Here is a 48,864-nt window from a genome sequence, read left to right on the forward strand (position 1 = left end):
CGGCTTCTGGAAGACGTCACTGCGGTTGAAGAAATCGAAGGAATCCGCGCGCTTTTCGATGCGCTCGAACGAAAGGAAATGCTAAGTCGCTTGCTTTCGCTTTCCCAAGATGCGCAGGGTGTGCGCATCTTCATCGGTTCCGAAAGCGAACTCTTTGGCCTTTCGGGTTGTTCCATGATCGTCTCGCCGTTTCGCAACAGCCGCCAGCAGATTGTTGGCACCATTGGCGTTGTCGGCCCGACGCGGATCAATTATGCGCGGATCATTCCGATGGTAGATTACACCGCCCAGTTAATCGGGCGCTTTGTCGGCTAACATTTTATTGGATAAGAACGGTCGCGATTGCTTGAAATGATGAAACCAGACGAAAACGAAACACCGCCATCAGACAATATTCCGACCCCGGAACCGGCCCGGACGGGCACGCAAGAAGCATCCGACGCCATCCCGGCATCGGACGCCCCGCAAGATGCGGCGGCGACCGAGGAAGAAAACCCCACTGCCGATCTTGAAGGCGAGCTTGCCGAGGCGAAGGACCAATTGTTGCGGACCCTTGCCGATATGGAAAATCTGCGCGCGCGCACCACGCGTGAACAGGCGCAGACGCGCAAATTTGCCATTGCCGATTTTGCCCGGGCGATTTTAAGCGTTGCGGACAATCTGCGCCGCGCCACGGATCTGGCGCCAGACCCGGAAAGCCTGTCAGACCCACGCCTGAAACCGCTGGTTGAAGGCGTGACGATGACGGAAAAAGAGCTGTTTGCCATCCTTGAGCGGCACAACATCAAGGAAGTCGCGCCGATGGGCGAAAAATTTAACCACAATTTGCATCAGGCAATGTTCGAGGTGCCGACCGCGGATGCGGCGCCCGGAACCATCGTCGAGGTCATGCAGATCGGCTATGTGCTCCACGATCGCCTGCTGCGCCCGGCGATGGTCGGCGTTGCCAGGCCACCGGCGGAAGGTGAAGACAGCACCAAGCCTGCGCCTCGGGTGGATACGGAGGCGTAAGCGCGTTCACTTTTTGTCCCGGTTTCCGCGCGGCCCGGCAAAAAAAGCGGCGGCGGTGGTTGCCGCCGCAGAAATCACACCTTATATATCCAGCATATATCCAGCGACCAATTCCCGAAAATGTTAAGGGATTTCACGATCCTGCATATCACGGGTCGAAACGGGGGCCATGAGGGTGCCAATTGTGGCTCTCTGGGTTCGCCAGCGAAGAAGAGGAGACCATGGGCAAAGTCATCGGTATTGATTTGGGGACCACGAATTCTTGTGTCGCCGTTATGGAAGGCAAGAACGCGAAGGTCATCGAAAACGCAGAGGGCGGGCGCACCACCCCGTCCATGGTGGCATTCACGGAAGACGGCGAACGTCTTGTCGGTCAGGCGGCAAAACGTCAGGGCGTGACCAATCCGAAAAACACCTTGTTTGCGGTCAAGCGGTTGATCGGGCGCGCCTATGACGATCCGACGACCCAGGAAGACAAGACAATGGTCCCCTACGAGATCGTGCGCGCCGACAATGGCGATGCCTGGATCGAGGCTCGTGACGAGCGTTACAGTCCAAGCCAGATCAGCGCCTTCATTCTTCAGAAAATGAAAGAGACGGCAGAAAGCTATCTTGGCGAGGAAGTCACCCAGGCGGTGATTACGACGCCGGCCTATTTCAACGATTCCCAACGTCAGGCAACGAAGGACGCCGGCAAAATCGCCGGGCTTGAAGTGCTGCGCATCATCAACGAACCAACGGCGGCTGCCCTTTCCTACGGTCTTGAGAAGAAGGATTGTGGCATAATTGCCGTTTACGATTTAGGCGGCGGTACGTTCGACGTTTCCGTTCTGGAGATTGGCGACGGTGTTTTCGAGGTGAAGTCAACGAACGGCGATACGTTCCTTGGCGGCGAAGACTTCGATAAAAACATCATCGATTACCTTGCCGACGAATTTAAAAAGGACGCGGGCATCGACATCCGCTCGGACCGTCTGGCGCTTCAGCGTTTGAAGGAGGCTGCGGAAAAAGCAAAGATCGAACTTTCCAGCGCCATGCAGACGGACGTAAACCTTCCCTTCATTACGGCCGACGCGTCGGGGCCAAAGCATCTGAACATCAAATTGACGCGCGCCAAGCTCGAAGAACTTGTCGATCCGCTGGTTCAGCGCACCGTTGGGCCGTGCAAGGCGGCGTTGAAGGATGCCGGTCTTAAGGCATCTGACATTGATGAAGTTATTCTTGTCGGTGGCATGACGCGGATGCCGAAAATCTACGACATCGTTCAGCAGATCTTTGGCCGGGAGCCGCATCAGGGCGTAAACCCCGATGAGGTCGTTGCCATCGGCGCCGCCATTCAGGCCGGCGTTCTGCAGGGCGACGTAAAAGACGTGCTGCTGCTTGACGTCACGCCGCTTTCCCTTGGCATTGAAACCCTGGGGGGCGTCTTTACGCGTCTCATTGACCGCAACACGACGATCCCCACGCGCAAGAGTCAGACGTTCTCGACGGCCGAGGACAATCAGACGGCGGTGACGATCCGTGTGTTTCAGGGCGAGCGCGAAATGGCCTCGGACAACAAATTGTTGGGTCAGTTCGACCTGGTAGGCCTTCCGTCGGCGGCGCGCGGTACGCCACAGATCGAAGTGCGTTTCGACATTGATGCCAACGGCATTGTCAATGTGTCTGCGACGGACAAAGCAACCGGCAAAGAGCAGACCATCCACATTCAGGCTTCGGGCGGCCTTTCGGATGAGGACGTCGAAAAGATGGTTGCGGACGCAGAAAGCCATGCCGATGAAGACAAGGAAAAACGCGCACTTGTCGAGGTGCAAAATCAGGCGGAAGTCTTGCTCTATTCGACGGAAAAAAATCTGAAAGAGTATGGCGAAAAAATTCCGGAAGAAGATAGGTCCGCCATCGCGGGCGACCTTGAAGCGTTGCGCGACGTAAAGGACGGCACCGATGCCGACGCAATCCGTTCGGCGGTCGAGAAACTGGCCCAGTCCGCGATGAAGCTTGGCGAAGCGATGTACAAGGACAGCCAGGAAGCGGAAGGTGGCGAGATGCCGGAAGGTGGCGAGATGCCTTCGGGCGAAGAGGCGGCGCCAAAAGAAGACGACGTCGTGGATGCCGACTTCGAGGAGGTCAAGGACGAGAACGAAAAGAAAGACTAGCCGTTCGGCGCTTTTGAACGGCATCTTTTCGATGCGATAGAGCCTTTTCCACCTCTGGAGCTTCCCTTATGGCCAAACGCGACTATTACGAAGTTCTTGGCATTGAAAAAAACATGTCTCCTGCGGAGATGAAAAAAGCCTATCGCAAGCTGGCGATGAAATTTCATCCGGATCGCAACCCAGACGACAAATCCGCCGAGCAGAAGTTCAAGGATGTCAACGAAGCCTACGACATCCTGAAGGACGAACAGAAGCGTGCTGCCTATGACCGTTTTGGCCATGCGGCCTTTGAAAATGGCGGTCCCCAGCCGGGCCAGCCGGGCACCGGCGACTTCAGCGGTTTTGCCGATATCTTCGACGAAATGTTTGGCGATTTTGGTCACGGCGGACGGTCCAGATCCGGTGCCGGGCGCGGTTCCGATCTTCGCTACAATCTCGAAATCACCCTTGAGGAAGCCTTTAAGGGCAAGCAGACGGAAATTCGTGTGCCCACCCTTGTTGGTTGCAAGACGTGCGACGGCAGTGGCGCGTCGCCGGGTTCGGGCCCGGTCACCTGCAAAGCCTGTGCGGGTGCCGGCAAGGTCCGCGCCCAACAGGGGTTTTTCACGGTCGAGAGGACCTGCCCCACCTGTCGTGGCGCTGGCCGCGTCATCGAAAAGCCGTGCACGGCCTGCAACGGTCTTGGCCGGGTGCAAAAAGAAAAGAAGCTTTCTGTGGCAATTCCGGCGGGTGTGGAGGAGGGCATGCGCATTCGCCTCACCGGCGAGGGCGAGTCCGGGGTGCGTGGCGGTCCCTCCGGCGATCTCTATCTTTTCATCGCAATCAAACCGCATCGTTTTTTCCGGCGCGAAGGGCCGCATCTTTTCTGCCGGGTGCCGGTGCCGATGATGGTGGCGGTCCTGGGGGGCAAGGTCGACGTGCCGACAATCGACGGCACGCGGACGCGGGTCGCTATTTCGGCAGGCACCCAGACCGGCCGTCAGTTTCGCCTGAAGGGCAAGGGAATGGTCACGCATCGGCGTTCGACCCGTGGCGATATGTACATTGACGCCGTCGTCGAAACGCCGGTCAATCTCACGAAGCGCCAGCAGGAATTGCTGCGCGAATTTGGAAAGTCCGGCAATCCGAAAAAAATGCACCCGGCGTCGGAGGGGTTCCTCGACAAGGTGAAAGAGCTTTGGGACGATCTTCGCGATTAGTCACATCGCCCTACGGCCTTGCTTTGCCGCCTCGCCTGGCCGACGGGTCAAAAATTTTCCTCTGCTTCCCATTCCGCCTTGTGTTTAAATCCCGAAGAAGACTGGGAGAAATGAAATGACGGAAACCCGTATCGGAATTTTGGGCGCGGGCGGGCGCATGGGCTGCATGTTGATCCGCGAAATCGCGGAACAGAACCTTTGCCTTGCTGCCGCAGCGGAAAAGGCAGGCCACGCGGCCTGCGGCGAAGATGCCGGCTGTGTGGCCGGGCTGGCGCCTCTTGGTGTGACCGTTACCGATAACCCGGCCGCGCTTTTCTCGGCGTCGGACGTTGTGATTGATTTTACATGGCCGACGGCGACGGTGTGTCACGCCAGCCTGGCCGTTGAAACAAAGACAGCTCTGGTTATCGGCACGACCGGAATGGACCCGGATCAGGAAAAGGCCATTGCCACCGCTGCGGGTCACGCCGCCATCGTCAAGGCGCCGAATATGAGCCTGGCCGTTAATCTTCTCTTTGCGCTCGCCCGGCACGCCGCCTCCGTTCTGGACGCGGCGTATGACGTTTCGGTATCGGAAATTCATCACCGTCACAAGCTGGACTCGCCGTCCGGAACGGCGCTGGCGCTTCGTGACGCGGCGGTTGCGGGCGGGCGGAAAACAGACGAAATCGCCATGACAGCGATTCGGGCCGGCGACATCGTCGGCGAACACGGCATTCTGTTTGCTGGCGCCGGCGAACGACTGGAAATCACTCACAAAGCAACGTCCCGCGAAGTTTTTGCCCGCGGTGCCGTGCATGCGGCGCGCTGGGTTGCGGGCCAGCCCCCAGGTCTTTACGGCATGGCGGACGTGCTCGGCCTGGATTAGAGCTGGGCGCATTTTCGTCCTTTAGGGAAGGCATATCTGCCTCATGCAACGCGCAAAGATTGAAAAGTTTTTTGCGGCCCTTGCCAAGGCAAATCCGGACCCGAAAAGTGAACTCAACTATTTCAACCCCTACACGTTGCTGGTTGCGGTCGTGCTTTCCGCCCAGGCAACGGATGTTGGCGTCAACAAGGCGACCGGGCCGCTCTTTGCCATCGTTCGCTCACCGGAAAAGATGGTGGAACTTGGCGAGGAAAAGCTTCGTCACGCCATTCGCACGATCGGCCTTTTCAATACGAAGGCAAAACACATCATCCGCCTCAGCCAATTGCTTGTGGATCGCCATGGCAGCAAGGTCCCGCAAGACCGCGCCGCCCTTGAAAGCCTTCCAGGCGTTGGGCGCAAGACAGCAAACGTTGTTTTAAACGTTGCCTTTGGGCAGCCGACGATGGCCGTCGATACGCATATTTTTCGTATTGGCAACCGGACGGGGCTGGCACCGGGGAAAACGCCGCGCGCCGTTGAAGATGGCCTGCTAAAGGCGGTGCCGAAAAAATATCGCCGCCATGCGCATCATTGGCTCATTCTTCATGGCCGCTATGTTTGCAAGGCGCGCAAACCGGATTGTACGCGCTGCCTCCTGCGCAGTCTCTGTGAATATAAAGCAAAAACAGAAGCTTAGCTTAAAGGTGGCGCGTCTTTCGCCGCCAGGATTTGCTCAAAACACCGTTCGCGTGGAAACGCCGCATCCGGCTGAATGCGCAGTTCCAGATAGTTGACGCGATGGGTTGCGCCGTCTTCGTAAAGAAAAAGATCAAGAATGCAGGCGCCTGCCAGATATTGCCAGACCTCCGCCGGGCCGTCGCGCCGGATAAGCTGTGGCGCGCCAAGCTGATTTTGAACCGCCGCTTTGTTCAGCCCAACAAGTTCGGCCGCGTTCGGGTGTGTCGCCGTTTCTTGTGGCGTTGTGCCCTGAACAGTGGGCGGGCGCATGCTATGGGATTGCGTTGTTGCGGCGCATCCCGAAAGCAGCATCGGGAAAAGCGCGAACAGAAAAAGCGGCGCGGTTTCTTTTTTTCTCATGTTGTTTTCTTTCGCAGCTGCTCAAAAAGATGCAAGGCCAGCGCCGCCCCAAAGGCTGGTGCGACAAGGTTGATGCCCGGAAGGACGGAAAAAAGCGCGATGGTCATGCCGCATAGAAAAATACGTCCCCGATGGGTTTGGCGAAAGGTGCGCGCTTCAATGGGGTCGAGACGCCGCATGGCGACAAGTTCGTAATATTCACGTCCCAGAAGATAGCCGTTCATTCCAAGAAAAAGAACGGCCCCAAGAAAGGGGAAAAAATAGGCGGGCAGAAAAAGCAGGTTGAGAAGAACAAGCACCCCGGTGAATTTTGCTGTCGTCATCAACACGTCGGCAAAGCCTTGCCTGCGTGGCGGTGCCAGGGCCGGGTAGGCGCGTTTTTCGACGGTGACGAGAAGGTCTTCCAGAAAAAAGCCCAGGCTTAGGGTGACGAAGGCGGGAAAGAGAAAAAGCGTCAGCAGGAAAACGGCAACAAATCCGCCAAGGTCGAAAAAGCTCTCCAGCCAGCCGCTTTCAAAAAAAGTGGTGCCGTAAAAAAAAGCCCCGCCAAGACCCCACAGGCAAATCGTTGCCACGACGGCAAACCCGGCGCCGCGCAACAGAAGGCTGCGGAAAACCGGATCGCCAAACTGGCCAAGCGTTCGCAGAAAGGCAATAAGCATGGGCATCTCTTAAGCAGGGCTTGCAAACTTGCAGGCAGGTTTACCCGGCGCCATTCCGCCCTGCAAGGGCCGTCTTGTCGTGGATGGCGGGGGCGGCTAAGGTCCGGTGCAAAGCAGGTTTTGAAAGGAGTTGCAGATGGGAGACGGTTCGCTGGATGTTGTTGGCATCGGCAATGCCATTGTTGATGTGATCACCCATGCGGCGGAAAAAGATATTGCCGACCTGGAGCTGACGAAAGGCGCGATGACGCTGATCGACGCGGCCCGGGCCGAATTCCTCTATGAGCGAATGGGGGCTGCCGTTGAGATTTCCGGCGGTTCGGCGGCAAACACGATGGTCGGCTGCGCGCAGCTGGGCGGGGCCGCCGCCTATATCGGCAAGGTGCGAAACGACCAGTTCGGTGGTATTTTCCTTCATGATATTTCCGCCGCTGGTGTTGAATTCCCGACGCCCCCGGCGATCACCGGCGAGCCGACGGCGCGGTGCCTCGTTTTTGTTACTCCGGATGCCCAACGCACGATGGAAACCTATCTCGGCGCTTCCGTCGGGCTTGGGCCGGACGACATCGACGCGGCCTGCATCCGCCGTGCAAAAATCACCTATCTTGAAGGCTATCTTTGGGACGCGCCGCCGGCGAAGGAGGCCTTCGTGCGTGCGTCTAAAATTGCACATGAAGCCGGGCAAAAGGTCGCGTTGACTCTTTCAGACGCCTTTTGTGTTGATCGCCACCGTTCGTCCTTTCAGGAACTGATTGCGGCGCATGTCGATATTCTTTTTGCGAATGAGGCAGAGATTCTTTCGCTCTATCAGGTGACGGATTTCGATCAGGCCCTGGCGCAGGTAAAAAATCACTGCGAAATAGTGGCACTGACCCGAAGCGAAAAAGGCGCGGTCATCCTTTCCCGGGACGACACTCATACAATCGAAGCGGAGCCTGTCGCACAAGTGCTCGACACCACCGGTGCCGGGGATCTTTTCGCAGCGGGCTTTCTGTTTGGCGTAACGCGTGGTCACAGCCCCGCAATTTGCGGTCGCATTGGCAGCATCTGCGCCGCCGAGATCATCAGCCATTTCGGCGCGCGGCCGGAAAAATCACTGGATCAACTGGTGGTCGAGCGCATGGGACCGGGCGTGCTTGGCTAAACAGCCGTCGTTTGCAATGGCGTTGGGGGTTTGGGACAGGCGTTTGTTTGAAGCTGTAAAAATCTATGGGGACAAACACGTCCTCCGTCTGCTTTTTTTAGGCTTTGCAAGCGGCCTGCCGCTTCTTCTCACCGCCTCGACCCTTGCCGTATGGCTCACRGAAAGCGGYGTTACYAAAACGGCCATCGGTATTTTTGCGCTGGTCGGYCTGCCCTACGCCTTTAAATTTCTCTGGGCCCCGGCCATTGACCGGCTGCCCCTGCCGTTCTTTACGAAAGCGTTGGGTCGGCGACGCGGCTGGGTTGTATGCACACAGCTTCTTCTTATTCTCTCGCTTCTTGGCCTTGGTTTTTCGGACCCGGATAGGGATGTGCTTGGCGTCGCACTCTGGGCCTTTGCGGTCGCGTTCTGTTCGGCCAGCCAGGACGTGGTGATTGATGCTTACCGGGTCGAAATTCTTGAAAAGCGGCTTTACGGGGCCGGGGCCGCAACCCTWGTCTTTGGCTATCGTGCGGGGCTTTTGGTTGCCGGCGCCGGGGCGCTTTATCTCGCCACCTATTTCGGCTGGGAGACAGCCTATGTGGCCATGGCCGGGCTGGTGTCCGTTGGTCTGGTGACGATCCTGCTGGCACCGGAACCGGTCGCACCGGAACCGGCAACACCGGAACCGGCAACACCGGAACCAGCGGCGCGGGGACGCGACGGCGCGGCGGCGTTTGATCGCATTCGCGCCTGGCTTCGGGGCGCCGTTCTTGCCCCGTTTCAGGATTTTCTGACGCGGCCTCAATGGGCGATCATTTTGCTTTTCGTCGTTTTCTACAAATTCGGCGATGCCCTTGCCGGGGTCATGGCCAACCCGTTTTATCTGGAAATCGGTTTTACCAAGATCGAGATTGCGAATGTCAGCAAGCTCTTTGGTCTGGGGGCGACGCTGTTCGGCGCGTTGGCCGGGGGCATTCTTGTCGCCCGTTACGGCATTCTTAAAAGCCTGCTTGTTGCGGGCATTCTGCAGATGGCATCGAACGCGGTGTTTGCGTTGCAGGCGGCAGTGGGAAGCGATCTTGGGCTGCTTTTCGTGACCATTGGGTTCGAGAATTTCGCAGGCGGCATGGGAACGACGGCTTTCGTCGCCTATCTCTCCTCGCTTTGCCACCTTTCCTATACGGCGACGCAATATGCGCTGCTTTCGTCCCTGATGTCCGTTGGCCGGACGCTGTTTTCGGCACCCGGCGGCTGGCTGGCGGATCAGGTAGACTGGATTCCCTTCTTCCTGGTGACGACGGCGGCGGCGGTGCCGGGGCTTTTGCTGCTGCTTTGGATTCAGCGTTCGCCCGGAACGGCGTTACGATAGGACGCCTAAGGAGTAATTCGTTGCGCATTGGCATTCCGAAGGAAATAAAAATTCAGGAACACCGTGTCGGTCTTGTGCCGGCCAGCGTGCGTGAACTGGTCCATCACGGCCATGAGGTGGTCGTCGAGCGGAACGCGGGTCTTGGAAGCGGCTTCGACGACGCGGCCTATCGGGCCGTCGGCGCGGAAATCGCGGCGGATGCGGGCCATGTTTTTCAGACAGCGGCAATGATCGTGAAGGTGAAGGAACCCCAGGCGGCGGAATTTCCGCTGCTTCGCAACGATCAGGTATTGTTTACCTATCTGCACCTGGCGGCGGCGCCTGAAACAGCCGATGCGCTGATGAAGGCGGGCAGCATCGCGATTGCGTATGAAACGGTCACCGATGCGCAGGGCGGCCTACCGTTGCTGGCACCGATGAGCGAAGTGGCGGGACGCATGGCCATCCAGGTCGGCGCCCATGCCCTTGAAAAAGAGCAGGGCGGCGGCGGGGTTCTTCTGGGTGGCGTGCCGGGGGTGGCCCCGGCGAAGGTCGTGATTTTAGGCGGCGGTGTTGTTGGTACGAACGCCGCCCGCATGGCGGTGGGGATGGAAGCCGCCGTGACCGTGATCGACAAATCGCTTCCCCGTCTTTACGACCTCGACCTTCGTTTCGGCGGGCAGTTGAACACCATTTTTTCCACGGTCGATGCCATCGAGACGCATGTGCTGGACGCGGACCTTGTCATCGGCGCCGTTTTGGTAACCGGTGCGGCGGCGCCCCGGCTGGTTACCGAAGCGATGGTAAAAAAGATGCGGTGCGGTTCGGTTCTGGTCGATGTGGCAATCGATCAGGGGGGCTGCTTTGAAACCAGCCGGCCGACGACCCACGATGCGCCGGTTTTTATCAGGCATGAGGTGGTGCATTACTGCGTGACGAACATGCCCGGCGCGGTGGCGCGAACTTCGGCGCTGGCGCTCAACAACGCCACCCTCCCCTTCGTTCTGGCGCTGGCGGGCAAGGGCTATCGTGCGGCCATGGCCGAGGACGCGCATCTGCTGCGCGGGCTGAACGTCTATCAGGGCAAGATCGCCCACGAAACGGTGGCCGATGCCCTGGGACAGCCCTTCACGGTGGCGGATTTCATGCCTCCGGAATCCGGTGGCGATGGCTAGTCGGATGCGTCCCGAAGGGCATAGCCGGTGCCGCGCACGGTGCGGATAATATCCGCTTCGCCTTTTGCGTTGAGAGCGCGGCGCAGACGCCGGATATGGACATCGACGGTGCGAAGCTCAATGTAAACGTTCTGGCCCCAAACGGCGTTTAACAACTGTTCGCGGTCAAAGACGCGGCCTGGGCGTTCCAGAAAATAACGCAACAGCCGGAATTCTGTCGGCGCCAGGTCAATCGGGCGACCGGACCGGTGGACGCGATGGGTGGCAAGGTCCATGACAAGATCGCCAACGTCGAGTGTTTCTTCGCCAAGGGACGGCTGCGCGCGGCGAAGCAGCGCCCGGATGCGGGCGATCAGTTCGCTTGGGCTGAAAGGTTTTGTCATGTAATCGTCGGCGCCGGTATCGAGGCCTCGGATCTTGTCCGCCTCCTCGCCTCTTGCTGTCAGCATGAGGATGGGGACGTTCCGTGTCTCCCGGCCGCGTCGCAGACGGCGGCACACCTCAATGCCGGAAAGAAGCGGCAACATCCAGTCGAGAAGAACAAGATCCGGCACCTCTTCCCTGGCCAGCAACAATGCATCTTCGCCGTCTTTTGCGACGGTTACCCGGTAGCCTTCTTTTTCGAGGTTGTAACGAAGCAGGGTAACGAGGGTTTCTTCGTCCTCGACGACAAGAAGCAGGGGCTTCATTTTTCCGGCTTGCTGTGTGAGGTGAGCGCCGAGAGCGGGCTATCGCCTTCCTCAAGCTTCGGGCGGTGTTCGCGCAGACGTTTGCCGTGAACGAGAAAATAGACCGTTTCGGCGATGTTCGTTACGTGGTCGCCGATGCGCTCGATGTTCTTGGCCATGAAGAGAAGATGCGTGCACGGCGTGATGTTGCGCGGATCTTCCATCATGTAGGTCAGCAATTCGCGAAACAGGCTTAGATACATGTCGTCGACTTCGATATCGCGATTCCAGACCTCAATCGCACGTTCCACGTCGCGGGCGACGTAGGCATCCAGCACGTCCTTGATCATTGGTGTGACGAGGGCGGCCATGCGCGAGATGCCGGACGCCAGCTTTACCGTGTGGTATTCGTCCATGGCGATGACTCGCTTGGCAACGTTCGTGGCGTAATCGGCAATTCGCTCCAGGTCGCTTGAAATTTTTAAGGAGGCGACAATGCAGCGCAAATCTTCGGCCATCGGCTGGCGCAGGGCCAGCAACTGGATGGCGAACTGGTCCACCTCGAAGTTCAGCGCGTCCACCTTGTCGTCTTCTTCGATGATTTTGGCGGCAAGTTCGCTGTTGCGCTCGACAAGCGCGCGAATGGCGGCCTGCAACTGGGCTTCGGCCATACCGCCCATCTCGACGATGGTGCGGTTCAGGCGATTAAGCTCGTCGTCGTAAGATTTGACGATATGTTCCGATGTCATGGGCTTTCTACCCTCCCCCTCGTCGCCGGTCAGCCGAAGCGTCCGGTGATGTACCCTTGCGTCCGTTCGTCTTTTGGACTTGTGAAGATCGTTGCCGTGTCGCCATATTCGACGATCTCGCCCAGATGGAAAAAGGCGGTGTGCTGGGAAACGCGCGCCGCCTGTTGCATGGAATGGGTGACGATGATGATCGTGTATTTCTGGCGAAGCTCGTCCATCAATTCTTCGATGCGCGCCGTGGCGATCGGGTCCAGCGCCGAGCACGGCTCGTCCATCAGAATGACTTCGGGGCTGACGGCAATGGCGCGCGCAATGCAGAGGCGCTGCTGCTGACCGCCGGAAAGGCTGGTGCCCGGCTCTTGCAGGCGATCTTGAACCTCCTTCAGGAGGCCGGCGCGCTCAAGGCTTGTCATGACAATTTCGTCAAGCCTGGCCCGATTGTTCGCCAGCCCGTGGATTTTTGGACCATAGGCGACGTTGTCGTAAATCGATTTCGGAAACGGGTTTGGTTTTTGGAAGACCATCCCGATTTTGGTGCGAAGATGGACAACATCGATGCCTTTTTCATAGATGTCCTGGCCGTCGAGTTGGACCATGCCGGACACATGGCAGCTCTCGATCGTATCGTTCATGCGGTTGAGGCAACGCAGGAATGTCGTTTTGCCACATCCCGATGGGCCGATGAGGGCGGTGACCTTGTTTTCGACGACGTCGAGGTCAACATTCGTCAAGGCCTGCTTGTCGTCGTAGAAGACGTTGAGTTCCCGCGTCGACATCTTGGGGATGACGTTCTCGGCTTTGGCCGGCGCTTTCGCGGAGGCTGGCGCTTTCGCGGAGGCCGCTGTCATCAGGGTTGTGGTGATTGGGATTTTAGCCATCGTTTTCCTGGCTTTCCTCTCGCCGGTTCTCTGGGTCGCGGTTTCCATTTTTTGCACCATGGCGTCCATTTTAACCGATTTCTCCTACCAGCGGCGTTCGAATCGCTTGCGCAAAAAGATCGCCAGGCCATTCATGGTGATAAGAAACATTAAGAGAACAAGCGTGGCGGCGGCCGTGCGTTCGACGAAGGCACGCTCGGGGCTGTCTGCCCAGAGGAAAATCTGGACCGGAAGCGCCGTTGCGGGGTCCGTAATGCTTTGGGGAACGTCGGCGATGAAGGCGACCATCCCAATCATCAGAAGCGGCGCCGTTTCGCCCAGCGCACGCGCCATGCCGATAATCGTTCCGGTCAGGATTCCGGGCATGGCCAACGGCAGGACATGGTGCAGCACGACCTGGGTTTCCGATGCGCCGACGCCGCGTGCGGCTTCACGGATCGACGGGGGGACGGAAAGGAGTGACGCGCGCGTCGCGATGATAATCGTCGGCAGGGTCATCAGCGCCAGGGTGATGCCACCGACGAGGGGGGCGGAACGCGGCATGCCGCCAAAGTTCAGGAAGACCGCCAGACCCAGCAGGCCAAAAACGATCGACGGCACGGCAGCCAGATTGTTGATGTTGACCTCAACCAGCCGTGCCCAACGATTTTTTGTTGCAAATTCCTGCAGATAGACACCGGTCATCAGCCCGATGGGAAAGGCCATCAACAGCGTGACGGCCATTGTGTAGAACGATCCGATGACGGCCCCCCAGATGCCGGCGACTTCCGGCGTGCGTGAATCTGCGTGGGTGAAGAAGGACGTGTTGAACTTTTGCGCCACGGCGTCTTCGGCGACGAGTTGGTCAATCCATCCGATTTGCCGGTCGTTGAGGCGCCGCTGGTTTTCGGTCACGTCGCGCCGCATGTCACCTTTTATCAGCATGTCGAAATCCCCCGACGCGGTCAGCCAGACGGATTGCGTCGTGCCGATGATGGCGGGGTTTTCCAAAACCGCGTCGCGCAATTCAAAGCGGGCCTGACTGCTGACCAAGGAAAAAAGGCGCCGCAGGGTTCGGCGACCTTCGACATCGGGGAATTCTGCCATCAGGCTTTGACGGATAAGCGCGCCGTAATCTGCCCGCATCATCGCATCTACGGTGCTGTTTCCGTCCGGGTCGAGGATGGCTGCGTCATAGGTCACGTCGAGACGGACATGGGTTTGCCCAATCGCGCTATACCCGCTGACGACAAGGCTACCGATCAGAAAAAGAAGAAAAGCGATCGCGACAAAGACGGCAGACACGCAATAGAGCCGAAACCGCCTTTCGGCGCGCACGCGGCGAACGCGCCGCCGGTTGGTGGCGTCGGCTTTTGTCTGGGGCGCGGGATCAGTCATATTTTTCTCTGTATTTTTCTACAATCTGGATGGCAAAAATGTTCAGGAAAAGCGTTATCACGAAAAGGGTTAGGCCAAGGGCGAAGGCGGCCAGCGTCTTGGCGCTGTCGAATTCCTGATCGCCGACAAGCAGGGTGACGATTTGTACGGTGACTGTCGTCACCGCCTCGAAGGGGTTTGCTGTCAGCTTTGCGGCAAGGCCGGCTGCCATGACGACGATCATGGTTTCGCCGATTGCGCGTGAAACCGCCAGAAGGAACGCGCCCATAATGCCGGGCAGGGCGGCGGGCAGGACGACGTGACGAATGGTTTCTGACTGCGTTGCCCCCATCGCATAGGAACCGTCGCGCAGGCTCTGGGGGACGGCGTTGATGGCGTCATCGGAAAGTGACGAAATAAACGGAATAATCATAATGCCCATCACCAGGCCGGCGACGAGTGCGCTTTCCGATGCGATGTCCAGGCCAAGGGCGAGGCCGGCCTCGCGCAACAGCGGCGCGACCGTCAAGGCCGCGAAGAAGCCATAGACGACGGTCGGCACACCGGCGAGAATTTCCAGCACCGGCTTCACGGTCGCGCGCACCCGCGGGGAGGCATATTCCGATGTATAGATGGCCGCAAAAATGCCGATCGGGACGGAAATGCACATGGCAATGAAGGTAATCAAAAGCGTGCCGACGAAGACCGGGACCGCACCAAAGGCGCCGGTCTGGCCGATTTGGTCGGGGCGGATTGCCGTCTGAGGGCTCCATTGCAGGCCGAACAGAAACTCGTGAAAGGGGACCATCTGGAAGAAGCGGATGGCCTCAAACAGCATCGAGAGGACGATCCCGACCGTTGTCAGAATCGAGATTGTGGAGCCTGCGACAAGGGCTTTCAGGAAGAAGCCTTCAATGCGTGCCTGGGCCCGGAAAGTAGGCGAAACGGCGCGCCGCCCCCAGGCCAGGCCGCCAAGGGCCGTCGTCAGGGCGACGGCGAACAGGCCGGCATGGGCGATCTGGCGCAGGCCCTGATAATGCAGGGCGGCGTCGCGCAGGCCGCCCTCCGACTGGCCGGCCCCGTCGCTTGCGGCCAGGGCGGTGATTGTTGCAATAAAAATGTCTTTGCCGCCAAGCTGGGCGACAAGGGCCGGGGCCGTGTCGGCGATCAGCAGCGCGCCGAGCAGGAAGCCTTCCAGAAACAGACCGAGCAGGAAGATAGCAAGCGCCGGCAGGACGCACCAAAGCGTGACGTAGATTCCGTGATGAACGGGCCGCGCGTGCAGGCGGCTCGCTTCGCCAAAAGCCATGGCGCGCCGCCGCCCCACCGTAAAGGCGACGGAAGAGAGGACGAGAAGGGCGACAATAAAAAGATACAGGAGCATTGCGTTCCCAGTTTTCCCCAGCGTCGTTGGTCTGGACTTACTTCTTGTAGGGGGTGAGTTTCAAGGCCGATTTTCGCCACATGTCTCTTTGGTCGATGGGCATCGGAATCAGCCCGCGATCGGCCAGATAGCCAAAGGGCCCCCAGGCGGTCTCGCTGGTAAAGGCATTGATATATTCCTTGATGCCGGAGACGAAGCCGGCATGGGCGTTCTTTACATAAAAATACAGCGACCGCGACACCGGGTATTGGCCGCTTGAAATGTTCTCGAAGGTTGGTTTGACGCCATCGACGAGGCTGCCCTGAACCTTGTCGCGGTTCTGGTCCAGAAAGCTGAACCCGAAGATGCCAAGGGCGTTCGGGTTTGCCGCAAGTTTCTGAACGATCAGATTGTCGTTTTCACCCGCATCAATGAAGACCCCGTCTTCCCGGATCGCATGGCAGATGGCCTTGTACCGCTGCTTGTCTTTTTTCTTTATCGCCAGGATGTTCGGAAATTTTTTGCAGCCCCCTTCCATGGCAAGCTCGACAAAGGCGTCCCTTGTGCCGGATGTCGGCGGTGGGCCCAGCACCTCGATTTTTGTATCGGGCAGGCTCTTGTCCACGTCTTTCCATGTTTTATGCGGATTTGGAACCAGCGTGCCGGACGCGTCCGGCACGTCCTTTGCCAGTGCCAGGAAAATCGCTTTGCGGGTCAGATCAAACCGTTTGGCCTTTAGCGAATTGGCAAGGACGATCCCGTCGAAACCAAATTTTACTTCCGTGATGTGGGTGATACCGTTTTTAGCGCATCTGGCAATTTCAGAGTCTTTGATGCGGCGCGACGCGTTCGTGATATCAGGATGGTTGAGCCCGATGCCGGTGCAGAAAAGCTTCAGTCCACCGCCCGAGCCGGTGCTTTCGACGACCGGCGTCTTGAAATTTGTCACTTGCCCGAATTCTTCGGCAACGGCGGTGGCGAAGGGAAAAACCGTTGACGATCCGACGATCCGGATCTGGTCGCGGGCGCTGGCCGCAAGGGCCGGGCCGATGCCGAGGGCCGCGAAGATAGCGGCAAGAAGCAATTTTCTCATGGTCTTGAACTCCTGGTGCCTGGGGCGCGTATGGATGACTGGCTCGGGCCAGTCTTGTGCTCAGGTCTATCGGAGTTCTGTGACGGCTTTATGACAGTCTTTCGGACCCGCGCTGCGGCTTAGGACAGCGCTGCGGCGTCTTTAGGACAGTGCCGCCGTTTTGTCCGCCATCGGCAGGTAAATGGTGAAGGCGCTGCCTTTGCCAAGCGTGCTTTTGATAACCAGACGGCCACGGTGGCGATTGGCAATGTGCTTGACGATTGCCAGGCCCAGGCCGGTGCCGCCAAGCTCACGCGAGCGCGCCTGATCGACTCGGTAGAAGCGTTCGGTCAACCGTGAAATATGCTCCGGCGCGATGCCCTCGCCCTCGTCGCGGACTGTGACTGCCAGGGCCGGGGCACCAATGCCGGTCACGGCGGCCTCGGTTTCGCAGGTGACCGTGATCCGGGCCGCTGTCCCCGCCCGGCCATATTTGATGGCGTTGTCGATCAGGTTCTGGAAAAGCTGAGTCAATTCGTCGCGATCGCCGGGAATGTCGGCAATTGCGTCCGGCACGTCCATCTCGATGGTGATGCTGCGCGCCTCGGCCGCAAAGGAAAGCATATCGCAAACGGCTTTTAAGATGTCGGCGAGCGCCACCATGCCCGAGGGCAGCGAATGTTCGTTCAGCTCGATCCGCGAAAGCGAAAGCAGGTCTTCGACGAGGCGCACCATCCGCTTGGTCTGCTCATCCATGATGCCAAGGAAGCGCGCCTGCGCTTCCGCGTCGTCTTTTGCAGGCCCCTGTAGGGTTTCGATAAAGCCGACGAGAGAGGAAAGCGGCGTGCGGAGCTCGTGGCTGACATTGGCGATGAAATCGACGCGCGTCTGTTCCAGCTGCTTCACCGCTGTCAGGTCATGGAGGCTGATGACCAGGGCGGTGCCGTCGTCAACGGGACGCGCAAGGGAGATGATGCGGACAAGAAAATGCTGCATGCGTGGATAGGGAAGCGTGAACTGGGCGGTGCGGTCCGACCGGGTTTCAAGGGCGATGTCGATTTCTTCGAGAAAGGCCGGATCGCGGATAATGGCGGCCAGATCCTGGCCGATGGGGTCCATCGTGGCGAGCGTGCGCGCCGCCCGGTTTGCCTGACGGATTTGGCGCTTGCGGTCGACAAGAAGAAGCGGGTCCGGAAGGCTGTCGAGAATGACGGTGTTTGCCTCGGCCAGCATCTCCAGCGTCGTTATCCGCCGTCCCTGCGAACGGCCAAGCGCCTCGACCGCCGAAAGAATGTCATTTGCCGCACTATGGGCGCGGACCCCTGGCGGCACCGGTTTGCCGCTTCGGGTCAGATCGCCGATATAGGCGATGACCGCATCGAAATTGCCAAGATGGTCGCGGACGAGGAAAGCCATCGCGACTGCCGCCACGGTGACAGCGAGAATGGCGGGCCAGAGCGCAAGCTCACCTAGCAAAAACAGCAGCACCAGCACGCCCGTGCCAGGGGCGATCATTCCTGTCCAAAACAGGAACCAGCGCTGGGGAATGGTTCGTTGCGTGCGGCGTTGAGACATGCCGGCGGTTACTCGGCGGCGTGGGCGGCAAGCGCCGCCAAATTAACGATATCGGAAACCGTTGCCCCCATATGCGCGATCTGCGCCGGCTTCGACAGCCCGGTCAGAAGCGGCCCGATGACTGTTACCCCGCCAAGTTCCTGAACAAGCTTTGATGCAATGTTGGCGCTGGACAGATCCGGCATCACCAGCACATTCGCCGAACCGGAAAGCTTGCAAAACGGATAGAGTTTCCGGATCTCGGGGTTCAGCGCCACGTCCGGCGTCATCTCGCCATCGTATTCGAAATTCACATTGCGGCGATCCAGCAGGCGCAACGTTTCGCGCACGCGGTTGGCGCTTTCCGACTTGCGGCTTCCATAATTCATAAAAGAAATCAGGGCGACGCGCGGCTCATGGCCCCACAGGCGGGCGCTCTCTGCCGCCTGAACGGCAATGTCCGCCAGGATTTCCGGCGTCGGGTTTTCGTGCACGGTCGTATCGGCAAGAAAAACTGTGCGGCGCGGCGCGATGACGACGGAAAGTCCGAAGACCTGTGCGTCCGGTTTTGGATCCAGCACGCGATGAATTTCCTTGTAGGAAACGGCATAGCTTCGGGTTAGCCCGGTGACCATTGCGTCCGCGTCCCCCAGCGCCACCATGCAGGCGGCAAACACGTTGCGGTCCTGGTTGACCATCCGCTGGCAGTCGCGATAAAGCGCGCCGTTTCGTTGCAGGCGCGCATAGATATGGTTGGTGTAGCGCGGGTTGTTCTTGCTGAGGCGGGCGTTGTGGATTTCCAGCTTGTCGGTGCCACCAAGGCCAAGCCGTTCCATGGCTTCGGCAATCAGAGTGTCGCGGCCGATGAGGATCGGCGTTCCAAAGCCGGCGTTGCGAAAGGCGATGGCGGCGCGGATGACTTTTTCTTCTTCGCCTTCGGCAAAAACAACCCGGCGCGGATTTTGCCGTGCGCGATCGAAGATGAGTTGCAGACTGGCGGCGGTTGAGTCGAGCCGCGTGGCGAGTTCCAGCCGATAGCCATCGATATCGATAATCGGTTTCCGTGCGACACCCGTCGCCATGGCCGCTTCGGCGACGGCGGCGGGGATGGTGGCGATGAGCCGGGGGTCGAAAGGGGATGGAATAATATATTCGGGCCCGTATTGCAGGCGCCTTCCGGCGTAAGCGGCGGCGACTTCGTCCGGCACGTCTTCGCGGGCGAGGCTGGCGAGCGCGTTCGCTGCGGCAATCTTCATCTCGTCGTTGATTGTGGACGCGCGCACGTCAAGCGCACCGCGAAAGATATAAGGGAAGCCGAGGACGTTGTTCACCTGGTTCGGGTAATCCGAGCGACCGGTGGCAATGATGGCATCGTCGCGTATTTCCTGGATTTCTTCGGGTCGAATTTCTGGGTCCGGGTTTGCCATGACGAAAAGAATAGGCTGGTCCGCCATGCTGGCGACCATGGCGCTGGTGACCGCCCCCTTGACCGAAAGGCCGAAGAAGACGTCGGCACCTTTCATGGCATCGGCAAGGCTGCGCGCATCCGTCTCTGCGGCATGGGCTGATTTCCATTGGTTCATCCCCGCTTCACGGCCGCGATAGATGACGCCCTTCGTATCGCAAAGAAGGATGTTGTCCGGTTTGGCGCCCATCGCTTTCACCAGTTCAAGGCAGGCAATGCCGGCGGCGCCGGCGCCATTTACAACCATCTTGATGTCTTCGATGCGCCGGTCTGTCAGGTCCAGCGCGTTCAAAAGCCCCGCCGTGGCGATAATCGCCGTGCCGTGCTGATCGTCATGGAAAACGGGAATGTCCATTGCTTCGCGCAGGCGCTGTTCGATAATGAAGCATTCCGGCGCGCGGATATCTTCAAGATTGATGCCGCCGAAACTGGGCTCCAGAAAACGAACGCAATTGACGAATTCGTCCACGTCCATGGTGTCGACCTCAAGGTCGATGCTGTCGACGTCGGCAAAGCGCTTGAAAAGAACCGCCTTGCCTTCCATGACGGGTTTCGAGGCGAGGGCGCCAAGATTGCCGAGGCCGAGAACGGCGGTGCCATTGGAGATGACGGCGACCAGATTGCCTTTTGCCGTGTAGTCATAGGCAAGGGAGGGGTCTTCAACAATTCGCTCGCAGGGCACGGCAACGCCGGGCGAATAGGCGAGGGAAAGATCCCGCTGGGTCAGCAGCGGTTTCGTCGGCGTGATTTCAATTTTGCCGGGCCGGCCCGAAGCATGGAAAAGCAGCGCTTCCTGATCCGTGACTTTGTTTGTGTCGTCGGCCATATTTTCCTTGTGCTTTCTTTTTCTCTAATCCGTCACCCATGGGCGGGGAATTTCCTGTAAGTATAAGTCCGTGATCGTAGGGATGTGTGCGGGTGGCGTCAAAGCCAACCGGTGGCGTGGTTCGCGCTGGCCCGGGCGGGGCCCTTTCCCGCCCGCTCGATGCGCCTGGGGCCTGCATGCCGGGAGAAACAAGGGTGTCTGCGCCGATGAGCCAATCGAAATCCGCCGGCGTGACCCCCATGATCGCGCAATATCTGGCCCTTAAAGAGGCGCATCCGAACTGCCTCCTCTTCTACCGGATGGGGGACTTTTACGAGCTGTTCTTCGAGGATGCTGTCCGTGCGTCGGCGGCGCTCGACATCACGCTGACGAAACGGGGCAAGCATCAGGGCACCGACATTCCGATGTGCGGTGTGCCGGTGCATGCGGCGGATGCCTACCTTTCCAGGCTGATCCGCCGGGGCTTCAGGGTCGCCGTCTGCGAACAGATCGAAGACCCGGCAGCGGCCAGGAAGCGGGGGCCAAAGGCGCTTGTCCGCCGCGATGTCACCCGCCTGGTGACCCAGGGTACGTTGACAGAAGACGCGCTTCTTGATGCCCGTCAGCACAATTTTCTGGCAGCCATTGCGGAAGCGGAAAGCGCGTGTGCCGTCGCCTGGCTTGATATGTCGACCGGCGATTTTTATGTGCAGACGGCGCCCTTGCCCAAGCTTGCCGCCATTCTGGCGCGCATCGACCCTGGCGAAGTGCTGCTTTCCGACCAGCTTTTCGGGCGCACCGCCCCTGGCGAGGGCGCGCGTGCGTGCCGCGCCGAATGCACGCCCCTGCCGGACACGCGTTTTGACAGCGCCAGCGCCAAACGCCGCCTTGAACAGGTCTTCGATGTGCAGACCCTGGAAGGGTTCGGTGATTTTTCTCGCGCCGAGCTTGCCGCTTGCGGGGCTCTGATCGACTATGTGGCGCTGACCCAGAAAGGCAGTCTTCCCAGATTGTCGCCGCCAAGGCATCTCCGGCCCGGTGCGATGCTTGAAATCGACGCGGCAACGCGGCGAAATCTTGAACTGACCCGCAGCCAGGCGGGTGGGCGCAAGGGGTCGCTTCTCGATGCAATCGACCAGACGGTGACGGGGGCCGGTGCCCGTTTGCTTGGGGCGCGCCTGGCGGCTCCGCTCACCGATGTGGCGGCGATCTCGCGCCGCCTCGACATGGTGGATTTCTTTTTCGAGGATCGGGCGCGGTGCGACCGTCTGCGCGAGATTTTGCGGGGGTCGCCGGATCTTGAACGCGCCTTGTCCAGGCTGACCCTTGGGCGTGGCGGGCCAAGGGATCTGGCGGGCATTCGCGACGCGCTGGCTTTGACGCCAGCCATTCGCGAGACTCTTTCCGGCGAAGGCTTGCGCGGGCTTGGCCTGGGCCTCACCGATGCGGTGGTGGCGTTGGGCAGTCACGGCGATCTTGTCGCCGATCTTGAAAATGCCCTGCGGCCGGATTTGCCGGCCCTTGTTCGCGATGGCGGCTTCATCGCAACGGGTTATTCCCCGGAACTCGATGAAACCATCAGCTTGCGCGACGAAGGCCGCCACCGTATTGCCCAGATGCAGAACGCCTGTGTTGAGAAAACCGGCATCGCGGCTTTAAAAATTCGTCACAACAATATCCTTGGCTATTTTATCGAGGTGCCGGCGGCCCACGCGGCAAAGCTGCTTTCACCAGACAGCGGCTTCCTTCATCGCCAGACCATGGTCAACGCGGCGCGCTTTACGACGGTCGAACTTTCCGATCTTGAAAATCGGATTCGCCAAGCCGCCGATCGGGCGTTGGCGCTGGAAGGCCAATTGTTCGACGCGCTTGTTGCCAGCGTTGCACAACGGGTTGACGCCGTCGCCGGGACGGCGGCAGCGCTCGCCGAGCTTGATGTTGCTTCCGCGCTTGGGGAGCTTGCCGCGCAACGTCGCTATGTGCGCCCGCAGGTTGAGGAAGGGCGGGCCTTCCAGATTGATGGCGGGCGCCATGCCGTGGTCGAGCGCGCCCTTGAACGCGATCACGCGGGAGGCTTTGTGGCGAATGCCTGCGATCTGGGAGAAGGCAACCGATTGTGGCTGGTGACGGGTCCGAACATGGCCGGTAAAAGCACGTTTCTTCGCCAGAACGCTCTGATTGTTATTCTTGCCCAGATGGGGGCGTTCGTGCCGGCAAACTCGGCGCGCATCGGCGTTGTCGATCAACTGTTCAGTCGTGTCGGCGCGGCGGACGATCTGGCGCGCGGGCGTTCGACGTTCATGGTCGAAATGGTCGAGACGGCAGCCATTCTTCACCAGGCAGGGCCCAGGGCGCTGGTCATTCTCGATGAAATTGGCCGTGGCACGGCCACCTTCGACGGGTTGTCGATTGCCTGGGCGACGATCGAACATCTTCACGACGTGAACCATGCGCGCGCGCTTTTCGCCACCCATTACCATGAGCTGACGGCCCTTGCCCCAAAGCTGGAAAATCTTTCCTGCCATACGATGCGGGTCAAGGAATGGCAGAACGACGTCATCTTTCTGCACGAAGTGACGGCGGGCGCGGCGGACCGTTCCTATGGGGTGCATGTGGGTCGTCTGGCGGGCCTGCCGGAGGCGGTTGTCCGCCGCGCCGACGAAATTCTAAAAACCCTTGAAGCAGAGGAGGGCAAAAGCACATGCACGCGCCTGGGCGACGATTTGCCGCTTTTCCGCGATCCGGCGGTGGCCCAAAAGCCTTCCGCCGTTGATGCCCTGCTTGACGAGACGCATCCCGACGCGTTGACGCCGCGCACGGCTCTTGAGCTTATTTACCGGCTGAAGGCGGCGCGCGACGAATAGGGTATTTTCGTTTTCTTTTAGCGTATTCTAAAATCCCTGATAGTGATCCTGCCTGTACAAAAGGCCACGGCGGATGGAAAAAATGATCGAAGCGGCCGTGCAGCCGGAAATTCTGATGGCGGCACTGGAAGCGGTCTATCAGAAGGAATCAAACCTGGACAAGCTTCGCGCAGGCGTGCTTGAAGAATCGCGCGCCTGCCTTGCGAGCATGCAGGAAACATTGCGCGCCCGTTTCGAAGCCGGCGAAAACGGCTTTGATGTTGCCCAGGCGCAAAGCCGGTCCTTCGACATCCTGCTTCAGGTTTTGCATGGCTTCGTGACGGACCATCTTTTTTGCGTCCCCAATCCGACCCACGCCGAACATCTGGCCATCGTCGCCGTTGGCGGCTATGGGCGCGGCGAACTTGCGCCCTGTTCGGACCTCGATTTGCTGTTTGTCCTTCCCTACAAGAAAACGCCTTTTAGCGAGCAGGTTATCGAATACCTGCTTTATCTTTTGTGGGACCTTGGCCTGAAGGTTGGCCACGCTGTCCGTTCCGTCGACGAATGCATACGCCAGGCAAACGCAGATGTGACGATTCGCACGACCCTTCTGGAATCGCGTTTTATTGCTGGCAGCGAAGCGCTTTACCAGGATCTGCACGAGCGCTTTTTTCAGGACCTGTCGGCGGCGACGGCGACAAATTTTGTCGAAGCAAAACTGGCTGAGCGCGATGCCCGTCATCAGCGTCTGCGCGAATCACGTTATGTGCTGGAACCGAACATCAAGGAAGGCAAGGGCGGCCTTCGGGATCTGCACACGCTTTTCTGGATTGCCAAGGCCGTTTACCGGGTGGATGACCCGGACGACCTGGTGCTGCTTGGCGTGCTGACGATCCAGGAGGCGGCGCGCTTTGATCAGGCGCTCCGTTTTTTCTGGAACGTGCGTTGCCATCTTCATTACCTCATGGGCCGGACGGAAGAACGTTTGACGTTCGATATGCAGCCGGAAATCAGCCGCCGGATGGGCTATGTGGATCGCGGCCATGTGCGCGGCGTTGAGCGCTTCATGAAGCGCTATTTTCTGGCGGCAAAGGATGTGGGTGATTTGACACGAATCTTTTGCGCATGTCTGGAGGCACAGCAAAAACGTCCACCCCGTTTTCGTTTTCCATGGCGGTCTTCATCACGCATCGAAGGGTTCGTTGTTGAAAACAACCGCCTCAACATCACCGACCCAGCTACCTTTGAAAAAGACCCGTTGTGCTTTCTGAAACTGTTTCATATCGCCCAGGCGGAAGATTTGGACGTGCACCCATACGCGCTTCGCCTGATCACGCAGAACCTGCGCCGCATCGATCGTCATTTGCGGCAGAACCAGGACGCGGTGCGCCTGTTTCTTGAAATCCTTACCTCGAAAAAAGACCCGGCGCGCGCGCTCAGGCGAATGAACGAGGCGGGTGTGCTTGGACGCTTTCTTCCGGAATTCGGAAGGATCGTCGCCCAGATGCAATACAACATGTACCACGCGCATACGGTGGACGAGCATTCGATCCTTGCAATCGACACCCTGTCCGGAATCGAACAGGGGCGGTTCAAAGACGCCATGCCGCTTTCCTCCGAAATTGTTCACAAGGTTCTTTCGAGGCGTGTTCTTTATCTTGCGACGCTGTTCCACGACATTGCGAAAGGCAGGCCGGGCGATCATTCCATTGTTGGCGCCGAAATCGCCGTCCGTATCTGCCGCCGCCTTCGCCTTTCGGAAGAGGAAACGGAAAACGTCGCCTGGCTTGTGCGCAATCACCTTGTGATGAGCACGACCGCCTTTCAGCGGGATACGAACGACCCAGAGGCGATACAGGCCTTCGTCGATGTTGTGCAGTCGCCGGAACGCCTGCGACTTCTTCTGCTTCTTACCGTTTCCGATATCCGCGCCGTTGGGCCGAATATCTGGAACGCGTGGAAGGCATCGCTGCTGCGCACGCTTTACCTGCACACGGAAGAAATTATGTCCGGCGGTCTGATGACGCAAATGACGGAAGCGCGCGTCGCGGCAGCTCTAAAGGACCTGCGTGCGGGCCTTGCGGATTGGACGGACACGGCATTCGACGCGTTTGTCGAACGCGGCGTTGCGGCTTATTGGCTTGCCTATCCGGCGAAGATGCTGGTGCGTCAGGCGCGGCTTATGCGTGCGGCGGATGAAACGAAAACGCCGCTTACCGTGCATACCTACGTGAATGTGGATCGCGACGTGACGGAAGTGACAATTTACGCGGGCGATCACCCCGGACTTTTTTCCAGACTTTCTGGCGCGCTTTCACTTTCTGGCGCGAACATCGTCGATGCCAAGATATCGACGATGAAAAACGGCATGGTGCTTGACACGTTCTGGCTTCAGGACGCCAACGGCAAGGCGTTTGAAAAGCCGGATTTGACCGAACGCCTTCTGGCACGCATCAAGCAAACCCTGGCGGGAGATATTCTGCCGACGCAGGAATTGGCGCGTCAGACCAATCTTTCCAGTCGGACGCGCGTGTTCAAGGTCGCGCCCAGGGTTTTAACCAACAATGGCGCCAGCCATCATTTTACGGTGATCGAGGTAAATGGCCGCGACCGGCCCGGTCTTTTGTATGACGTGACGCGCGCGTTGAGCGGCCTAAGCCTGCAGATCGCCAGCGCCCATGTCACCACCTATGGCGAGCGCGCGGTCGATGTCTTCTATGTGAAAGACATCTTCGGCATGAAGATTGAGCACGAAACAAAGCAAAGGCAAATCCAGGAAACGTTGATTGCAGCCATCGAGGGGTGGGAAACCCGGGCCGAGGCGGCGGTTGCGGCGACCGGAAAATAGGGTTGCCTCTCCGCTTCACCTTTCAAGCGGGTTAAAAATCCGATATCTATCAAGGTCATGGCGCTTTTTCGCTCAATCGCTACCGTCGGTGGCTACACGCTGATAAGCCGTGTGCTTGGGTTTGTCCGCGACATCTTGCTGGCGGCGATCCTTGGTGCCAGTGTCATTGCGGACGCGTTTTTCGTGGCGTTCAAACTGCCGAATTTTTTCCGCCGGCTTTTTGCAGAGGGGGCTTTTAACGCCGCCTTCATTCCGATGTTCGCGGGCTTTCTTGAAAAAAGAGGCCGGGACGAGGCCAGGCGCTTTGGCGAAGAAGTGCTGTCGGTGCTGCTTGTTATCCTGGCACTTTTTGTTGCCATCGCCGAGATGTTGATGCCCTGGCTTCTTTACCTGCTGGCACCGGGCTTTGTGGACGATCCGATGCGTTACGACCTGGCGACGCTGTTTGCGCGCATCACCTTTCCCTACCTTCTTTTTATCTCGCTGGTTTCGCTGATGGGGGGCGTGTTGAATTCCCTTGATCGCTTTGCGGCCGTTGCTGCCACGCCGATTTTGCTGAATCTGGCACTGATCGGAAGCCTGCTGGTGTTGGCGAATTTCACGCCCACGCCTGGCCATGCCCTGGCGATTGGGGTGGCGGTGGCGGGGCTTGGGCAATTCCTGTGGCTGGTTGTTGCGTTGTCGCGCGCCGGCATGGGCTTGCATTTGCGGCGCCCGCGGCTGACGCCAGACGTGAAACGGTTCTTGCGTCTTCTGGCGCCCGGCGCGGTCGGCGCCGGAATCGTGCAGATCAATTTGTTTATCGACATCGTGCTGGCCTCGCTCCTTCCCGCAGGCGCCATTTCCTATCTTTATTATGCGGACAGGCTAAATCAGCTTCCCCTTGGCGTCGTCGGCATTGCTGTTGGGACGGCGCTTTTGCCGCTGCTTTCCCGCCAGCTGCGCGCCGAGGACCAGGAAGGCGCGAATGCCAGCCAGAACCGGGCCATTGAAGCCGCCCTTTTCCTGACGCTGCCGGCGGCCGTTGCGCTCTTTCTCTTAAGCGGGCCGATCCTTCATGTGCTTTTCGAGCGCGGCGCCTTTGGCGTGGTGGAAGCGCGCGCGGCGGGCGCGGCGCTTTCGGCCTACGCGGTGGGCTTGCCGGCCTATGTGCTCGTCAAGGTGCTGGCGCCGGCCTATTTCGCACGCCATGACACGAAGACGCCGGTAAAGATCGCCGGCGTTGCCGTTGTTGTGAACATCGTTTTAAGCGTCGCCCTCATGATCCCCTTTGCCCATGTGGGCATCGCCATGGCAACGGCAATCGCGTCCTGGTGCAATGCCGGCCTGCTGATTGTCGGCTTAACGCGTCGTGGCGACCTGTTTTTTGATGCGCGGCTGAAGCGACGCCTGCCGCGCATGGGCGTTGCCTCGGTGGCGATGGGCGGGCTGGCCTTTGGTGCCGCTGAAATGCTGGCGGCCACCCTCGCAGGAGGCGAGGGGATGCGCGCGATGGCATTGGGCCTGCTTGTCGGGGGTGGGTTTGGGGCGTATGGCGTGCTGGCCTATTTCCTGGGCGCGTTCGAAAAAGGCGATCTGCAAAGGCTGTTTCAAAAAAAGGCCGCTTGACCGGCCCCCGGCTTGCAGGGAAAGTGCGCGCGCAAGGAGGGACGGACATGAAACGTATTTTTTCCGGCGTACAGCCCACAGGAAATTTGCATCTCGGCAATTATCTGGGCGCAATCCGGAACTGGGTCGGGCTTCAGAAGGATTTTGACTGCCTTTATGGCATTGTCGATCTGCACGCCCTGACCGTGCCCCAGGACCCCGATGCCTTGCGTGCCCATACACGCGAAGTGACGGCGGCCTTCATCGCGTCGGGCATTGATGCCAAGGATTGCGCGATCTTCAATCAGAGTGCCGTCCCCGGCCATAGCCAACTGGCCTGGTTGCTCAGTTGCATAACGCCACTCGGCTGGCTCAACCGCATGACCCAGTTCAAGGACAAGGCGGGCAAGCGCCGGGAACAGGCCGGGCTTGGGCTTTACGCCTATCCGGTGCTGATGGCGGCGGATGTCTTGCTTTACCGGGCGACCCATGTGCCGGTTGGCGAAGATCAAAAACAGCATTTGGAACTTGTCCGCGACATTGCCGGCGCTTTTAACCGTCGCTATGGGGTGGACTATTTCCCCTTGCCGGAGCCGCAGATTTTCGGCGCGGCAACGCGGGTGATGAGCCTGCGCGATGGCACGGCGAAAATGAGCAAGTCGGACATGTCCGGCTATTCGCGGATCAATCTCACCGACGATCGCGACACGATTGCCCGGAAAATCCGCAAGGCGAAGACGGACCCGGAACCCTTGCCGGACAATCCGAAAGGGCTGGAGGGCCGCCCGGAAGCGGCGAATCTCATCGGCATTTACGCAGCCCTGGCGGGCCTTGACCGCGCCAAAGTGATCGAACGCTTTGCCGGGGGGGCGTTCTCGGCCCTCAAAGAGGATCTGACGGCGGTGACGATTGACGTGCTGGGCCCCATCGGCGACGAGATGGCGCGCTTGATGAAAGACCCCGGCACGGTGGACGCGATCCTTCGCGATGGTGCCGAACGGGCCGGTGCAATTGCCGAGCGACACCTGGTCGAGATCGATGACATCGTCGGGCTTTTGCACGCCTGATCGGGTTTTTGTGGGCGCGGCGTTTTCTGGCGCGCTATTTCCTTTCTCTTTATTTCTTTGGGCGTACAATTTGAGCTTGCTCTGGCAGTGTTCCGGGGCCTATCTCTTTTTAACGCGTATGTGCGGCCGCCAGATGTAGGCCAGATGCAAATTTATCTTCCCATTGCCGAAATGTCGGTAAACGTCTTCCTCCTTCTCGGGCTTGGGGGGGTGGTCGGCTTTCTTTCGGGTCTGTTCGGCATTGGCGGCGGTTTTCTGATGGCCCCGCTCCTGATTTTTCTCGGCATTCCGCCAGCGGTGACCGTGGCCACGGAAGCCAATCAAATCATTGCCTCTTCGGTCTCCGGCGCCCTTGCCCATTGGCGGCGCAAGAACGTCGATGTCAAGATGGGGCTTGTGCTGCTTGCCGGCGGCCTGCTTGGATCGACCGTAGGCGTGTGGCTGTTTTCCATCCTTCGCACCCTGGGTCAGATTGATCTTGTGATCGCCCTTTCCTACGTTCTCTTTCTTGGCACGATTGGCTGTCTCATGTTTGCGGAAAGCGCGCGTACCGTTCTTCGCCGCCGTCGCCGACAAGCTCCACCACGGCGAAAACTGCATCAGCATCTCTGGGTGCATGGGCTTCCCTTCAAGATGCGCTTTCATCGCTCGAAGCTGTACATCAGCGCGCTGCTGCCCCTTGGCGTCGGATTTTTCGTCGGCGTGCTGGCGGCCATCATGGGGGTTGGCGGCGGGTTCATTCTAATACCGGTGATGATCTACCTTATCGGCATGCCGACTACCGTCGTTGTTGGTACCTCGCTTTTTCAGATCATCTTCGTCATGGCGAATGTGACGTTCCTGCAATCGGTGCAAAACCAGACTGTGGATATTCTGCTGGCCCTTCTTCTTTTGACGGGGGGCGTCGTTGGTGCCCAGTTTGGCACACGTTTTGGCAGCAAACTGCAAAGCGAAGAATTGCGCGCCCTGCTTGCCCTGCTTGTTCTGTTCGTTTGCGCGCGCATGATCTGGGGGCTGGTGATTACGCCCGAGGACGCCTTTTCTTTAAGTCTGGCGGGGCCATGATGATGCGCTCCTCTTCCCGGCATTTTTTCCGCTCCCGGCATTTTTTCCGCCAGGCGCTGGCTATCCTTGTCCTTTTGGGGCTTGGTGCGTTGGGGCCTGGTGCGCTTTCGGTCCGGGCGGAACCGCTGGTGGCGGATCTTTCGGACCACGTGATCGCAATCACGACCGGCTTTACCGGCACGGAAGTGCTGCTTTTTGGTGCGACAGAAGGCGATGGCGATGTGATTGTTGTCGTCCGGGGACCGGCGCAAGACCTTGTCGTCCGGCAGAAAAAATCCGTCAGCGGTGTCTGGATGAACCGTGCCACGATGCGGTTCCAGGACGTGCCCGCCTATTACGCCGTTGCGTCGAACCGGCCGGTGGATGAAATCGTGCCACCGGAAATGCTCGTTCGCAACGAGATCGGCGTGGAAAACATAAGGCTGGTGGTGCCGGCGGTGACCGCAGCGGCGGCAAAGAAAGAAGGCGTGACGGCAACAAAGGCAGAGGTGGCTCTTTTCCGCGAGGCGCTTCTCCGGCGAAAACAGGCGCGGCAACTTTACGAGTTTGAGGCGGGGGACGTCGCCTTTCTTGGCAACAGCCTTTTTCGAACCCGACTGTTCTTTCCGGAAACGGTGCCGGTTGGCGTCTATACCGTCAAAGTACTGTTGGTGCGGGAAAAACGGGTCGTCAGCGTTCAGACGACGCCGTTGATCATTCGGAAAACCGGACTTGGGGCGATGCTTTACAATTTTGCTCATGACCATGCGGCGCAATATGGGATCGTTGCTATTTTCCTGGCCTTGATGGCAGGATGGCTGGCCGGGATCATCTTCCGCCGGGTCTGACGTCCCTTTCACCTTGTTTCACAGCCAGTTGAGGTCGCATGCCGCAAGGGAAGAAAGAAACAGGGCAGGCATTGGATCGCTGCTTTCTCGTCGTTGTCGATCCGACGAAGGAGATGCACACGGCGCTTCGTTTCGCCTGTTACCGTGCGCGCCGGACCGGCGGCTATGTCTCGCTTCTTTACGTTCTGGAGCCGGCGGACTTTCACCATTGGGCGACGGTTGGCGAGCTCATGCGCGAGGAGGCCCGCGAGGCGGCGGAAGAAAGTCTGACAAAGCTTTCGTCCGGGGTGAAGACGCTGACCGGAAAAATGCCGGTCCTGTTTGTGCGCGAGGGGATTCGCAGCGAAGAGCTTCTGAAAATCATTGAAGAAGAATCCAGCATCTCGGTTCTCGTGCTTGCCGCGTCAAGCGATCAGGACGGGCCGGGGCCGCTCATCAACCATTTGGTTAACAAAATGGCAGGCGAACTTCGTATCCCGATCACGATCGTGCCGGGCAATTTGACCGACGATGCGCTTCGGGCGCTCACTTAAAAGAGCTGCTTTTTCCGTGGCTTAGCTAGGTAACCTTAAGAAATCATTCAAGAAAAGCTTGAATTTTAGATTTCTTTAACCCAAATTCATGACACACCAGAAAATAGTCAGGCGATGCGTGTCTGCAAGGGCGCGCACGGCCTTGGCGGGGAGAGCCGAATTTGTTTATTCAGACCGAGCAGACACCGAACCCGGCATCGTTAAAGTTTTTACCTGGCCAGGGGGTCATGGAAAAAGGGACGGCCGATTTTGCCTCGGCCGACGCGGCAGGGCGTTCGCCTCTGGCGAAGCGGTTGTTCGGCATTTCCGGCGTTGCTGGCGTTTTTCTGGGTGCCGATTTTATTACCGTGCGCAAGACCGACGACCGCGACTGGCAGGTGATCAAGCCAGAGATTCTCGGCGCCATTATGGAGCATTTCACCCTGGGCGACCCGGTGATCCTGCCCGAAGCTTCGGAAGACAAGCCACAGGCGGCCGCCGGTGGTGACGAGGGTGACGCGATCGTTGAACAGATCCGCGAACTTCTGGAAACCCGGGTTCAGCCGGCCGTGGCTCAGGACGGCGGCAATGTTCGCTTTGATCGTTTCGAAGACGGGATCGTCTTTCTTGAACTTCAGGGGGCCTGCGCCGGTTGCCCAAGTGCGACGGCGACCCTGCGCAACGGGATTGAGGGCCTTTTGAAGCATTACATCCCGGAAATCATCGAAGTTCGCGCCGTTTTGTAAAAAACTTACAGGGAGATACCGTATTTTGCGGAGCATCTTTTCTGGCCGAAGTCGTTCGGCCGCGCTTTTTTGCCGTCATTTTGCCCGTGGGCTGATCCGCCGGAGCCAGGTTTGGCTTGACGGCAGCTGGGGTTCTATTGCCCTATTTAGGGTAGTAGAACGGCTGGGCTACTATATGCAGTGGTTTGATCGGAAGGTCTTTGGCGGGCTTGGACGGCGGATCGGGTTCGAGGGTGCGGCCCTTGGCGGTCTTTTTCTCGCGGTCGGCACGTTGGTGGGCTTTGTCACCTTTGGTCAGGGCAGTCTGCCTGCCGGAGTTTTTCTTGACCGCGTACCCCTTGTTCGCCCCGTCGCCTCCCTGTATTTGCCGGACGCGCGCGCGGTGGCGGCGACCTTTGATCGCCATGGCTATCGGTTGGACCGGGTGCGCCGGGACGGCATCGTGCCGCGGGTCTTTTTGGCGACGCTGCCGTCGGATTTAGACGCCGTCGCGGTCGTGGGGGAGCGCAAGCAGCTTTTCCTGCAAACGGTGTTGCCGCTGGTGTTGCATGTGAACGAAACAATCCTTGGACAGCGCCAGCGCGCCCTTGCCCTTTACGAAGCAAAACAGGCGGGCGTTCGCCTCTCCAAACCAGAGCACGACTGGCTGGCGGCGCTTCATGACTATTACCGGGTTGCAGAGGGAGACAGCGCCGAACTTTTTCGGCGGCTTGATGTCGTCCCGCCATCTCTGGCGCTTGCCCAGGCCGTTGAAGAAAGCGGATGGGGTACGTCGCGTTTTGCCCAGGAAGGGAACGCTATTTTCGGCCAGTGGGCGCTAACGTCACGGCACGGGCTTGTGCCGGCGCAACGCGACGCGGGCGCGCGCCATTCCGTGCGTCGCTTTGGCGAGCTTGCCGGTTCTGTTCGTGCGTATATTCGCAATCTGAACACGCATCGGGCCTATCGGGAATTTCGCGCGAAGCGCGCCGTGCTTCGCCGTCTCCCGATGCCGCTAAACGGCTACGTTCTTGCCGACACGCTGCAGCGTTATTCCGAGCGCGGGGACGCCTATGTCGCAACGCTGCGTGTCCTCATTCGTTCGAATAAATTGCGGAATTTCGATCGCGCAAAACTGGCGGGCGATGTCTATGCCAGCCTTTCGGAGCCGGACGCCTAGCCACCGGACGCCTGCCGCTTCGGCGGTTGCATTTTTCCTGTTCTTTCCTATTCCGTCACGTAGAACTGACGCCCATACCATCGCCAATGACCGTCGCGCGTGTGCAGGGTGCAGTTGATGCGCGCGCGGCCTTTTGGAAAGGGTGCGGCCAGGCGCACTTCGAAGCGGCGTTCGCCAAGCTGAGCAAGTTCCGCCTGGCCCTGGCCGGAAGCGTAACAGCGCAACCGGTTTAAATCGGGGATGTCGTCCGCGATTGTAAAGCCGAAATTCGGCGGATTGCTGCCTTTTCCAAGCACCAGGTCGCGCGGCGTGATGTCTTTTACAGGCAAGGGCAGGGCGTTCGCGGCAAGGCGAAAGCGTTCAAGGCTGCCATAGGTTTTGCTGAAGGAAAATCGGGGCAGGTAGAAAAAATCTTCACGGCCGTGCAGGACACCGGAATGTTGTCCGAAGGCTGCCTCGAACCCGGCCTTGCGCGTGATTTCCTGAACGGCGAGGCTGGCCTCGCCATAAGGATAGGCAAGCAGCGCCGGCGCTTTTCCAAGTTCCTCGCGAAAGCGGGCGTTCGAATGCGCCAGATCGTCGCGAACCGTTTTTGCATCGGCAAGGGGCATGTGCAGGTGGGTGCCTGTCTGGCTGCCGATGGTGACGCCGTCGCGAAGCAGTTCCCGGATCTGGTCCCAGGTCATGTAGCTGTTGCCGCCCTGGTCGATGGCCTTGGTGGCGATGAACAGGGTCATTGGAAAACCGGCGGCCTTTAATCGCGGCCAGGCTTCCGTGTAGACGGAAAGAAAGGCGTCATCGATGGTAATCGCCACCGTTCGTTCCGGAAGGGGCGTGCCTTCGCGAAGGGCTTTTAGAATTTCCGGCAAGCCCAGCACGGTGTAATCGCCGCTTTTCAGTTCCTCAAGATGTGTTTCGAACTGGTCGATGGGGATGCTGGTCGATGGGTACGCGTCTTCACCAAAACGGTGATAGATCAATGCGACGGCGTGGTTGGCGGCGACGCTTTCGGCGGTGAAAAGCGCACAGGAGACAGATAGGAAAAGGCCCGCCAAAATTGCGCGCAAGGCACCCTTCCGCAAGAAGCGGCGGCAGGAAAATTGCGGCAAAGCGATGCCAACGGTCATAGATACCCTTTCACGCTTACTCTAATGTGCGCATGCGCGCCGGAACAAGCTTCCTCAACCCATCAGGCCCAGGCCAAGCTCGGCGTCGGACCGGACCGGGTAACGCCGGGCGTCGAACATTTGGTAATGCCACCACTCGTTGCGATAAAAATCCCAGCCGGCATCYGTCATCAGCCCTAAAAGAARCAGCCGRTTCCGTTGCGCSGCGACGGATATTTCRCCGTTGCCATGGTGGGACAGMGGTGTGAAAGCGTCAAACGGGGTGCCCATTTCCAACGCCTGTCCGGCTGCGTCGAGAAGGGTCAGATCGACMGCAACGCCRCGGGAATGGGGCGAGCCGCGTTTCGGGTCCGCCAGAAAATCCGGGTCCGGGCATRYGTCCCACAGGATTTKCTGGGCTTCGGCGGGGCGGAARCCGTCGAAGATTTTCAGGCGGTAGCCAACGCGTGCGGCAAGCCGGACCGCGTTTTGCAGCAACGCCGCCGCATCGGGGTGAAAATAGCAGCGCGCGCGTAGGTAGACCGCCTTGCCGGTAAAATTTTCCGCCGTGGCATAGGCCAGGGCAAGAACGACGCCGTCGGCGGGCGTAATTTCAACCAGGGGGGTTTGGGGGAGGCAATCCATGGCAGTTTCAGCCTTGCAGGCCCCGAATTTGTGGGCTAATGAGCAGTTCTACCAAACCTGTGTGCGTTTCTGGGCGAAAATTTTTGAATTCTTTGCCCGGGTGCCTGTTTCGGCGCGGCGAGGGTGGCAACAAAATTCTGGAGGGGCCTTGCAAATTCTTGCCTTCGATACCGCCGCGCGCGCCTGTTCGGCGGCGCTTCTTGACGGCGACCGGGTGCTGGCGGAACGCCTGTGCGAAATGGAACGCGGTCAGGCCGAAGTGCTAATCGGCCTTGTTCAGGACGTGCTGGCGACTGCCGGCACCTGCTTTGCCAAGATCGATCGGCTGGCGACGACCCTTGGCCCCGGCTCGTTTACCGGGCTTCGTGTCGGCCTGGCAACGGCACGCGGCATCGCGCTTGCGGCCAGGTTGCCGGTCGTCGGCGTGACGAGTTTCGAGGCGGTCGCAAATGGTGTTGCATCCTCGGAACGGAAAGGCCGCCGGGTGCTGGTGGCGCTGGATACGAAACGGCGCGATTTTTATGCCCAGCTTTTTGATGAGGCGCTGCACCCTCTTGACCCGGGCGGTGTCCTGTCTCTGGAGGCTTGTGCCGGGATGGCCCGGTCCGGTCCGCTTCTTGTTGTCGGCGATGGTGCGCCACTGCTTCGCGATGCTTTCACGCACAACGCAGAGATGTGCGACGCAGATGCGTGCGACATTCGCTGGTCCAAAGCGCCGGGGCATCCTCAGGCCGTCGTCATTGCGCGGCTTGCTGCCACGCGCGCGCCAACGGCGGATTTGCGGCCCATTTATCTGCGGCCACCAGAGGCAAAACGCCCCAAGGCATAACATCGCCGGGGCGTAAATGCGCGCGCAGGATCGCCTTGTGAGCCTAGTTTGCAGCCCGTATACTTATTCAGCAAGCGGTTGAAACAAATTGATGTCAGGCAAAAAATGCTTTCCAGGTTGGAACGCCTTTGTGAAGACAAGGGCCTAAAGATGACGGAACAGCGACGCGTCATTGCGCGCGTGCTGTCCGATTCGAAAGACCATCCGGATGTTGAGCTGGTTTATCAGCGGGCATCGAACCTGGATACGCGTATCAGCATCGCAACCGTCTACCGCACAATCCGTCTGTTTGAAGAGGCAAACATTATCGAACGGCTCGACTTTGGGGCCGGTCGCGCGCGCTATGAGGAAATGCCGGAAAAGCACCACGATCACCTGATCGACATGCGCAGCGGAAAAATTATCGAGTTTCAGTGCAAGGACATTGAAACCTATCAGAAGGAAGTGGCGAAAGCACATGGCTACAAGCTGGTTGATCACCGGCTTGAACTTTTTTGCGTTCCCCTGGATGACTCGAAATAGCAGGCCATGCTGAAGGGCCAAAAAAAACTTCGTGCGCGGTTTCTTCGTCGGCAGCCGGGCTGGTTTCCGAAATTTGCGCGCGCGGTGCGTCCACCATATGGGCGCAAGCGATTCGGCGCGGCGTTTGACATGCAGGGCTTTGTGGATCCCATCCAAAAAGTGCACAGCAAGACCCTTGAGGTTCGTCTCGCCCATAACGCGCGCGAGATCGAAGCGGCGCTGGCGCTTCGTTACCGGGTTTTTTATGAGGAGTTGGCCGCTAGCCCGACGCCGGAAATGGCGGCGAGGGAGCAGGATTTCGACGCGTTTGATGCGGATTGCGACCATGTGCTGGTGATCGACCGTGCGCGTGTTGCGGACGGCGATTTTTCCCAGGCGGTTGTCGGCACCTATCGGTTAATACGCAGCGAGATGGCGACGCGCCACGGCGGTTTTTATTCCGCCGGCGAATACGACCTTTCGCGCCTGATGGAATACCCGGGTCGCCTTTTAGAACTTGGGCGTTCCTGCGTTGATGCCAATTACCGAAGCCGCGCGACGATGGAATTGCTTTGGCGCGGGATTGGCGCCTATGTCGAACATTACGACATCGACATTCTGTTCGGCTGTGCAAGCCTGATAGGGGCGGACCCGGCCCGGCATGCCGAGGCGCTAACCTATCTGCACAAATACCATCTGGCGCCACCGGCTATACGCCCCCGTGCCTTGCCGGACATCCATGTGCCGATGCGGACGATGGATGACGTGCTGAACCCAAAACGCGCGCTGGCTTCCCTGCCGCCGCTTATCAAAGGCTATCTTCGTCTTGGTGGGTTTGTCGGCGACGGTGCCGTCGTCGATAAACAATTCAATACGACGGATGTGTGCATTGTTGTGCAACGGGACCTTGTTCCGGATAAATATTTCCGTCACTTCGATATGAAAAAATCGAAAACCTAGATCGCATGGGCTCGAGCCTTCTATCCGGTCTGCGCATGTTTCTGTATGTCAGTTGGACGGTTCTGCTTATCCCCGTGCAGGCAATCGGCCTACGCTTTCGTCTTTCTTACGCGCGGCACCTTCCCGGTTTTTATCATCGATCCTGTTGCACGATATTCGGTTTTCGCCTCGTTCAGATTGGCGAAATTTCCGACACGCGGCCGACGCTGTTTGTCTCCAATCACACGTCCTATCTTGATATTACGATGCTGTCGGCGCTTATTCCCGGTGTCTCGTTCATCTCGAAAGCGGAAGTTGCGGATTGGCCGTTTTTCGGAACGCTTGCCAGGCTTCAGAAAACGGTCTTTATCGAAAGGCGCGCGTCGCGTGCGTCGTCACACCGGAGCGTTATTCATACGCGCCTGCAACGGGGCGACCCGCTGATCCTTTTTCCCGAAGGCACCAGCAATGACGGCAATCGCGTGCTTCCTTTCAAAAGCGCCCTCTTTAGCGTTGCCGAAGAAAAGGTCAATGGCGCGGCGCTTGTCGTGCAACCGGTTTCGATCGCCTATACCCGTTTGGACGGCATTCCGTTTGGCCGGGCGCTCCGGCCCTATTATGCGTGGTATGGCGACATGGAGCTGGCGCCGCATTTTTGGAAAATGGCGGGGCTTGGCGATCTCACGGTCGTCGTGCAGTTCCATCGTCCGGTGACGATCGCGGCCTTTGATTCGCGCAAGACCCTTGCCAAAGCGTGCCACAAGACGGTGGCCCAGGGGGTCGCCATGGCCCTGACTGGCCAGGTGCCCTCGGACGAGGCCCCGGCGACGGGGGCCAATCCTTGACTCTTTTTTACGCAATGCTAGTGTTTTTCGGGCACGTTGCGCCTATATCCATGGAACAAGCGATGGGTGTCAGGGGCGAAAAAGGTTCGGACCCGCAGGCCGGGTGGGCCGCAAGGCTAGATTGATTGGCAAAGAAACTCTTCATTAAAACCTATGGCTGTCAGATGAATGTCTACGATTCCGCGCGGATGGCGGACGTTCTGGCACCGCTTGGGTATCGGCTGACGGATTGCCTTGATGACGCGGATATGGTGATTTTGAACACCTGCCACATTCGCGAGAAGGCCTCGGAAAAGCTTTTTTCGGAACTGGGCCGGCTGCGTCCGGTAAAGGCGGGCCAGGGTGATCGGATTCTGGCCGTTGCCGGTTGCGTGGCCCAGGCGGAAGGGGCGGAGATTTTTCGCCGCGCGCCCCATGTCGACCTTGTCTTCGGACCCCAAACCTATCACCGGCTTCCGGAAATGGTGGCCCGGGCGACGCGTGCCGAAGGTGCGGTGCTGAACACGGATTTTCCCGTCGAATCGAAATTCGATCATTTGCCGGCACCGGTGACGGCATCTGGCGCAACGGCCTTTCTTTCCATTCAGGAAGGCTGCGACAAATTCTGCACCTTTTGTGTTGTGCCCTATACGCGCGGCGTTGAATTTTCGCGGCCCGTCGCAGACATTCTTGAAGAAGCGCGCCAGCTTGTCGCCATGGGCGCGCGCGAAATTACGCTTCTGGGCCAGAACGTGAATGCCTATCGCGGTCCGGCGCCGGACGGCAGCGAGGCGGCCAGCGGACCGGTAGATGGCGTTGGCCTTGCCGGCCTTATCCGCGCCCTGGCCTTGCTCGAAGGGTTGTGGCGCATTCGCTATACGACCTCGCATCCCCGGGACATGGACGCGGATCTTTTGCGCGCCCATGGGGAAGAAACGAAATTAATGCCAAGCCTGCACCTTCCGGTTCAGTCCGGATCGGATTCCGTGCTGAAAGCCATGAACCGCGGCCACAGTGCCGAAGATTACCTAAAGACTGTCGCCGCGCTTCGCCGCCACCGGCCGGACATCGCGCTTTCCTCGGATTTTATCGTCGGTTTTCCCGGCGAGACGGAGGCGGATTTTGAGGCGACCCTCACCCTTGTCCGCGACGTGGGCTTCGCTCAGGCCTATTCTTTTAAATACAGCCCGCGCCCCGGCACGCCGGCGGCGTCGATGGCCCAATTACCCGAAGCGGTGAAAGATGAACGGCTTCACCGGCTGCAAGAACTTCTTAAAGACGGGCAGCGTGCCTGGAATGCCAAGGCGGTTGGGCGCACGCTTCCGGTTCTTTTCGAACATGCCGGGCGCCACCCCGGCCAGCTTGTGGGGCGAAGCCCTTATGGCCATTCGGTGTATGTTGAGGCGTCGGAAGCGGTCATCGGCGAGCTTGGCCAAATTCGCATTGTTGCTTCGCACGCAAACAGTCTGGCGGGCGAATGGGTTGGGTCGACCGCCGACACCTGCGCGCAGAAATCAGACGAAGCAAGCGCATGCGCCTGACCGCACCGGCAACAACGGAACGCAATTTTCAACGGCAGCTGCAATTTGATGACAACCGGCTTCTTCCGCATCTCTATGGCAAGCAGAACGAACATCTTTTACGGATCGAAAATCAGCTTGGAATTTGCATCGGCTCACGGGGTGGCCAATTGGCAGTCTCCGGCGTGGCGGACCGCGTTCACATGGCGGTTGCGGCGCTGGATTTGCTCTATCGCCGCCTCAAGCAGGGGCTCGACGTCACGGTCGGCGAAGTTGACGCGGCGTTGCGGCTTGCCATGAATTTAAAAGCGAATCCGAACGCGGGTTTGAATGCCGACAGCGCCTTGCCGGACCCTGAGGCCAGCGTGATTTCGACGCGCAAGCGGCGGGTTACGTCCCGGTCGCCTGGGCAAGCGCACTACATCGCGGCGCTTGAGGAAAGCGAACTCGTTGTGGCCCTTGGACCGGCCGGAAGCGGCAAAACCTATCTCGCCGTTGCCATGGCGGTTTCCATGTTGCTTTCAGGCCGCGTCGATCGGATCATTTTGTCGCGTCCCGCCGTTGAAGCGGGGGAACGCCTTGGCTTTCTACCCGGTGATTTTCAGGAGAAGATTGCGCCCTATCTCCGGCCGCTCTACGAGGCGCTTCACGACATGATGCCGTCCGACCAAGTGCAGCGTATGCTCGCCAGTGACGAGATCGAGATTGCGCCGCTGGCTTTCATGCGTGGGCGCACGCTTGCGAACGCTTATGTCATCCTGGACGAAGCGCAAAACACAACGGCCGTGCAGATGAAAATGCTGCTGACTCGTCTGGGGGAAAATTCCCGCATGACGATCACCGGCGATTTGACCCAGATCGATTTGCCGCATGGCGTGTGTTCGGGCCTTGCGAATTCCCTTGAAATTCTTCAGACCGTCGAAGGGGCGCGTATTGTTGAATTGGGGGATGCGGATGTTGTTCGTCATCCTCTGGTGTCGGCAATCGTTCGTGCCTATGAGGCGCGCGATCAAGAAAAAAATACCACGCCATGCGCGCCACAGAAGCCATGCGCGCCACGGAACAGGCCGCGCGATGTCTGAGACAAACACATCTTCAGCATCGTCGCCCCCCCTTGAGGTCGATGTCGCCATTTTGGATGCGCGTTGGGGTCACGCCGTGCCGGACATTGAGACCGTTATCCGCCGGGCGGCTCTTGCCGCCCTGGGCGCAAATGTGCCACCGGTCTGTGCGGGTGAGATCAGCCTGGCGCTTGTGAACGATGGCGAGATCCGCCGGCTGAACCGCGATTATCGCCAGCAGGATCGGCCAACGAATGTCCTTTCCTTTCCGGGCGAGGCGGTGGCGACGAAGCAAGGCGCGTCGCCAGCCATGTTGGGCGATGTTGTCATCGCCTTTGAGACGGTCAGTGCCGAAGCGGACGCACAAGGAAAGTCTCTCACCGATCATTTGTGCCATCTTGTGGTTCATGGTGTGCTGCATCTTTTGGGCTACGATCACGTTGCGCCCGCCGCCGCCGATGAAATGGAGGGTCTTGAGCGCGAGGTGCTTGGCCGCCTCGGCATTTCGGACCCTTACGCAATCCCATCCCGGCCTTTGCAGGCGGAGGAGGCACCGTGACAGCGGACAGACCAGAGCCAGCGGTGCACGAAGACGAACCATCGGGCGCGTGGTTCCAGAATTTTTGGAGCCGGCTTCGCCGCCGCCATCGTGTTTCCGATGGCACCCTGGGTGAGGCAATCGAGGATCTGATTCTTGATCGGGAAGAGTCGGACATTGCGATCGGTCCGGATCAACGCGTTCTTCTTGAAAACGTCTTGAAGCTTCGCAATGTCGCCATCAGCGACATCATGATGCCGCGCGCCGATATCGTTGCGGTCGGGGCCGATGCGGCTCTTGAGGAAGTGGCCGGCATCATGAGCAAGAATGCGCATTCCAGGCTTCCGGTTTACCGGAAGACCCTTGATGACGTTATCGGCATCGTACACATCAAGGATCTTTTGCCCTGCATGGGCGATGCGTCGGGTTTCCGTCTGTCGAAAATTGTTCGCCGCACCCTGTTCGTTGCGCCGACAATGCGCGTGCTTGATCTTTTGCTGCAGATGCGTGCGACCCGCATCCACATGGCTCTGGTTGTCGACGAGTATGGCGGCGTTGATGGTCTGGTCACCATCGAAGACCTGGTTGAGGAAATTGTCGGTGAGATTGAGGACGAACACGACATCGAAGCACCGCCGATGATTGTGCCGCTGCATGACGGCTCGCTTCTTGTCGATGCCCGGGCAGAGATGAAGGTGCTTGAGGCGCGCATTGGCCAGGCGCTGTTGACCGACAAGGATGAAGACATTGATACGCTTGGCGGGCTTGTCTTCTACCTGGCGGGCCGCGTGCCGGGGCGGGGCGAAATCATCCGCCATCCATCCGGGGTCGAGTTCGAAGTGCTTGAGGCCGACGCCCGGCGTATCCGGCGTATCCGCGTTCGCAACCTTTCGGAACCGCCGCCCGACGATGGGTGAGGCACCGTTCGTCTTGCAATGGCCCGTTTTCGGATGGGCGCGTGGTTTGCGCGGGCGCATAGCCGCCCTTCATGGCTGGCGGCGTTATGGGCTGGCGCTTTTGCTGGGGGCGCTTGGTGCCCTGGCGATGCCGCCCTGGTATGGGCTGCCCCTTCTCTTGCTTGCGTTTCCGGGCCTGATCTGGCTGGTTGAGACGGCGTCCGGCCATCGTAGTGCCTTTTTCATCGGCCTTGCGTTCGGCGTCGGCCATTTTTTAATTGGCGTTCACTGGATCGCCCACGCCTTTCTTGTCGATGCGGACCGCTTTGCCTGGCTGGCGCCGCTCGCCATTCCGGGGCTGGCTCTTTATCTCGCTCTTTTTCCGGCCGCCGCCGTCCTTGCCTTCCGTCTGCTGATGGGTTTGCTTGGCCAGCGCGCCTGGCAACGCTGCCTTCTTTTTGCGCTGACATGGACAATGTTTGAATGGCTGCGCGGGCATTTTCTGACCGGGTTTCCATGGATGCTTTTGGGCCATGGCTGGATTGTTTCCGAGGCGATGATCCAGACCGCCGCCGTCTTTGGAAGCTACGGCCTAAGCTTTGTCATGGTGATTGCGGCGACGATGCCAGGCATGCTGGCAGAGGAAAAACCAGTTGCCGCAATTCGGTCCCTGCTTGGAGCGTTTCTTCTTCTGCTGCTTCTTTGGGGCGGCGGTGCCCTTCGCCTGGCAGGCGCCGAGGTGGCCTTGACCGATGTGCATCTGCGGCTTGTTCAGGCGAACATTCTGCAAAGCCTTAAATGGCAGCCAGATCTTCAAAAACAGCATCTCGACCGCCACCTCGCCCTTAGCACGCGCGAAGGGTTTGATCGGGCTACCGTCGTGATCTGGCCCGAGATGGCGGTCCCCTATTTGCTTGCGCGCGATCCGCAATTGCGCTGGCGTCTGGCCCAGGCGGTGCCAAAGGGCGGCCTGCTTCTGACCGGCGCGCCGCGCCGGCCGCCGGGGGCGAAGGGTGACGCCCCTTCAAACGGCGTGGTTGCCCTGGACGAAAGGGGGAACATCGTCGGCGGGTATGACAAATTCCACCTTGTTCCCTTTGGCGAATTCGTGCCCTTGCGGGGTCTTTTGCCGATTTCGCGCATTGTGCCAGGCATCGGCGATTTTCACCGCGGGTCCGGCCCGGTCACCCTTGCCCTTGGTTCCCTGCCGCCACTAAGCCCGCTTATTTGCTATGAGGTGATTTTTCCGGGCGCGGTTCTCGATAAGACGACGCGGCCGCGCTGGCTGTTGAATGTGACAAACGACGCCTGGTTTGGAAAAAGTGCCGGCCCCTATCAACATTTTACGGCCGCGCGGTTGCGTGCTGTCGAAGAGGGCTTGCCCCTCGTGCGGGTTGCGAACACAGGCATTTCGGCAATTGTTGATCCCTATGGTCGGGTGCTGCAGCGTCTCGATCTTGGCGTTGCGGGGGTGCTGGACGGGGCGTTGCCGGCGGCGCGAAGCCCGCCTCCCTATGGACGCTTCGGGGATTGGGGGCTGCTCGGCGTCCTGCTGGCTGGTTTTGGGCTGCTTGGCACCCTGAGATGGCGGCGCTCTATACGGTTGTAGACAAATAAAATTGACATCATACGGTTGTATGCTACTTTTTTTTGAACGTCAGATTTTCGTAGCAGGTATCCGAATGAACGCGTCCGCAATCGCTGAAAACGCAGGTTTGCCACGTAAAAAAGGTCGGCAAAAAAGCAACGGGCCGAATCCTGTCGACATCCATGTCGGTTCTCGCGTGCGTTTGCGGCGAACTCTGCTTGGCATGACTCAGGAAAAGCTTTCCAGGGCCATCGGCCTGACATTCCAGCAGGTCCAGAAATATGAGCGCGGCACCAACCGCATCGGTGCCAGCCGGCTGCATGAACTAAGTCAGGTGCTTGATGTGCCGGTGTCCTTCTTCTTCGACGATCTGGCGCTTGCGAAAAACGGTGAGACGGCCTTGGTCGGCGAGCTGCGGGAGGGCGCAGCCCCGCCTTTCGAGGGCGACCCGATGGCCAAGCGCGAAACGCTTCGCCTTGTCCGCGCCTATTACCGGATCAAAAGCCCGGCCCTTCGTAAACAGATTCTCGATCTGACGCGATCCCTCGCCGAAAACGCGCCGGATGCGGTAGACGCGGAGGCGTAACGCGCCGTAACGCGATCACAGATCTTGCGTCGGCCGACGCCCATACGCCCGTATATCACAGGTTGGTTTTCCATCGCGGCTTGACGGCTTGTCGAAAGACTGCGACAAAATCGCCTGACAAAACCCGGCGGCGCGCCTCGATTTTCCCTCGATTTTCCATGGAAAATTCGGCTGCAAATGCGGCTGCAAATGCGGCCCCATGAACCGTGATGGCGGGGTGGCGACAGCTCTTGATAAGTGGAGGACGCAACGTTGCGTAACGGCGAATATTTTTTTACCAGTGAGTCGGTATCGGAAGGGCATCCGGACAAGGTCTGCGACCGGATTTCGGACGCCATTGTCGATGTTTTTCTAGCGGCGGATTCAAACGCGCGCGTTGCCGTCGAAACCCTGGTTACAACGAACCGGATCGTACTTGCGGGCGAGGTTCGCGGGCCGAAATCCATCACCAACGACACGCTTGAAGAGGTTGCGCGCCAAGCGGTTCGCGCAATCGGTTACGACCAGGAAAATTTTCATTGGAAGAACGCGGAAGTCTCCGTCTACGTCCATAGCCAGTCCGAAGACATCGCCATGGGGGTCGACGCGAAAGGCAACAAGGACGAAGGTGCCGGCGACCAGGGGATCATGTTTGGCTATGCCTGCCGCGAGACGGACGTGCTGATGCCGGCACCGGTCCACTACGCCCATGGCATTCTCCGCGCCCTTGCCGAAGCGCGCCACGCCGGCGATGCGCCGGGCCTGGGGCCGGATTCAAAAAGTCAGGTGACGCTCGAATATCTTGACGGCAAGCCAATTCGCGCGACATCGGTTGTCGTTTCGACCCAGCACGCGGCGGAACTTGATCAGCAGGAAATTCGCGACATCGTGCGCCCTTATGTCGAAGGTGTGCTGCCGGAAGGCTGGATGTGCCCGGATGAAGAATTTTATGTAAATCCGACGGGACGCTTCGTCATTGGCGGGCCCCACGGGGACGCCGGGGTCACAGGCCGCAAAATCATCGTCGACACCTATGGCGGCGCGGCCCCCCATGGTGGCGGCGCCTTTTCCGGCAAGGATCCGACGAAGGTTGACCGTTCGGCGGCCTATGCGGCCCGCTATCTGGCGAAGAACGTTGTTGCTGCGGGCCTGGCGGAACGCTGTACGATTCAGCTCGCTTACGCGATCGGCGTTTCAAAACCGCTTGCGGTGTACATCGACACCCATGGCACCGGTTTTGCGGATGAAGGCGTGCTTGCCGATGTGTTGTGCGATCTTATGGATCTTTCGCCGCGCGGCATCCGCGAACATTTGCATCTCGACCGCCCGATTTATGAGCGGACCGCCGCCTATGGCCATTTTGGCCGGGCGCCGGAAGCCGATGGCGGTTTTTCGTGGGAGCGTCTGGACCTCGTCGACGCGTTGCGGGCGGCCTTTCAACAGGCGTAGGACCGGTTCGATGGCCGAGGGCCAGTCACAACAAAAACGACGGCTCTATGGCCGCCGCCACGGGCATCGCCTGAAACCGTCGCAACAGGCCAGCCTGACGCGCCGGCTGCCGGAACTGGCCATTGCCTTGGCTGAGACGGACGCCTCGGTTGATCCGCAAACGCTTTTTCCGCAATCCCCCGACGCTATCTGGCTTGAAATAGGTTTCGGTGGCGGCGAGCATTTGATCTGGCAGGCGCAGGCCCATCCCGGCATTGGCTTTCTTGGGTGTGAGCCTTTCGTGAACGGGCTGGCCCGGCTTTTGCGATGCGTCGAAGAAGAAAATCTGCAAAATATCCGTGTTTTTCCAGACGACGCCCGGCTTCTTCTGGCAGCGTTGCCTGACGCCTGCCTGGGCCGTGTCTTTCTTCTCTTTCCGGACCCATGGCCGAAGACGCGTCACCACAAACGGCGGTTTGTTTCGGCGGAAAACCTGCAAATGCTCGCCCGGGTCATGAAGGGTGGGGCGGAACTGCGCCTGGCTAGCGACGACATGGGCTATGTGGGGTGGATGCTGCACCACCTGCTGGCCGATGCCAATTTTACCTGGGAGGCTTTGGGGCCTGCGGATTGGCGTGTGCGGCCCGCAGACTGGCCGGAAACCCGCTATGAGGCGAAAGCGATCTGCCAGGACCGGCGGCCCGCCTATCTGCGATTTCGCCGTTGTTTGCGGCAATAGGTTTGTGGCGGCAGGGAGGCCACCACGCCCGATGGACGGAAAAAGGTTGAAGGAACCTTGGAATTCTCTATATTTTACGGAAGAGTTCCCAAGCCACAGAAACGTTGAACGATCAAAGAAGGTGGGCCTGCGGCCCGCTTTTTTGTTTTTGGGCAGGTTTTTTCGCCATGAGACAGATATGGGCGGACGGGTATGAAGACAGTGGGTGAAGAAGTGGCTGCACCAATTGAAGCGATGATCGCGCCGTCCCTGGAATCGATGGGGTATGAAATTGTGCGCGTTCTTTTCACTGGCGGGGGGTCGCCGACCTTGCAGGTGATGGCAGAGCGTCGCGATGGTGGCGGCATGACGGCGGAAAATTGCGCGGAGATGAGCCGGGCAATCTCGGCGCTTCTCGATGTCGAAGACCCGATTGCCGGGTCTTACGATTTGGAAGTCAGCTCACCTGGGCTTGACCGGCCGCTGGTGCGTCGCGAGGATTTTTCAAAATTTGCCGGCCGCCTCGTGAAGATCGAAGCCGTCCGCGCCATTGATGGCCGTCGCCGGTTTCAGGGAAAGCTTCTTGGGATGGATGGGGATCGCGTCCAGATGGAACACAAGAGTGAAACGGTGGATCTCGATTTTGACAATATCCGGCGGGCAAAACTTCTGCTCACCGATGAATTGATTGCAAAAGCAGCAAAACTTCAAAGCGTAGACTAGGACATAGAAACGGTCATGGAAGTTGAAACCATACTAGAGCCAAGGCCCGAGCTTTTACAGGTGGCGGAAAGCGTCGCTCGTGACAAAGGCATTCAACCGGACGAAGTCTTGGAGGCGATGGAAGAGGCCATTCAAAAGGCGGGTCGTTCGAAATATGGGCGCGAACACGACATTCGCGCCACCATTGACCGCAAGAACGGTGCGATCGAATTGATGCGCTATACCGAAGTGGTTGATGAGATCGAGAACGAAGTTACGCAAATCGGCCTTGCGGATGCGCAAAAGCAAAAGGCGGACGCCGTGATCGGTGAGTTTTTGATCGAGGTGTTGCCGCCGATCGATTTTGGGCGCGTTGCCGCGCAAACGGCAAAGCAGGTCATCGTTCAAAAGGTGCGCGAAGCAGAGCGCGAGCGCCAATATGAGGAATACAAAGATCGCATTGGCGAAGTTGCGAACGGCCTTGTAAAGCGCAGCGAATTTGGCAACCACATGATTGTAGACATGGGCCGGGCGGAAGCGCTGTTGCGTCGCGACGAGACCTTGCCGAGAGAGGTCTTTCACAACGGCAATCGCGTGCGAGCCTATATCTATGACGTGCGCAAGGAGCCGCGCGGCCCGCAAATTTTTCTCTCGCGCACCCATCCCCAGTTTATGGCAAAGCTTTTCACCCAGGAAGTGCCGGAGATTTATGACGGCATTATCGAAATGCGGTCGGTCGCCCGCGACCCCGGAAGCCGCGCGAAAATTGCGGTGCTTTCCAACGATGCGGCGATTGATCCCGTTGGCGCCTGCGTCGGCATGCGCGGCAGCCGCGTTCAGGCGGTGGTCAGCGAGCTTCAGGGCGAGAAGGTCGATATCATCAAATGGTCGCCGGATCCCGCGACGTTTATTGTGAACGCGATGGCGCCGGCGGAAGTGGCGAAAGTGGTGCTGGATGAAGAGCAAAAGCGGGTCGAGGTTGTCGTTCCGGACGATCAGCTCAGCCTTGCCATTGGCCGGCGCGGTCAGAACGTGCGCCTGGCCTCGCAGTTGACCGGCTGGGACATTGATATTCTGACTGAGGCGGAAGAATCTGAGCGCCGCAGTGAAGAATTCCGCACGCGTTCGCAGGTGTTTACGGACGCGCTGGAGGTGGACGAGGTGATCGCTCATCTGCTGGTGACGGAAGGGTTTACGAGCGTTGAGGAAGTGGCCTTCGTGCCGGTCGAGGATATTGCCGGAATCGAAGGCTTTGACGAAGACGTCGGCAACGAACTTCGCACGCGTGCCCGGGAGTACATTTCCGTCCAGACGGAAAAACTCACCGTGCAACGTAAGGAACTCGGTGTGACGGACGAGGTTGCAACGGCGGAGGGCGTGACCCCGGAAATGTTGGTGCCGTTTGGCGAAAATGATGTGAAGACCCTTGATGACCTGGCCGATCTTGCAAGCGACGAATTGCGCGATATCGTTGGCCGCACCGTTTTGACGACAACCGACGCCGATGCCATCATTATGGCGGCGCGCGCCCATTGGTTTGAAGGGGAAGAAGGGGCGGAGGCTGTCCCGGCGGCTGAAGGGGACGCAGAGGCGCCAGCGGAACCGACGGAGCCGGAACCGACGGAGCCGGAAAAAACCTGACCCGCGGCAAGAAATTTCCAGGGGCCTTTTGGCCCGGGAATTTCAACTTTGAATAATGTTGAACGACCTCGGCCTTGACCTGCAATGACAAGAAATGAATTTGGGCGGATCCCATGACAGAAACGAACGAACCAGAAGAACAAAAAAAGACACCGCTTTCGCTTAAGCGTC

General features: G+C 59.1%; 45 protein-coding genes (1 of these 45 running past the window's edge). 32 read left to right on the forward strand and 13 right to left on the reverse strand.

Features of this window, described 5'->3' with window-relative positions; all coding sequences use genetic code 11:
* The 6 genes from hrcA to nth form a co-directional block, all read left to right on the forward strand.
* Nucleotides 1-315, forward strand: partial view of a heat-inducible transcriptional repressor HrcA gene (gene hrcA / locus COA65_03450; protein ID PCJ60753.1) — the final stretch only. Its footprint begins 753 nt before the window's first position; the window shows 315 of its 1,068 coding nt (coding positions 754-1,068); its start codon lies off the left edge, out of view; its stop codon occupies nt 313-315.
* 39 nt (nt 316-354) lie between these two features.
* Nucleotides 355-1,011: a nucleotide exchange factor GrpE gene (locus COA65_03455; GenBank protein PCJ60805.1), complete on the forward strand. Its 657-nt coding sequence runs from the start codon at nt 355-357 to the stop codon at nt 1,009-1,011.
* Nucleotides 1,012-1,232: 221 nt separating this feature from the next.
* Nucleotides 1,233-3,167 (forward strand): molecular chaperone DnaK, encoded by a 1,935-nt coding sequence (locus COA65_03460; GenBank protein PCJ60754.1) that lies wholly within the window; start codon nt 1,233-1,235, stop codon nt 3,165-3,167.
* Between the two features lie 68 nt (nt 3,168-3,235).
* Nucleotides 3,236-4,366, forward strand: a complete 1,131-nt coding sequence (gene dnaJ / locus COA65_03465; GenBank protein ID PCJ60755.1) for a molecular chaperone DnaJ — start codon at nt 3,236-3,238, stop codon at nt 4,364-4,366.
* Between the two features lie 115 nt (nt 4,367-4,481).
* Nucleotides 4,482-5,234 (forward strand): 4-hydroxy-tetrahydrodipicolinate reductase, encoded by a 753-nt coding sequence (locus tag COA65_03470; protein ID PCJ60756.1) that lies wholly within the window; start codon nt 4,482-4,484, stop codon nt 5,232-5,234.
* Nucleotides 5,235-5,277: 43 nt separating this feature from the next.
* Complete coding sequence (gene nth, locus COA65_03475) at nt 5,278-5,913, forward strand: endonuclease III (GenBank protein ID PCJ60757.1); 636 nt, start codon at nt 5,278-5,280, stop codon at nt 5,911-5,913.
* Here nth and COA65_03480 read toward each other — a convergent pair.
* Together COA65_03480 and COA65_03485 are read right to left on the reverse strand one after the other, a co-directional pair.
* The gene (locus tag COA65_03480) at nt 5,910-6,314 is read right to left on the reverse strand and encodes a hypothetical protein (protein ID PCJ60758.1); all 405 of its coding nucleotides are present in this window, start codon (nt 6,312-6,314) and stop codon (nt 5,910-5,912) included. The two genes, nth and COA65_03480, sit on opposite strands and share 4 nt — an antisense overlap.
* Nucleotides 6,311-6,982 (reverse strand): hypothetical protein, encoded by a 672-nt coding sequence (locus COA65_03485; GenBank protein PCJ60759.1) that lies wholly within the window; start codon nt 6,980-6,982, stop codon nt 6,311-6,313. Before COA65_03485 ends, COA65_03480 begins: the two co-directional genes overlap by 4 nt.
* Before the next feature lie 130 nt (nt 6,983-7,112).
* Between COA65_03485 and COA65_03490 the strand changes: the two genes are divergently transcribed.
* From COA65_03490 to ald, 3 genes are read left to right on the forward strand one after another with little or no spacing between them, the layout of a single operon-like run.
* The gene (locus COA65_03490) at nt 7,113-8,120 is read left to right on the forward strand and encodes an adenosine kinase (GenBank protein PCJ60760.1); all 1,008 of its coding nucleotides are present in this window, start codon (nt 7,113-7,115) and stop codon (nt 8,118-8,120) included.
* A 16-nt stretch (nt 8,121-8,136) separates the two neighbouring features.
* Nucleotides 8,137-9,471, forward strand: coding sequence for an MFS transporter (locus COA65_03495; GenBank protein PCJ60761.1), 1,335 nt, complete (start codon nt 8,137-8,139; stop codon nt 9,469-9,471).
* A 20-nt stretch (nt 9,472-9,491) separates the two neighbouring features.
* The gene (ald, locus tag COA65_03500) at nt 9,492-10,625 is read left to right on the forward strand and encodes an alanine dehydrogenase (GenBank protein PCJ60762.1); all 1,134 of its coding nucleotides are present in this window, start codon (nt 9,492-9,494) and stop codon (nt 10,623-10,625) included.
* Here ald and phoB read toward each other — a convergent pair.
* The 8 genes from phoB to COA65_03540 all read right to left on the reverse strand — a co-directional run bounded on the left by phoB (nt 10,622) and on the right by COA65_03540 (nt 20,556).
* Nucleotides 10,622-11,314, reverse strand: coding sequence for a phosphate regulon transcriptional regulatory protein PhoB (gene phoB, locus COA65_03505; GenBank protein PCJ60763.1), 693 nt, complete (start codon nt 11,312-11,314; stop codon nt 10,622-10,624). The genes ald and phoB overlap by 4 nt on opposite strands.
* Nucleotides 11,311-12,042: a phosphate transport system regulatory protein PhoU gene (gene phoU / locus COA65_03510; protein ID PCJ60764.1), complete on the reverse strand. Its 732-nt coding sequence runs from the start codon at nt 12,040-12,042 to the stop codon at nt 11,311-11,313. Before phoU ends, phoB begins: the two co-directional genes overlap by 4 nt.
* 29 nt (nt 12,043-12,071) lie before the next feature.
* Complete coding sequence (locus COA65_03515; protein ID PCJ60806.1) at nt 12,072-12,890, reverse strand: phosphate ABC transporter ATP-binding protein; 819 nt, start codon at nt 12,888-12,890, stop codon at nt 12,072-12,074.
* A 114-nt stretch (nt 12,891-13,004) separates the two neighbouring features.
* Complete coding sequence (gene pstA / locus COA65_03520) at nt 13,005-14,297, reverse strand: phosphate ABC transporter, permease protein PstA (GenBank protein PCJ60765.1); 1,293 nt, start codon at nt 14,295-14,297, stop codon at nt 13,005-13,007.
* Nucleotides 14,290-15,660: a phosphate ABC transporter permease subunit PstC gene (gene pstC / locus COA65_03525; protein PCJ60766.1), complete on the reverse strand. Its 1,371-nt coding sequence runs from the start codon at nt 15,658-15,660 to the stop codon at nt 14,290-14,292. The genes pstA and pstC overlap by 8 nt, the downstream gene beginning before the upstream one ends.
* A 37-nt stretch (nt 15,661-15,697) precedes the next feature.
* Complete coding sequence (locus COA65_03530) at nt 15,698-16,732, reverse strand: phosphate ABC transporter substrate-binding protein (protein ID PCJ60767.1); 1,035 nt, start codon at nt 16,730-16,732, stop codon at nt 15,698-15,700.
* A 141-nt stretch (nt 16,733-16,873) separates the two neighbouring features.
* The gene (locus tag COA65_03535; GenBank protein ID PCJ60768.1) at nt 16,874-18,286 is read right to left on the reverse strand and encodes a hypothetical protein; all 1,413 of its coding nucleotides are present in this window, start codon (nt 18,284-18,286) and stop codon (nt 16,874-16,876) included.
* 8 nt (nt 18,287-18,294) lie between these two features.
* On the reverse strand, nt 18,295-20,556 hold the full coding sequence (locus COA65_03540) for an NADP-dependent malic enzyme (GenBank protein PCJ60769.1): 2,262 nt from the start codon (nt 20,554-20,556) through the stop codon (nt 18,295-18,297).
* A 239-nt stretch (nt 20,557-20,795) separates the two neighbouring features.
* Between COA65_03540 and COA65_03545 the strand changes: the two genes are divergently transcribed.
* The 9 genes from COA65_03545 (at nt 20,796) to COA65_03585 (ending at nt 33,192) form a co-directional block, all read left to right on the forward strand.
* A complete protein-coding gene (locus COA65_03545) occupies nt 20,796-23,399 on the forward strand; it encodes a DNA mismatch repair protein MutS (GenBank protein ID PCJ60807.1) in 2,604 nt (867 codons plus the stop codon).
* A 73-nt stretch (nt 23,400-23,472) separates the two neighbouring features.
* A complete protein-coding gene (locus COA65_03550; protein PCJ60770.1) occupies nt 23,473-26,229 on the forward strand; it encodes a [protein-PII] uridylyltransferase in 2,757 nt (918 codons plus the stop codon).
* A gap of 57 nt (nt 26,230-26,286) precedes the next feature.
* Entirely contained in the window at nt 26,287-27,837 is a 1,551-nt protein-coding gene (gene mviN, locus COA65_03555) for a murein biosynthesis integral membrane protein MurJ (protein ID PCJ60771.1), read from the forward strand.
* A 47-nt stretch (nt 27,838-27,884) separates the two neighbouring features.
* Entirely contained in the window at nt 27,885-28,883 is a 999-nt protein-coding gene (gene trpS, locus COA65_03560; GenBank protein PCJ60772.1) for a tryptophan--tRNA ligase, read from the forward strand.
* Between the two features lie 144 nt (nt 28,884-29,027).
* A complete protein-coding gene (locus COA65_03565; protein PCJ60773.1) occupies nt 29,028-29,948 on the forward strand; it encodes a permease in 921 nt (306 codons plus the stop codon).
* Nucleotides 29,949-29,950: 2 nt separating this feature from the next.
* Complete coding sequence (locus tag COA65_03570; protein PCJ60808.1) at nt 29,951-30,775, forward strand: hypothetical protein; 825 nt, start codon at nt 29,951-29,953, stop codon at nt 30,773-30,775.
* Nucleotides 30,776-30,813: 38 nt separating this feature from the next.
* Nucleotides 30,814-31,308 (forward strand): universal stress protein, encoded by a 495-nt coding sequence (locus COA65_03575; protein PCJ60774.1) that lies wholly within the window; start codon nt 30,814-30,816, stop codon nt 31,306-31,308.
* Between the two features lie 161 nt (nt 31,309-31,469).
* Entirely contained in the window at nt 31,470-32,033 is a 564-nt protein-coding gene (locus COA65_03580) for a NifU family protein (protein ID PCJ60775.1), read from the forward strand.
* A gap of 175 nt (nt 32,034-32,208) precedes the next feature.
* A complete protein-coding gene (locus tag COA65_03585) occupies nt 32,209-33,192 on the forward strand; it encodes a hypothetical protein (GenBank protein PCJ60776.1) in 984 nt (327 codons plus the stop codon).
* Between the two features lie 47 nt (nt 33,193-33,239).
* Here the strand turns inward: COA65_03585 and COA65_03590 are convergent, their stop codons facing one another.
* Nucleotides 33,240-34,319, reverse strand: a complete 1,080-nt coding sequence (locus COA65_03590; protein PCJ60777.1) for a chitin deacetylase — start codon at nt 34,317-34,319, stop codon at nt 33,240-33,242.
* A 54-nt stretch (nt 34,320-34,373) separates the two neighbouring features.
* Complete coding sequence (locus COA65_03595) at nt 34,374-34,943, reverse strand: D-alanyl-D-alanine dipeptidase (GenBank protein ID PCJ60778.1); 570 nt, start codon at nt 34,941-34,943, stop codon at nt 34,374-34,376.
* Nucleotides 34,944-35,091: 148 nt separating this feature from the next.
* Here COA65_03595 and tsaB point away from each other — a divergent pair, with 148 nt between their 5' ends.
* The 10 genes from tsaB to COA65_03645 all read left to right on the forward strand — a co-directional run bounded on the left by tsaB (nt 35,092) and on the right by COA65_03645 (nt 44,225).
* Nucleotides 35,092-35,772 carry a tRNA (adenosine(37)-N6)-threonylcarbamoyltransferase complex dimerization subunit type 1 TsaB gene (tsaB, locus tag COA65_03600; protein ID PCJ60809.1) on the forward strand — a complete coding sequence of 227 codons (681 nt, stop codon included), beginning with the start codon at nt 35,092-35,094 and terminating at the stop codon, nt 35,770-35,772.
* Between the two features lie 105 nt (nt 35,773-35,877).
* Entirely contained in the window at nt 35,878-36,294 is a 417-nt protein-coding gene (locus COA65_03605) for a transcriptional repressor (GenBank protein PCJ60810.1), read from the forward strand.
* Nucleotides 36,295-36,423: 129 nt separating this feature from the next.
* The gene (locus COA65_03610) at nt 36,424-37,233 is read left to right on the forward strand and encodes a hemolysin-like protein (GenBank protein ID PCJ60811.1); all 810 of its coding nucleotides are present in this window, start codon (nt 36,424-36,426) and stop codon (nt 37,231-37,233) included.
* Nucleotides 37,234-37,238: 5 nt separating this feature from the next.
* On the forward strand, nt 37,239-38,057 hold the full coding sequence (locus tag COA65_03615; protein PCJ60779.1) for a 1-acyl-sn-glycerol-3-phosphate acyltransferase: 819 nt from the start codon (nt 37,239-37,241) through the stop codon (nt 38,055-38,057).
* 125 nt (nt 38,058-38,182) lie between these two features.
* Nucleotides 38,183-39,577 (forward strand): tRNA (N6-isopentenyl adenosine(37)-C2)-methylthiotransferase MiaB, encoded by a 1,395-nt coding sequence (locus COA65_03620; GenBank protein ID PCJ60780.1) that lies wholly within the window; start codon nt 38,183-38,185, stop codon nt 39,575-39,577.
* The gene (locus tag COA65_03625) at nt 39,568-40,638 is read left to right on the forward strand and encodes a phosphate starvation-inducible protein PhoH (GenBank protein PCJ60812.1); all 1,071 of its coding nucleotides are present in this window, start codon (nt 39,568-39,570) and stop codon (nt 40,636-40,638) included. Before COA65_03620 ends, COA65_03625 begins: the two co-directional genes overlap by 10 nt.
* Nucleotides 40,631-41,176, forward strand: a complete 546-nt coding sequence (gene ybeY / locus COA65_03630) for an rRNA maturation RNase YbeY (protein PCJ60781.1) — start codon at nt 40,631-40,633, stop codon at nt 41,174-41,176. Before COA65_03625 ends, ybeY begins: the two co-directional genes overlap by 8 nt.
* A gap of 230 nt (nt 41,177-41,406) precedes the next feature.
* Nucleotides 41,407-42,072 carry a magnesium/cobalt efflux protein gene (locus tag COA65_03635; protein PCJ60813.1) on the forward strand — a complete coding sequence of 222 codons (666 nt, stop codon included), beginning with the start codon at nt 41,407-41,409 and terminating at the stop codon, nt 42,070-42,072.
* Nucleotides 42,065-43,660, forward strand: coding sequence for an apolipoprotein N-acyltransferase (gene lnt, locus COA65_03640; protein PCJ60782.1), 1,596 nt, complete (start codon nt 42,065-42,067; stop codon nt 43,658-43,660). The genes COA65_03635 and lnt overlap by 8 nt, the downstream gene beginning before the upstream one ends.
* Before the next feature lie 73 nt (nt 43,661-43,733).
* Nucleotides 43,734-44,225 carry a transcriptional regulator gene (locus COA65_03645; GenBank protein ID PCJ60783.1) on the forward strand — a complete coding sequence of 164 codons (492 nt, stop codon included), beginning with the start codon at nt 43,734-43,736 and terminating at the stop codon, nt 44,223-44,225.
* A gap of 55 nt (nt 44,226-44,280) precedes the next feature.
* On the opposite strand, the gene COA65_03650 is transcribed toward COA65_03645, so the two are convergent.
* On the reverse strand, nt 44,281-44,475 hold the full coding sequence (locus tag COA65_03650) for a hypothetical protein (GenBank protein PCJ60784.1): 195 nt from the start codon (nt 44,473-44,475) through the stop codon (nt 44,281-44,283).
* A 2-nt stretch (nt 44,476-44,477) separates the two neighbouring features.
* On the opposite strand from COA65_03650, the gene COA65_03655 reads away from it, so the two are divergent.
* The 4 genes from COA65_03655 to COA65_03670 all read left to right on the forward strand — a co-directional run bounded on the left by COA65_03655 (nt 44,478) and on the right by COA65_03670 (nt 48,693).
* Entirely contained in the window at nt 44,478-45,653 is a 1,176-nt protein-coding gene (locus COA65_03655) for a methionine adenosyltransferase (protein PCJ60785.1), read from the forward strand.
* 10 nt (nt 45,654-45,663) lie between these two features.
* The gene (locus tag COA65_03660) at nt 45,664-46,371 is read left to right on the forward strand and encodes a tRNA (guanosine(46)-N7)-methyltransferase TrmB (GenBank protein ID PCJ60786.1); all 708 of its coding nucleotides are present in this window, start codon (nt 45,664-45,666) and stop codon (nt 46,369-46,371) included.
* 192 nt (nt 46,372-46,563) lie between these two features.
* A complete protein-coding gene (locus COA65_03665; protein PCJ60787.1) occupies nt 46,564-47,073 on the forward strand; it encodes a ribosome maturation factor RimP in 510 nt (169 codons plus the stop codon).
* A 15-nt stretch (nt 47,074-47,088) separates the two neighbouring features.
* Nucleotides 47,089-48,693, forward strand: a complete 1,605-nt coding sequence (locus COA65_03670; GenBank protein PCJ60788.1) for a transcription termination/antitermination protein NusA — start codon at nt 47,089-47,091, stop codon at nt 48,691-48,693.
* Nucleotides 48,694-48,864 lie beyond the last annotated feature (171 nt).

The sequence above is a fragment of the Rhodospirillaceae bacterium genome (assembly GCA_002746255.1).
Classification (GTDB): Bacteria; Pseudomonadota; Alphaproteobacteria.

Bases quoted from the DNA above. Each gene is read 5' to 3' on its own strand.
- phoB (PCJ60763.1), bottom strand. From the start codon at position 11,314: ATGAAGCCCCTGCTTCTTGTCGTCGAGGACGAAGAAACCCTCGTTACC.
- COA65_03570 (PCJ60808.1), top strand. From the start codon at position 29,951: ATGCGCTCCTCTTCCCGGCATTTTTTCCGCTCCCGGCATTTTTTCCGC.
- COA65_03530 (PCJ60767.1), bottom strand. From the start codon at position 16,732: ATGAGAAAATTGCTTCTTGCCGCTATCTTCGCGGCCCTCGGCATCGGC.
- COA65_03490 (PCJ60760.1), top strand. From the start codon at position 7,113: ATGGGAGACGGTTCGCTGGATGTTGTTGGCATCGGCAATGCCATTGTT.
- COA65_03565 (PCJ60773.1), top strand. From the start codon at position 29,028: ATGCAAATTTATCTTCCCATTGCCGAAATGTCGGTAAACGTCTTCCTC.
- COA65_03575 (PCJ60774.1), top strand. From the start codon at position 30,814: ATGCCGCAAGGGAAGAAAGAAACAGGGCAGGCATTGGATCGCTGCTTT.
- COA65_03625 (PCJ60812.1), top strand. From the start codon at position 39,568: ATGCGCCTGACCGCACCGGCAACAACGGAACGCAATTTTCAACGGCAG.
- COA65_03590 (PCJ60777.1), bottom strand. From the start codon at position 34,319: ATGACCGTTGGCATCGCTTTGCCGCAATTTTCCTGCCGCCGCTTCTTG.
- mviN (PCJ60771.1), top strand. From the start codon at position 26,287: ATGGCGCTTTTTCGCTCAATCGCTACCGTCGGTGGCTACACGCTGATA.
- dnaJ (PCJ60755.1), top strand. From the start codon at position 3,236: ATGGCCAAACGCGACTATTACGAAGTTCTTGGCATTGAAAAAAACATG.
- COA65_03670 (PCJ60788.1), top strand. From the start codon at position 47,089: ATGGAAGTTGAAACCATACTAGAGCCAAGGCCCGAGCTTTTACAGGTG.
- ybeY (PCJ60781.1), top strand. From the start codon at position 40,631: ATGTCTGAGACAAACACATCTTCAGCATCGTCGCCCCCCCTTGAGGTC.
- COA65_03550 (PCJ60770.1), top strand. From the start codon at position 23,473: ATGGAAAAAATGATCGAAGCGGCCGTGCAGCCGGAAATTCTGATGGCG.
- COA65_03610 (PCJ60811.1), top strand. From the start codon at position 36,424: ATGCAGGGCTTTGTGGATCCCATCCAAAAAGTGCACAGCAAGACCCTT.
- COA65_03535 (PCJ60768.1), bottom strand. From the start codon at position 18,286: ATGTCTCAACGCCGCACGCAACGAACCATTCCCCAGCGCTGGTTCCTG.
- trpS (PCJ60772.1), top strand. From the start codon at position 27,885: ATGAAACGTATTTTTTCCGGCGTACAGCCCACAGGAAATTTGCATCTC.
- COA65_03545 (PCJ60807.1), top strand. From the start codon at position 20,796: ATGATCGCGCAATATCTGGCCCTTAAAGAGGCGCATCCGAACTGCCTC.
- COA65_03645 (PCJ60783.1), top strand. From the start codon at position 43,734: ATGAACGCGTCCGCAATCGCTGAAAACGCAGGTTTGCCACGTAAAAAA.
- COA65_03605 (PCJ60810.1), top strand. From the start codon at position 35,878: ATGCTTTCCAGGTTGGAACGCCTTTGTGAAGACAAGGGCCTAAAGATG.
- pstA (PCJ60765.1), bottom strand. From the start codon at position 14,297: ATGACTGATCCCGCGCCCCAGACAAAAGCCGACGCCACCAACCGGCGG.
- phoU (PCJ60764.1), bottom strand. From the start codon at position 12,042: ATGACATCGGAACATATCGTCAAATCTTACGACGACGAGCTTAATCGC.
- COA65_03665 (PCJ60787.1), top strand. From the start codon at position 46,564: ATGAAGACAGTGGGTGAAGAAGTGGCTGCACCAATTGAAGCGATGATC.
- COA65_03635 (PCJ60813.1), top strand. From the start codon at position 41,407: ATGATGCCGCGCGCCGATATCGTTGCGGTCGGGGCCGATGCGGCTCTT.
- COA65_03480 (PCJ60758.1), bottom strand. From the start codon at position 6,314: ATGAGAAAAAAAGAAACCGCGCCGCTTTTTCTGTTCGCGCTTTTCCCG.
- COA65_03615 (PCJ60779.1), top strand. From the start codon at position 37,239: ATGGGCTCGAGCCTTCTATCCGGTCTGCGCATGTTTCTGTATGTCAGT.
- COA65_03660 (PCJ60786.1), top strand. From the start codon at position 45,664: ATGGCCGAGGGCCAGTCACAACAAAAACGACGGCTCTATGGCCGCCGC.
- COA65_03470 (PCJ60756.1), top strand. From the start codon at position 4,482: ATGACGGAAACCCGTATCGGAATTTTGGGCGCGGGCGGGCGCATGGGC.
- COA65_03540 (PCJ60769.1), bottom strand. From the start codon at position 20,556: ATGGCCGACGACACAAACAAAGTCACGGATCAGGAAGCGCTGCTTTTC.
- COA65_03515 (PCJ60806.1), bottom strand. From the start codon at position 12,890: ATGACAGCGGCCTCCGCGAAAGCGCCAGCCTCCGCGAAAGCGCCGGCC.
- pstC (PCJ60766.1), bottom strand. From the start codon at position 15,660: ATGCTCCTGTATCTTTTTATTGTCGCCCTTCTCGTCCTCTCTTCCGTC.
- COA65_03585 (PCJ60776.1), top strand. From the start codon at position 32,209: ATGCAGTGGTTTGATCGGAAGGTCTTTGGCGGGCTTGGACGGCGGATC.
- COA65_03485 (PCJ60759.1), bottom strand. From the start codon at position 6,982: ATGCCCATGCTTATTGCCTTTCTGCGAACGCTTGGCCAGTTTGGCGAT.
- lnt (PCJ60782.1), top strand. From the start codon at position 42,065: ATGGGTGAGGCACCGTTCGTCTTGCAATGGCCCGTTTTCGGATGGGCG.
- nth (PCJ60757.1), top strand. From the start codon at position 5,278: ATGCAACGCGCAAAGATTGAAAAGTTTTTTGCGGCCCTTGCCAAGGCA.
- COA65_03455 (PCJ60805.1), top strand. From the start codon at position 355: ATGAAACCAGACGAAAACGAAACACCGCCATCAGACAATATTCCGACC.
- COA65_03460 (PCJ60754.1), top strand. From the start codon at position 1,233: ATGGGCAAAGTCATCGGTATTGATTTGGGGACCACGAATTCTTGTGTC.